We start from the raw sequence: 57,671 nt of genomic DNA, 5'->3' as shown, positions 1-57,671 counted from the left end.
ACCGGCGACGCGTACCGGTCAGCATCGTTTCCGGCGCCCCGAACCGGATGATGCGCCGCCTCGTGGGCCTGATGCCCACTGGATTGCGACTCCGGCTCGCTACCTCGACCGGGACCTGATGCCGTTCTGGCCCGGATAGAGGTGGGACTTGAGGAGGGCGGCCCCACACCGGCGACCTACACCTATACCTACGACGCCCGGAGGCTACCGGTTCACCGCCGGCTGACAGTCGGCACCGTTGGGGTAGCATTCAGCTCACCTACGGCCGAAACGATGCCCAGAGACTGCCCGTCATCGAGCGGCTGAAGGCCTCGCCGTATCACTGTAGGAGGATGTGCAATTGATGTGGCCCTTGGCATCGCGGCAGACGTCCTCACAGACAATAGTGAAGCGGAGGAAGAAGTGAGGCTTCTCAGAAAGATTGCTATCGCGTTTGTTTGCTCTGTCGTAGCCACGGTTCTGATCTGGCTTATTGTTCCTGAAGGCTCACGCTTGGTCGGCATCCCTGGCACCCTATTGATCATCTATGGCGTCAGATCCGTCTATCGGCGAAACCACAAGGGAAAAGGCCAGTAGGCCCAGTGCCCCACGAGCCGAAGACGGCTGGCAATGCGTTTTTGATTTAACAGTCAGCATCAAGGAGGTTGCCACATCAATTGGAAACGATTTTGGCTCATTATGGCCATATCTGTGGCGTTCCTGGTAGTCGGTTTCTCTTTCGCTTTGGGTGAAGGAGGGGTGAACGACCCCGAATTCATGTGCCAGATAGGGATGGGCCGCAACTCTTGGGTGTGCGACTCTCCCTGACCCTGGAAACGCCCCGGCCACGTCGTGCCAGGTCCTGGGACGCCAACAGGCCGGCACCCGAGGGTACCGGCCTGTTGCCATCCAGTGTGGACCGTGCGTGGTCCGGGTAGGCGCTTAGCGCACCTCCGCCAGCGCGGACACGCCCGCGGCCGCGGCCGCCGGTTCCCCGCTGCGGCCGAGCCGGGTGAGATATCCGGCGAACTCGTGCAGCTCCTCGACCGTCCAGGAGCCCAGCACCCGGGGGTCCAGCATGATCCCGGTCCGGACGGCAGTGACCCGTTCCTTCGCAGCCGGCGTCAGCACCAGCAGCCGGGCACGTCCGTCCTGGGGGTCCGGCTGCACCTCGATCAGACCCAGCTCCTCGAGCTGACGGGACTGACGGCTGATGACACTCTTATCCACCATCAGCATCTCGGCAGCCGCTCCCGGGTGCAGCGGACCCACGCCCTTGAGCAGCTGCAGCATCTTCAGTCCGAACAGGGAGAGGCACGGATCTACATCCTTTGCCGCCGCGCGCATCCGCGCCCGCACCAGCTCGGTGAGCCGCCGCAGACTGTCCTCGACCTCCTGCAGCGCCTGCTCCCGGGTCAGCTCGAGCTGACTCACTTTGCTCCCGGCTCCCCATGCGCCGGATTCACCGGCGAGTTCGGGTCCACCATGGCCACGGAACCCGTGGCAGCGGCACTCAGCGCAAACCCTTCCGGCAGCGCCTCTTCCGTCTCCGAATGCCCGTCCTGGGACGGTGCCGGAGATTCAGCGGCAGCAGCACCGGCGCCCGCCGCAGCCGGAGCCGCGGCAGCAGCGTTCTTCAGCTGCACGGCGTTCTGCCGGCCAAGCTGGGCGTTCGGCAGGAAGATGACGCCGATCAGAGTGACGATGGCCAGCGGCACACTGTACAGGAACACCGAGCCGACACCCACGCCATAGGCGCTTTCCACCAGGGCCGCGATGGCTCCCGGCAGTTCGGAGACCTTGGGGATCGTTCCGCTGCCCAGGGCCGCGGCTGCGGCTGCCTGATCGGCGGGAGACAGGCCGCCGATGCCGTCCTTGATCTGGGAGGACACGATGGTGCCGAGGACCGAACCGAGGACCGAGACACCCACGGTGCCGCCAAGGCTGCGGAAGAACGTCACGGAGCTGGTAGCCACGCCGAGGTTTTTGACCTCGATCGAGTTCTGGACCACCAGCACCAGGTTCTGCATCAGCATGCCCAGGCCGGCCCCCAGGACGGCCATGTAGATGCCCACCAGCACCAGGTTGGTCTGGTAATCCAGGGTACTCAGCAGTGCGGTTCCGACCACCGTCAGGACGGCGCCGGAGACCATGATGGCCTTCCACTTGCCGGTGCGGCTGATGACCGTACCAAACAGTGTTGAAGCGATCAGCAGACCGGCCATCATCGGAATGGTCAGCAGGCCGGACTGGGTCGGGGTGGCGCCACGGGCAAGCTGCATGTACTGGGCCAGGAACACTGACGTGCCGAACATGGAGACACCAACGGAGATGCTGGCCACGACGGCGAGCGTGAAGGTGCGGTTCTTGAACATGGACAGCGGGATGATCGGTTCCGGGGACTTGAATTCCACCAGCACGGCGGCAATAAGCAGCACTGCGGAAGCGGCGACCATCAGGAACGAGGCCAGGGAGGCCCAGCCGAACTGGTTTCCTGCCAGCGTCACCCAGATCATCAGCAGCGATACGCCGCCGGCGATCAGGACAGCACCCAGGTAGTCGATGTGGACCTTGCGCTTGGGGTGTTTGGGCAGGTGAAGCGTCAGCTGCAGCAGGGTGATCGCCGCGATGGCGACCGGCAGGGCGATAAAGAAGTTCCAGCGCCAGCCAATGGCATCAGTGACGACGCCGCCAAGGAGCGGTCCGCCGACGGTTCCGACGGCCATCACCGCACCAAACAGGCCGGCATACTTACCGCGGTCACGCGGGCTGATGATGTCCGCCATGATGATCTGGCTCAGTGCTGCCATACCGCCGGCGCCGAGGCCCTGAAGCACGCGGAACACAATCAGCGTGCCGGTGTCCTGGGAGAACCCGGCCAGGGCGGAGCCGAGCACAAAAACCCCGAGCGCAAGCTGGATCAGCAGCTTGCGGTTAAAGAGGTCGGCGAACTTGCCCCACAGCGGCGTGGACACGGTGGTCGCGAGCAGTGTGCTCGTTACCACCCAGGTGTAGGCGGCCTGGTCGCCATTGAGGTCCGAGATGATCAGCGGAAGCGACGTGGAAACCACGGTTCCGGCGAGAATCGAAACGAACATGCCCATCAGCAGCCCCGAGAGGGCTTCCAGCACCTGACGTTTCGTCATGGTGCCGTCGGGCGAGACGGTGCGCTTGGGCGCTTTTGCTGGGGAGTTCTTTTTCGGCGTTTTCGCCGGGGTGGGTTCTGCGGGCGGCATCTGGCTCCTGCTTGGTAGTTGATTTAGGTCAACTATATAAACTAGTTGCTTCAGACAACTAATTAAGTAAGGAAGCGCACACGCGGCAGTGCGAAGCCCCCTGTCGGACCCAGGGGCTATGATTCTGCTGTGCAGAACATGCGGATCGTCAAGAAGCCCGGCTACGCCGTCGACTCCGTGGACAGGGCGCTGCAGCTGATCCTCCTTCTGCAGGAAACCGAGTGGCTGCGCATCGGGCAGGCAGCAAAGGCCCTCGGCGTCGCACCTTCCACCGCACACCGGTTGATGTCCACGCTCGTCTACCGGGGATTCGCGCTGCAGGACGATCAGCACCGGTACTGCGCCGGACCGGCCCTTCACCCCGAACCTGCCGTCGGAGCGGAGCGGGCCCTGGTCGCTGCGGCCCGGCCGCATCTGGAGGCACTGGCCGCCAGGGTCCAGGAAACCGTGAACCTGGTGGAACGGGTCGGTGCCACGGCACGTTACCTGGCGACTGTCGAAGGTCCGCAGCTGCTGCGGGTCGGCAACCGCGCAGGAACTATCCTCCCGGCCCATGTCTCCGCCGCCGGGAAAGCCATCCTTTCCACGCTTCCGGATGAGATGGTCTCCGCGGTGTGCGCCCGCCAGCCCCCGCATGGCGGCTCCGCCCTCACGGCAGCCGAAATGCAGGAGCTGCAGGCAGAACTCAGGGACGTCCGCAGCCGCGGCTTCGCCGTCAACCTCGGCCGGACCGAACCGGACCTCGCGGCGGTCGGCGCCCCGCTGGCGTCCGGAAACCGGCCGGCGGCCCTGGCACTGTCCATCAGCGCACCCCTGTCCCGGGCCCGGCAGATCCAGGACCCGGCCGCTGTGGAGGCGCTCCTGACCTGCTGCGCTGCCCTGCGCCTGGAGCTGGAAACGCAGGGACGCCTGTAGCTGCATTCTGCTCTGCGGAATCTTCTGCCGGAAATGTCGGCTGGATCACTAGGGTTGTTGGAGCGCCTGCGCGGCGCTTCCAAGACCCGGGTCCAAGGACGGACCCGCCGACCAGCAGGAGCAACAGTGCAGTTCTATTCCGACGGCTACCGCCCCGGCGATCCCGACATCCGACCGGCAGCACCCGGCCGTGAGCATGCCGCCGAGTTGCCCGCCGAAGTTGATGTCCTGATCGTAGGCACCGGCCCGGCCGGCCTGGTCCTTGCTGCCCAGCTGGCCGAGTTCCCCGGCATCACCACCCGCATCGTGGAACGCCGCAGCGGGGCGCTGGAGAAGGGCCAGGCGGACGGCGTCGCCTGCCGCACGGTGGAAATGTTCAACGCGTTCGGCCTCGCCGAGCGGCTGCTCCGGGAAGCCTACTGGGTCAATGAGACCTCCTTCTGGCGGCCCGGTGCCACTGACCGCAGCAGTATTGTCCGCAGCGGCCGGGTGCAGGACGTGGCCGACGGCTTGTCCGAGTATCCGCACGTCATCGTGAACCAGGCCCGGATGCAGGACTTCCTGCTGGAACGGATGCGTAACTCCCCCAGCCGGCTGGTTCCGGACTACGGGCTGGAAGCCGTCAGCGTTGCGATGGCGGACAGCGGCGAGTACCCGGTCACGGCTACCCTGCAGCGGACCACTGAAAACGGGGACGACGGCGGAGCTCCCCTCATGGTAAAGGCCAAGTACGTGGTGGGCTGCGACGGCGCCCGCAGCGCCGTCCGGAAGTCGATCGGCGTCGAGCTCTCCGGTGATGCCCGCAACCACGCCTGGGGCGTTATGGACGTCCTGGCGGTCACCGACTTCCCCGATATTCGGCTAAAGGCCGCGATCCAGTCCGCCGGCGGCGGCAATATCCTGCTGATCCCACGGGAGGGCGGCTACCTGACCCGCTTCTACGTGGACCTGGGCGACCTGGACCCGGCGGACCGCCAGGCCCGCAGCCGGTTCACCGTGGACCACATCATCCAGACCGCGCAGAACGTGCTGCACCCCTACACCCTGGATGTTAAGGACGTCGCCTGGTGGTCGGTGTATGAGGTTGGCCAGCGGGTCGCGGACCGGTTCGACGACGTTCCCGCCGCTGAGCGCGGCAGCCGCAGTCCGCGGGTCTTTATTGCCGGGGATGCCTGCCACACGCACAGCGCGAAAGCCGGCCAGGGCATGAACGTGTCCATGCAGGACGGCTTCAACCTCGGCTGGAAACTCGCTGCCGTCCTGGAAGGCCGCAGCCCGGCCAGCCTGCTGGACACCTACACCGGTGAACGCCAGGCCATCGCCCAGGAACTCATCGACTTCGACACCCGCTGGTCCAAGACCATGAGCTCGAAGCCCAAGGATCCGGACGCGCCCGACCAGGACGGTGTGGACCCGGCGGAAGTGGAACGGCAGTTTGTGGAAGCAGGACGGTTCACGGCGGGATTCGCCACCGACTATCCACCGAACCTGATCACCGGGATCGACACCCACGAGCACCTGGCCAAGGGCTTCCCGGTTGGCGAGCGGTTCTACTCGGCACCGGTGCTCCGGCTGGCCGATGCCAAACCGCTCGGCCTCGGGCACACGGCGGAGGCCGACGGACGCTGGCGGCTGTATGCCTTTGCCGACGCCGCGGCCCCCACGGAATCCGGTTCCCGGCTCGCAGCACTTTGCCGGCACTTGGAATCAGCGGACTCTCCCATCCGCCGGTTTACGCCGCAAGCCGCCGACCCGGACGCCGTGTTTGATGTCCGGGCCGTGTTCCAGCAGCACCACCGGGACCTGATGCTGAACGAGATGCCTGCCTCCCTGCTGCCGCGGAAGGGCCCGTTCGGGCTTGTCGACTACGAGAAGATGTTCACTCCGGATCCGAAGTCGGAGGACATCTTCGACGCCCGTGGCATCGACCGCGCGCAGGGAGCACTCGTCCTGGTGCGCCCGGACCAGTACGTCGCCCACGTGCTGCCGCTGGATGCCTACACGGAATTGGATGAATTCCTGTCCGGCATCTTCCTGCCCGCCTAAGCAGAAAGCGGCGTTTCAGGGTGGGACTGGTGGGAATCGGCCAATAGGCCCGGCCAGGGTTGACTCCCCTCCCCGCGGGAGGTGACTGTGTGCCTATGACGCAGAGCGGTACAGCACCCGCGGACAACGACGCCGACCCGCCGGTTTCGGCCACCGTCCTGGATTGGGCGTTCTTTGTTTTCGGCGGAATCGCGGCCGTCTGGTTCGCCTTCCAGCTCCTAGATGAGAGCCTGAGCTGGCAGCGCATCTGGTTCCTGATTGTTTTCTGGGCCGCCCTCGCCTATTTGGTGCTGCCCCGCCTGCACCGGATCCTGACCCGGATCTATGTTCCCAACTACTTCATGGGCCGTACCCGGACCAGTGACGGCCTCTTCGGCGACCCGGTAAATCTGGCGTTCCTGGGCGAAACCGACCAGCTGCGTGATGCCATGGTCCGGGCCGGGTGGACCGAGGCAGATCCGGTTAACCTGGCCAGCAGCTGGCGCATCATCACCTCCACTGTGCTTCGCCGAAGCTACGACGCCGCGCCCGTCAGTCCCCTGCTGCTGTTCGACCGGCAGGAGGACTTCGCCTACCAGCAGGAAGTGGACGGCACCCCCGGCCGGCGGCACCACATCCGCTTCTGGAAGTGCCCGCAGGGATGGATGCTGCCCGGCGGCATCGCCGTGGACTGGCTCGCTGCCGCCTCCTATGACCGCGCCGTCGGACTTTCCTACTTCACGCTTCAGGTCACCCACCGGATCAGTCCCAATGTGGACCAGGAACGGGACCACGTCCTCGATACCGTGACCCGGACGTCACCGGCAGCGTCCGTGCATGTGATCAAGGACTACTCCACCGGTTATCACTCCCGCAACGGCGGCGGAGACACAATTCAGACCGACGGCGATCTCCCGATCGTGGACCTGCGCGCCCTGCCCAGGCCGGCTGAACCCGTGACGGCCCCGGCGGACAGCCGCGACCGGCTGCCCGCGCCCACAATTGTGGGATCCGCCCTGGTGCTGCTCCGGATGATCGCAGCACTCGCAGTCTCCGGTCTGCTGCTGAGCGGCTCGGCTGAGGGCACCTGGATAGGCGACCTAATGGGGCAGGACCAGCAGGTATTGGATGCCACCGAAGCCTACGTTCCCATCGGCACGGCTTTGGTGCTCTTTGCCTGCATTGAAGCAGCCCTGGCCGTGCTGATCCTCCGCGGAAGCAACTGGGCCAGGTTGACAGCCATGGCCTTCAGCACGGTCTCCATCCTGCTGCAGGGCATCTCCTTCGTCAGCGGCGGTCCCGGCACCCTGCAGGGTGAGCGCCCAGCGTACGCCCTCGACGTCCTGATCCTCCTGGCCCTGTCCAGCGACCGGGCCAGGATTTATGCCCACCGCAGGCGGGCCCGGAAAGGTGCCCGCCGGCAGGTCAGGTAGGGCCGGCCGCACCTCAAGCTGCGGTTAAACCCCGGCACAGCCTGAGCACAGCATGGTTTGCAACGATGGCATCTCCCCCACCTTGAACTTTTCGGAGAACACCGCATGACTATTGTGACCATGGCGGCGGCAGATCTTGCCGCCATTTTCCTGCTGACGTTCGGCCTGTACCTGCGCCGGCACCGCCGGAGAGACCTGGCCGTCTCCTATCTGGGCATCAACGTTGGTGTGTTCGCCGTGGCCTCCGTGCTCAGCGGTTCTGCCGCTACGGCTGGCCTGGGCCTGGGCCTGTTTGGTGTGCTTTCCATCATCCGGCTCCGCTCCACGGAGCTGGAACAGCACGAAGTGGCCTACTACTTTTCCGCACTTGCGGTCGGGCTGATCTCCGGAATTGGCAGCACCCCGGCATGGCTCGCTCCGGCTCTCATCTGCCTGATTCTGGCAGTGATGTTTGTGGGTGACCATCCACGGGTGCTTCCCGCCTACCGTCACCAAAAGGTTGTCCTGGACCAGGCTGTCAGCCGCGAAGATGAGCTCCACCGCAGGCTCCAGGAGGTACTGGGCGGCGAGGTGCATTCCGCCACAGTCCTGGAGCTGGATCTGGTCAACGACAAGACGATCGTCAACGTCCGCTACTCCACCCATCCGGGATCCGGCCTGCCCGGCCGGGGCGTCCTCTCCGGCCGGAGCGGTATGCCCGCCGAAACCGAAACGGCCATGCACCCGGTCCAGGATCCGGCGTTTCCTCCCCGCACGGTATGAGCGCCGGAACCTTCCACCGGCCAGGTGAAACGCTGACCTTCGCGGACCTGCTGCCGGGGATCAGCCTCGAGGAACTGAATGCCTCCGCAGCCCTGCAGACACGGGTGGACCGCAAATATCTGGTGGACTCCGTAACGGCGGAGAGAATCCTGTCCTCACTGCCGGCCCGGGCACTGGTCCTGGAGATGGCCGGCCTGCGTTCCTTCACCTATGACTCGGTCTACTTCGACACCCCTGCTCGGGAGAGCTACCTGCTGGCCGCTCATGGACGGCGCCGGCGTTACAAGATCCGCACCCGCACCTACCTGGAAAGCGCACTGAGCTTCCTGGAGGTAAAGACCGAAGGCGCCAGGTCAGCAACCGTCAAGGACCGGATCCCCTACTGCCCTGCGGACCGGGACCGGCTCACAGCTGAAGGTCTGGAATATATTTCGGAAACCTTGGGTGCGTTCGGCACTCTGCCCGATCTCACACTGCTGGGCCCGGTGCTCGAAACCGGCTATGCCCGGACCACCCTTTACCTGCCCGGCTCCGCCAGCCGCGCCACCATCGATACGGACGTCACCTGGCGCCTCCCCGGGACCCGCGGCTGGACCCTCGACCGCAAAGTCATAGTGGAGACAAAATCCGGCTCAACAGCCGGGGCGCTCGACCGCCACCTCTGGGCACACGGGGTACGCCCGTGCCGGATCTCCAAGTTCGCGACCGGGCTTGCGGCACTGCATCCCGGCCTCCCCTCCAACCGCTGGCACCGCACGCTGACGAGCGGTTTCACGCTGCGTCCAGAGGACCACGCCTGACGGCTCCGCAAGCGTGCCGGCCTGCCACCATCTTCCCAAAAGGAGAACTGATCCCTTGAATCAACCGAACAACCCTGGAAATAGACCAGTGCGGGCCCTCCGCCGGCCGCATGCTTCACTGACCGCACTGATCCTGAGCGCAGCACTTGCCTTGGCCGGATGCGGGAATCTCACCGACACCGGGACTACTACTGCAGAAGACACGGCTATTGCGTTCTTCGATGATTCCCTGGTGCACAACATCAGCGTGGAATTCAGCGATCAGGACTACCAGGGCATGCTTGCCGCCTACAGTGATTCAGGTGACAAGGAGTGGATTTCCGCCACAGTTACGATCGACGGCACCGTTTTGAATAATGTTGGGCTGCGGCTCAAGGGCAACTCCAGCCTGAAGGGGCTCGGCGGCCGGGACGGGGCACAAGACTCCGCACCGGACGGCAAAACCGCGGGACAGCAGACGGGCGGCGACGGCAACGGCACCACTGAGTCACCGGAAACTCTGCCCTGGCTTATCCGCACCGATAAGTTTGTGGACGGCCAGGAGTATCAGGGCCGCACGGATCTGGTGGTCCGCGGAAACAACTCGGAAACTTCCCTGAACGAGGCGCTGGCCGTGGAGCTCGTCGGTGCAGCCGGCCTTGCCACCTTGGAAGCCTCCGCAACCAGGTTCAGCGTCAATGGAAGCGCCGAGCAGCTGCGGCTGGTCCTCGAATCCCCGGACGATGAGCTCTGGAACGAGGAGACGTTCGGCGACAGCGGCAGCATCTTCAAGGCTGAGAGCACCGGTGATTACAGCTATCGCGGAACGGACCCCGAAGCCTATGCAGATGCCTTCGAGCAGAAGGCCGGCGGTGACGAGGATCTGGAACCGCTGATCACGTTCCTGGACTTCGTCAACAATTCCTCCGATGAGGACTTCAGTGCCCACCTGGGCGAGTATCTGGATGTTGATGCCTTTGCCCGCTACCTGGCGGCCCAGGAACTCATGGGCAACATGGACGACATCGATGGTCCGGGCAACAACTCCTACCTGCGCTACGATTCCGAAACCGGACTGATGACTGTGGTCACGTGGGACCTGAATCTCGCCTTTGGAACCATGGGCGGCGGGGGCGCAGAGATGCCCGGCGACCCCGACGGCATGGAAATCCCGGAAGGAATGGAACCGCCCGAAGGGATGGAGCCGCCGGAAGGCATGGAGATTCCCGAGGGAATGGAACCGCCGAAGGGCATGGAACGGCCCCAGGGAGGCGACGCCGGCGGCGGCCCGGCCGGAGGCCCGGGCATTCCAGGCTCGTCGGACAATCCGCTGACCACCCGGTTCCACGCCGACGCCGGTTTTGAGGCACGCTACCAGGAAGCGCTGATGACCCTTCGAAGCGAGCTGTACAGCTCAGGCCAGGCCCAGGAAATCCTCGACCGATGGGCTTCGCTTCTGACCGAACAGGCCTCGGACCTTGTCCCGGCGGAGACAATCAAGCAGGAAGCCGAGGGCATCGCGGCGTACTTCACCGAGGGGCCGGATAACGGTGCAGGCACCGCAGCTTCCAGCTGAGCCCTTCCTGAATACGACGACGGCGCCGCCCGGACCTTGCGGGTCCGGGCGGGGGGGGGGGGGGCGCCGTCTGCCGTTAGGGAAACTCTAGCTGAGCTTGGAAGCGACCAGGCTGGTCAGATCCACCAGGCGGTTGGAGTAGCCCCACTCGTTGTCGTACCAGCCCACGATCTTGACCTCGTTGCCCATAACCTTCGTCAGGCCGGAGTCCAGGATGCAGGAAGCCGGATCGCCCACGATGTCGGAGGAGACGATCGGATCCTCGGTGTAGGTCAGGATGCCGGACCACTCGTCGGTGGCGGCAGCGGCGCGGAACGCGGCGTTGACTTCCTCGACGGTGGTTTCCTTGCTCACGGTCACGGTCAGGTCAGTGGCGGAACCGGTGGGTACCGGAACACGCATGGCGTAACCGTCCAGCTTGCCCTTCAGCTCCGGCAGGACCAGGCCGATGGCCTTGGCGGCACCGGTGGAGGTCGGCACCATGTTCAGTGCGGCGGCGCGGGCACGGCGCAGATCCTTGTGCGGGCCGTCCTGCAGGTTCTGGTCTGCAGTGTAGGCGTGGATCGTGGTCATCAGGCCCTTTTCGATGCCGAATGCCTTGTTCAGGACATCGGCCATCGGCGCCAGGCAGTTGGTGGTGCAGGAGGCGTTGGAGATGATGTTGTGCTGCTCGGCGTCGTAATCGCCGTCATTGACACCCATCACCACGGTGAAGTCCTCACCCTTGGCAGGTGCGGAGATCAGCACCTTCCGGGCACCGGCTGCGATGTGCTTCTTGGCGTCGTCGGCGTTGGTGAAGAAGCCGGTGGACTCAATCACAATGTCAACACCCAGCTCGCCCCAGGGCAGGTTGGAGGGATCACGCTCGGCGAGGACCTTGATGGTCTTCGCCCCCACCACCAGGTTGCCGTCGTCGACGGAGACGGACTCGGACAGGCGTCCGGCAACAGAATCGTACTTCAGCAGGTGGGCCAGCTGCTTCGGGTCGCCCAGATCATTCACGGCCACGACCTCGAAGCCGCTTCCGTTCTGCAGGGCGGCGCGGAGGAAATTGCGGCCAATACGGCCAAAACCATTGATGCCGACACGAATCGTCACTTGGGCCTCCTCAGGCACTCGACTAAGTTTCATCAATACATCCAGTGATTTATTTAGGCACTAAATATATGAACTAGTACAATTATGCTGTTAGAACCGCCACACGTCAAAAGGGCACCCTCAATGGACTCCTCCGCCAGCACACCCCAGCTGCTGCGCCGCACCAACCTGCGCACCGTCCTTGATGTGCTGCGTTCGGTTCCGTCCGTGACCGGATCCGATCTGATCGAGGCCACCGGCCTCACCCGCGCCACGGTGATCGCCGTCTGCGATGACCTGATCCGCCGCGGCTGGGCCCGCGAGCAGGAGTCTCCCCGGACTGCCGGACAGAAGGGCCGCCCGGCCAGACGGTTCGAGTTCAATGCCAGGGCAGGCTATGTCCTGGGGCTCGACGTCGGCCTGGCCACCGTCCGCGTGCTGGCCGCCGACCTCGCCGGTACCGTGGTGGGACAGACAGAAGTACGGTTCCCCCGGCACGGCGGCACCCCGGAGCAGCGGCGGGCCGCCGTTCTGGCAGCCGCGTCGGAGGCGATGACGGATGCCGGGATCACGCCGTCGTCCGTGCTGTGTGCGGCCATGGGCATTGCCGCTCAGGTCACCGGTCAGGGAACGATCGCTCCCGGCGAGGAGCTTGCCCCGATGTTCGACCTTGGACTGGCGAAGGGCTTCGGCGATGCTGGCTGGCCGGTTCTCGTGGAAAACGATGCGAAGCTGGCCGCACTGGCCGAACGGTGGCGCGGTGCGGGCACCAATGAATCCGACCTCGCCGTGATCCTGGCGGGCGAACGCCTGGGCACCGGTGTGATCGAATCGGGCCGTCTGCTGCACGGCGCCCGGGGCCGAGCCGGTGCGATGGGCGGGCTGGAACTGGTGGACGGCGTCGGAAACCAGGACGGCATTGCCAAGCTGGCTCGTCTGTGGGGCAGCGCAGCCCTGGAGGCCGGACACAACGGCCTGATCCGGGAACTCGTGGGGCCCGGAACCGACCGCGCCTCAGCCCGTTACGTCTTCGAAGCCGCAGCCGCCGGTGACGCTGTGGCCGCCGGGATCCTGGACCGGATTGCCCGGCGCATGGCCCGCGTTCTGGCCCTGGTCTCCACCTTCTTTGACCCGCGGCTGATCGTGCTGGGTGGTGCCGTTGCCGCCTCAGCCACCGCTTTGCTGCCGGTGATCACCGAAGAACTTGGCCGGTACGTGCCGGACCCGCCGCGCATCGCCGTCTCCGGGCTGGGCGAAATGCTGGTCCCCACCGGCGCCGTGCGGCTCGCCTTGGACCATGTGGAGGCCCACATGCTTGAACTCACGCCGCGGCCGCCTGCCTAATGCCCGGTGCGCTCCGGCTGTCCTAGACTTTGGCTGCTGCGGAACATCCTGTTCCCGGCAGGCGGGAGTCTGACGGTATGCCGGAAAAGAACAGCATGGGACGCACCGAGCTGTTGAAACGGCGGTTGAGAAGCCATGGCCTAACCACCTCGGTGACGATTGCCGGCGGCGCCCCGGGGGCAGTGGACCGGCTTTTTGCCCTGCAGGGGCAGGACCTGCCGGGAGCGTTATGGTCCCTCGGGCTGCGTTCCGGGAGCACTCTCGCCGAAGTGACCGCAGCGTTCGACGCCGGCACGCTGGTGCGGAGCTGGCCTTTCCGCGGGACGCTGCATGTACTGCGCGGCGAGGATGTGCACTGGACCCTCGCGCTGACGTCCGAGCGGGTCCTGCGCTCGGCTGCCCGGCGCCGGGAGGAACTCGAACTCGATGAACAGACTCTCGAAAAGGCCCGGTCAGTGGCCGAGGATGCCCTCTCCGGCGGCAGGCAGCTGGGCCGCAGCGAACTACTGACGCGTTTCGAAGCCTCCGGTATCCGAACCGACGGACAGCGCGGCTATCACCTGCTGTGGCATCTGTCCGTAAGCGGTACCACCGTTCTGGGACCGATGCGGGGGTCGGAACAGCTGTTTGTGCTGCTGGACGAGTGGGTTCCGCAGCCACGGCGGCTGGACCGGATGGCATCCCTGGCGGAACTTGTACGCCGTTATCTTGCCGGCCGCGCCCCGGCCACAGTCCAGGACATCGCCTGGTGGTCCAAACTGCCACTGGCCGATGTCCGTGCCGGTCTGGCCGAGGCGGCAGCTGAGCTGGAGGAAGTGGACTATAGCGGCGTCCAGCACTGGAGGGTGTGGGACGGTGGTGCTGGTGGAGCGGGTGGTGCGGGCGGAGCGGCCAGCGCGGCGGCAGCGGCAGGCGGTGCGGGCGGTGCGGCAGCGGCGGCGGGCGGTGCGGGTGGTGCGGCCAGCGCGGCGGGCGGAACCGAGGGCACCGCGGCGCGGAACGCCGGTCCTGCTGCCAGGACCAGGTCCGTGGCGCTGCTGCCGGGATTCGACGAGTACCTTCTCGGCTACACGGACCGCAGCGCGGCCCTGGCCGCCGAACATGCGCAGCTGACCGTCCCGGGCGGCAACGGCATCTTCAAACCCACCCTGGTGCTCGACGGCCGCATCGCCGGCCTGTGGTCCCGAAAGTCGTCAGCGAAGAGTACGGTCCTCACTGTCCGTCCCTTTGCTCCGCTCCCTGAACGTGCCCTGCCTGGCATCCGGAGAGCAGGCAAGGAGTACGGCCGGTTCCTCGGGGTTCCGGTGGAGGTTAGCTTTTCGTAGGGGCTGGTGTGACCTCATTGGCCACAGGAGTAGCCATACAGTGGGAAGCCGTGTTGCCGCCGCCTGCAGCTGGGCTGGATTGCCCGTCGTCCTCGCCGGGCGCCGGTCGTCGTTCGGGTACGGCCCAGGGCCAAGGCTGGGCACGCGGTCAGCAGAGCGAGCTGTGCATGCGGCACAGCTCGCCGATCAGGAAGTCTCCAGGGCATCGAGCACCTGCAGCTGCCCTTTGACCAGCTTGGTGCGGGCCGCGCCCACACTGAACCAGCCGGCGTCGTCAATCTCCGGAACTTCCTGAAACCGGCCCGAATGCGGAGGCCATTCCAGGGAAAAGGTGTTGCTCACGATCTGTTCCGGCAGGAAGTCCGACTCGGCGCAGAAGACAGTGATGGTTTTTCGGGAGGATTGCCGGAACTCGCCCAGCAGTCTGTAATCAGCTGGCGGGGCCGGACTTCCCATTTCTTCCTCGAACTCCCGCAGGGCAGCAATGTACGGGTCCTCGTCCGGGCCGTATTCGCCCTTGGGAATGGACCACGCGTGCTCGTCTTTTCCGGCCCAGAACGGCCCGCCCATGTGTGCGATCCACACCTCGCGCTCCCCGCTCCGGGCCAACCGGTAGAGCAGGATTCCAGCACTGGTGATCATTTTTCCTTCTCTCCCGGGCGGGCAGGTCCGTTGGATCAGGATAGGTGACACGGGTCCCGGGAGTGTCTTTGCCGCCAGACCGGATCAAATACCGGCCCGGCCCGTGTGGAAACCCGGCTGATTCCCTACCGTGTAGGGGTGCCCATACCCAAAGTGACACCCTCCTCCGCTTCCTCCCCCAGCCGGCGGACTGCCCTGGCGGCACTCGGTGCCGCTGCGGTGCTGGGCGCGGCGGCGTGTGCACGCGGCGCCGCAGAACCCGCCCACACCTCACCGCCGGTCTCAAGGTCACCACTGCCTTCCAATTCGCCGTCCGCTTCCAAGCCACCGCAGGCTCAGGCGACCGGGGCGCCGTCGGCGTCGGCTCCTGAGCCGTCCCCCTCGCCGCCTGCGCGGCCCGTTTTTGTACCGGATTATGTGCTCCCGCCGGTCACCAATGGTTTGGCGCCGGTCATCACCCGGATTCCCACCAGTCACCCGGTGGTTTTCCTAACCATTGACGACGGCGCCCACCGGACCCCGGAGATGGTGGCCTTGATGGCCGAGTACGGTTACCTGGCCTCCATTTTCCTGTCACAGACATTCGTGCAGGCGGACCCGGCCTATTTTGACCAGTTCCTTGCCCAGGGCAGCCTGATCGAGAACCATACTCTCAGCCACAACATCAACATGGTGCGGCAACTTGGCTACTCCCAGCAGCTGGCAGAAATCTCCGGGATGCAGGATTTCGCCCAGCAGCACTACGGACGGCTGCCCACCCTGTTCCGCCCGCCGGGAGGTGCCTACTCTCCTGCGATGCAGCAGGCCGTGGCGGCGGCAGGCCTGCGGGCGATCGTTACGTGGGAGGCCAAGGCCAATGCCGGAGGAATGGACTATCAGGTGGGCAGCGCGCTTCGGCCCGGCGACATCGTGCTGATGCATTTCCGGCCCGAGTTCGCCGCCGACCTGAACGCCTTCCGCCAGGCGCACCTTGCCGCCGGACTCGAGGTGGTTCTGCTGGAGGATTTCCTGGCTGTTTAAGCGCAGGCGTACTACGGCACCAGGTTAGTTCCGCATGAACAGGGTGATGGCCTCGGAGGTTTGGTGGTGATCCCGCACCGTTACGAGCCCATGAGGTCTTTTCGCCGGTCTGTACTGCCCGGTCAGGCCCCGGTCGCTAACATGGTTCGCGTTGTGGGCCGGCTGATTCGTCGGTCAGTGGTGGGCGGCGGTGGGTGTGGGCGGTGGAAACAGTGCGGCGGCAGGCGGCGGCGCGGCGGCAGGCAGCGGCGCGGCGGCAAGCAGCGCGGGAACGGCAGGCAGCGGCGCGGCGGCGGAAACGGCGCGGCGGCAAGCAGCGCGGGCGTCGGTGACGGAGTCGGAACGGCGGAGCCGGCGAGGCGGCACGACGCTGGAGCGGCGGAGCCAGCGCCGCGGCACGACGCTGGAGCGGCGGAGCCGGTACGGCGGCTAACGGGATCGATCGGACGTCACTGCACCGGGCGGGATGGCATGGCATTGCGGAGGGAAGGCGGCCAAGGAAACTGGCATCTATTGGCCGGGCCAAAAGCTCTGCAGGCAGCGGCGGCAACGGGCCGAGCAGCCGGCGCTGCAGCAGGCGGAGCGATCGGGCGGAAACACAGCGAGCTGCGGAGCCTAGCCGAAGGCGAACTGACCCTGCGTGCGTCGGGTTGCAGCGTAACTATTTCTGCTGCCCTCTCCCCTCATCTCCTGCACAGCTGCGGCTTTCCACCGGAGACAGCGAGGTTTGTCCACATTTCTGCCCATCTCTGGCCTAGGCTTGCGGGGCGGATTTTAGTCTGTGTCCATGTTGGAAATGGAAGCGGATCTACGCCGCAGCGCTCGCAGGGGCACGGCTGCAGACGAGGTCACAGCCAAGCCCAGGAACGCCTCGAGGCATCCGGGCAGCCGGACCCCTTCCGGCCAACTGAGCGTTGTACAAACGACATCAGCTGATCCGCGGGCAGAATCGCACAACCGTCCCAGCAAACCGTCCCTTCCGCCTGCAAACCCTGCAGGTCTCGTGGTTCAGGCACTGGTTTCCGACGTCGGCCAGTGGATCACCCGATTGCAGGAGCACGGTACTGATGGGGAGCGCCCGGATACCGACGTGACCGGCGGCAACCTGATCAACGGTGATCTAGCCAACCGTAACTTGGCCGACCGTAACCTGACTGACCACCGCAGCCTGGCCGACCGCGTCCTGGTTGACCTGATCCGGGTTCTAGAGGAGCTGAAAGCCGCGGCCGCTGCAGCGCAGGCCCGGGCAGCGGCAGCATTTGATGCCTCCCAACGCCAGGCCCAGACCCAGGCCGGGCTACCCGCCGCCCAACTCGGCCGTGGAGTAGGAGCCCAGATCGCACTGGCCCGCCGGGACTCACCCCACCGCGGAAGGAGGCACCTCGGACTCGGCAAAGCCCTGGTCCACGAAATGCCCCACACCCTCCATACCCTATCCACCGGAGTACTCAGCGAATGGCGAGCCACCCTCCTGGTCCGGGAAACCGCCTGCCTCGACGTGGAAGACCGACGCCGGGTCGACGCCCTGGTCTGCGGCAACCCCGCCGCACTGGAAGGAATCGGGGACCGCAAACTCATCGCCAGGATCCGAACCCACACCCAAGCCATTGATCCAGCCTCTCAGGTCCGCCGGCATGCCAAAGCCGTCGCCGACAGATACGTTTCCTGCCGTCCAGCCCCGGACACCATGTCCTACCTCACCGGGCTGCTGCCCGTCGCCCAGGGCGTAGCAGTATTCACCGCCTTATCCCGGGCCGCTGACTCCCTGCGTTCCTCAGGAGACGAACGCGGCCGGGGACAGATCATGGCCGACACCCTGGTCGAACGGATCACCGGGCAAGCAACCGCATCCCAGGTACCGGTCGAGGTCCAGCTCGTGATCACCGACCGGACCCTCTTCACCAGAGCCTCCCATGACGTCAGCAGTGCTTTCGAGGGCGGTGCCTTCGAGGACAATGCCTGTGAGGGTGATGTCTGCGATGGTGATACCTGTGTGCCGGAGGCCGAGGGTCCCAAAGCCAATGTGCCCGGCACCGCCGGCACCGCCAGCAGCCTTCCCGGGACGGCAGCGACGACACTACTGCAGGACGAGCCGGCCTATTTCCCCGGGTACGGCGTCGTTCCCGGAGGTTGGGCCAGAGATCTCATCACCAATGCTCTTGACGGGCACGGTCAGGACCCTCCGACTGACGAGCTCCCACCCCGTCCCCACCCAGACGTCAGCACGCACCCCGCGCATGATCAAGCCCCTCTAACTCTGCGCCGGCTGTACCTTGCCCCTGCGACGGGAGAGCTTGTCGCCATGGATTCCAGAGCCCGCTGTTTCCCGCCCGGACTGGCCCGGCTGATCCGCACCCGAGATCAGACCTGCCGGACACCGTGGTGTGACGCACCGATCCGGCATGTCGACCACATCCGTCCACACGCTGAAGCGGGACCAACGAGCTACGCAAACGGGCAGGGCCTCTGCGAAGCGTGCAACCAGGCCAAGGAAGCACCGGGCTGGAAGGCCCGCACCGTCAACACGCCCGGCCAACGCCACACCGTCCGCACGACCACCCCGACAGGCCACACCTACCGTTCCACGGCACCCCCACTGCCGGGAGCCGTCTCCCGGTGAAGGCTTCAACCGCACCGCGCAGGAGCGCCGGGCATCTCACCGGACCGCCGCCTTTCGCCAGCCCCGGACACGGGCCCGGCGACAAGCGGTTAGTCTCAGAGCGGATCCAACTAGACGCGCGCGGCCACGGCCAGCGCAGTGTCTTCCATAATCAGATCCCCGTTGATCGCGGCACCCGCCATCAGGCCGGCAGCTGCTGCTCCGATGACCTGGGCCATCGGCGCCGCCAGGTTACCGGCGGCATAAATCCCGGGGACGTCAGTGGCGCCCATCGGGTTTACGGTCAGCGCAGTGCCGATGGACGTTTCGCCCGCGAACTGCTCGGTGGGAACAACTCCCAGGCCGGCCAGGTAGTCGGCCCGGGCGCTCAGCCGGGTGAAGACGACGACGGCGTCCCGGGCTTCGACACTTCCGTCCACCAGCCGCACACCGGTGAGCCGGTCGGTCCCTTCAATGCCGGCAACCTCGCCGGGCACCACGCGGATGCCCCGGGCAGCCAGCTGCTCCGCCTGGCCAGCATCGGGTTCGCCGGTCCCGTTCAGGAACAGAACGACGTCGGCGCTCCACTGCCGCCACATCAGCGCCTGGTGGACGGCGGTTGGCAGCTCAGTGGACAGAACGCCGATTGCCTGGTCCCGGACTTCCCATCCGTGGCAGTACGGGCAGTGCAGCACACCGGTCCCCCAGTACTCGCGGAGACCCGGGACCTCCGGAAGCACGTCCGTAACACCGGTGGCGGCCAGGATCCGCCGCGCCCGGACCAGTCTTCCGCCGGTCAGCTCAACGGCAAACAGGCCACCGTCTTCGCGCGCGATGCCGGCAACGAATCCCTCGGCAACGGCTGCACCGTAGCTTTCGATTTCGCTCCGGCCGATGGCGTACAGCTCGGCCGGAGGTGTTCCTTCGCGTCCGAGATAGTTGTGGACATGACCCGCGGGGGCATTGCGGGGATCGCCGCCGTCGACCACCAGGACCGAACGGCGCGCGCGGGAGAGTGCCAGGGCGCCGCTCAGCCCGGCAGCTCCGCCTCCGACCACAACGACGTCATAGGTCTCCCCGGCCAGCGCCGGCTTTGCCTGCGCTTCCTGATCCTGCCCAGCCAGTGCTTGGGTGCGTGGTGTTTCGCTCATGATGCTTTGTTCTCCTGCCCGAGCGGCCCGTCGCCGCTTCCCTGGTTCCAGTCTTGATTCCCACCGCCGGAAGGAGCAATCTTTTTTGCCGGTATGGCAAGATGCACGATATGGCCGAAACCTCCCAGGACACTCTCAGCGGCGTCGGACCACGGCTCCGCTCACTGCGCACCGACCGCCAGTTCACGCTGGCAGAGGTATCCGAGCAGACCGGAATCTCGGTGAGCACCCTTTCGCGGCTTGAATCGGGCGGCCGCCGTCCCACCCTGGAACTGCTGATGCCGCTGGCCAGGACGTACCGGGTGAGCATCGATGAACTGGTTGGCGCGCCACCCACCGGAGACCCGCGGGTTCACATGCGGCCGATTAGGCGTCATGGTGCCACGATCATCCCGCTCACAGAGAAGGCCGGCGGCATCCGTGCGTACAAGTACATCCTGCCGGCCAGGAAACACGGAGAGAATCCGGAGCCGCGGACCCATGAGGGCTACGAATGGCTGTACGTACTCAGCGGATCGCTGCGGCTGCTGCTCGGCACCCAGGAACTCATCCTCCAGCCCGGCGAGGCAGCGGAGTTCGACACTACCCTGCCGCACTGGATGGGAGCTGCGACAGACGGCGGAACCGAGTTCCTGGCACTTTTCGGCCCGCAGGGTGAAAAGGCCCATCTGCGGGCCCGGCCGGTGGCGAAGCTGCCCGGATAACCATCCTGCAGCGCCGCAACCGAAGGATTCCGCCGGACTACTGGGTGGGTGTCTGAGTGGAAGGATCCAGCCCTTCGGCGGTTCCTGCCTCACCGCCGAGCATGTTGCTGTTCGCCGGAAACCGGACGCCCGTGATCCGGATCCATGCCGGCGGCGAGAACTCCATCAGAACTTTCCAGTTTCCGGTGCCCGGATCAGTACGAAGGATCCTCGCTGTTCCTCCCTCGGTGGTGTTGTACGCGTATTCATTCTGGGCACTGTTGGTGAACTGAATGAAAGCGGCTTCACCCAGTTCACCGGCTGCGGCCTCAGTCAATCTGATGGAAACGCTCATGGCAGCCTCTCTGCCTCGGCGGAGTGCCAAAGGCAGCTATACGGTACCGGGTTCATCCCACCGTTAGAACCCGGTCCCGGCGACATCATCGCCGGAACCCCAAAGTCCTTTGACGGCCGTCCCTCAGGCGGTGGGGCGGCGCCGCCAGAAGGCGGCCATCAGGGCACCCGAAACGTTGTGCCAGACCGAAAAGACAGCCGCCGGAAGGGCAGCTTCCGGCGTGAAGTAGTCCCTGGCCAGGCCGGCAGCCAGCCCGGAGTTCTGCATCCCCACCTCGATGGCCATGGTGCGCCGGGCGGCAACGGGTTGGCGGAAGAGTTTCGCGGCACCGTACCCCAGCGCCAGGCCCAGACCGTTATGCAGGATGACTGCGAGCAGAATCAGCCAGCCGGCAGTGAGGATTGCGGCAGAACTGCCCGAAACGACAGCTACGACGACGAAGGTGATGGCGATGACGGACACCCACGGCAGGACCGGAAGGACCCGGTCCACCAGCCGGGGTGCAAGGTACCGGATCACCAGGCCCAGCAGCACCGGAATCAGCACGATCTGAACAATTGAAAGGGCCATTGCCCCGGCGTCGACAGCCATGTACCGGCCGGCCAGCCACAGGGCCAGCAGCGGTGTGAAGATCGGTGCCAGCAGAGTCGAAACCGAGGTCATGGCCACGGACAGTGCAACGTTGCCCCGAGCCAGATAGGTCACCACGTTGGAGGCAGTGCCACCGGGTGCGCACCCCACGAGGATGACGCCGGCTGCCAGCTCGGGAGGCAGCGCCAGCGCCCATGCAATGCCCAGTCCCAGCAGGGGCATGATCACGAACTGCGCCACAACACCCAGGAGAACGGGCAGCGGCTGCCGGATCACCAGGGCGAAGTCCGGCAGCGTGAGCGTCAGCCCCATACCAAACATGATCAGCATCAGACCTGGATTAACCAGGGGCGACAACCCCGTAAACGGTGCGGGGAAGAGCAGCGCCACCGCTCCCCCTGCCAAAATCAGCAGGGGAAAGACGGTGACGGCAATCCGCGCACTGCGCTCTTCGGCGGACTGGGCACGCGGCGGGGCTGAACGAACAGTGTTGGGAGACATCCCCACATGCTGGCACGGCGGCTGCGCGGCCGCTAACTGTGACGCGCCAGCGGCGCTGCCTCCACCGCCGGAGCTGCCTCCACCGCCGGAACCGCCTCAACCGCCTCAACCGCCTCAACCGCCTCAACCGGCCATGCTTCAGTCCGCGGCGGCCTCATCCGGTCAATGACGGCCACCAGCACCAGGGACACGGCTCCCCAGATACCGAGCGTGAGCAGATGGGAGCCCACCGTGTCGCCGCCGAAGTACAGAATGGACCGGATGGACTCCACTGCCGCGGGCATGGGCAGCACTTCGTGCAGGATGCGGAAGACGTCCGGCTCCATGTAGATCGACATGGCGGCGCCGGATGCCGGAATCCCGAGGAACATCAGGATGGCGATAACGGGAAGGATGGCGAGCATGCCCATAAACCGGTCGAAGACGGCGGTGAACATCGCCATGCAGAAGATCGCCACGGCGCCTACGGCCCACAGCTCCCAGAAATGGCCGTCGATGGCACCGACAAAAACGTCAACGATCACCCAGAGGAAGGCAGAGAAGCCAACTGCCCAGCCGGCTACAACCGGCAGCAGCTTACGCAGCGGACGGCTTGCCGGGGCGGCCGTCGCACCCACAACAATGATCATGAACCCTGCCATCATCCAGCCCATGGCCAGGTACATGGTGGCCATTCCCATAGAGTCTTCGGTGGCCAGCGGAGCAACGTCCTCCGTAGCCAGGTCCATCTGCTGACCGGACGCCACCTGGGCGAATACCCGGTCTATGACCTGCTGTGCACTCACTCCGGCGGCCTGGTTGGTGATCAGCGCCGCGGTGGGATTCTCCGCCGTCGGCAGCACAAAGGCAGCGGCCACGCTGCGGTCCCTCACCTGTTCGCGGGCTTGCTCGGCGGAATCCAGGGCACGCAGTTCAAACAATCCGGAGAGGTTCTCCTCCAGTCCGGCAGCGGCATCTTCGGCCTGTTCAACCGTGGTGCCGACGACGGCGACAGGCATGTCCCGCGGAGTGGGCTGGTACATGGCACCCAGCATCATCGAGAGCATCATCGCGACCATGGCCAGCGGGAAGAAGCCCAGGGTCAGGTAGCGCCACCTGCGGCTCTTCGGGCGGGGTCCGCCGTGCAGCGAGGCCACCTGGACCACCGGAGGAGCAGCGTCCGGCGTGCGGCGCCGCCTCAGGGCGTCCAGCCCCAGCGTCAGCAGCAGGGCAGCGGCTGCACCAATAACCAGGACCAGAAGGTGGGAGCCCGCACCGTTCCCGCCAAAGTAGAGCACCGAGCGCAGCGATTCACCGGTGGCGGCAGCGGGCAGGAAGCTGTGCAGCAGCGGATAAAGCCCGGGCATCGTGTGCACCGACATGCTCATGTTGGACGCGGGTACGCCGAGCACCATCAGGAAGAGCATGCCGGCGAGCACGGCCATCGGGCCGAGGATACGGGTGAGGAACAGCTGGACGCTTCCCACGGCAAAAACGGCAAGCCAGCAGATACCCAGAACCGCTGCGGTGTGCCCCTGGATCACTCCCATCACCGGCCCGACGACGGTCCACACCAGTGCGGAAATCAGGGCGGCCCAGCCGGCGAGCACCGGCACGAAGCGACGGAACCTGAGCAGCTCCGGCGAGTTGGAGAGGATCAGGCTCAACGGCATGTAGCCCGCGAGCATAAGTGCGGTGGTCATGAACATGGCGCCCAGGCCTGCCATGTCGCTGGCAGGCAGCGGCGCCAGGTCCTCGGTTTGGAGAGCCAGGCCCTCGGCCAGCACCTGCGGAGCCAGCAGCGCCGTGACCGTGCCCGCCTGCGAAGCGCCGGCCGCACCAGCCGTATAGACGGTTGCACCGCCGTCGGCCAGTGACACGGCGCCGGTTACTTCCCGGTCCAGCACCAGCTGGCGGGCAGTCTCGGCGGAGTCCACCACCCGGATATCAACGGCGTCGGCGTTGCCTGCCTCAAGTGCAGCAGCGAACTGGGCGGCCTGCTGAGCCGGACCGGTGACGGCTACCGGCATGTTGTGGGGCTCGGGGGCGTGCATGGCCGCGAGGTAACCCCAAACCAGCATGGAGACCATCAGCAGGGGCATGAGGAACATAGCCACATAGCGCCCGATTTTCTCCGCCTTGGCACGTTTGAGCGCCGCAGCATCGGAGGGCTGGCTGCCCGGGTCCGGAGCCTCGCTCGCCGCCGTGTCCACCGTGTCCGGCGGGAAGGGCGTGGGGGAAGTGTGGGTCAAGGCCGTGCTCCTGTGCTGTGGTTCGATGGATGGTGCGAGAGGCGTGGACCAGACGGTCACAACGCGGTCGGTGAAACCAACTCGTCAAAATTACGCCACGTGGCGTAAATTTGGTAATCGACTCCGGCAATCTCAGGAATGCCTCTGTCGGAACAGCAGGAGAAAAGGGCACACCACATGGGACAACACGGCGACAAAGCACGCGAAGCTCTTCTGGACGCGGCCGAGGAGCTTTTTGCCCGCCACGGTATCGACGCGGTGTCCAACCGCAGGATCGCCGAACACGCCGGAACGGCCAATCACTCCGCCGTCGCCTATCACTTCGGCGGCCGGGATGAGCTCGTCCGCACCCTCATCACCCGGCATGCGGAGGACACCAACCGGCGCCGCGCGGCACTCGCGGCGGGCCTCGACGACGACGCCGCGCTGCCGGACGTGCTGGCCTGCCTGATCCTTCCCTGGGTGGAGCATCTGGGGTCGCTGCCGGTGCCAAGCTGGCGGGCACGCTTTGTGCACCAGATCCGGACCACCCCGTCCATGCAGGAGGTGCTGGCCAACGCCTCCGTGCCCAATGCGCTGACGGAGGAGCTGAACCGGCGGGTGCAGGCCGCCGGCGGAAGCATGGATCCGTCAACCCAGTACGGCCGGTCCTGGATTCTCGGCAACATGGTGCTCAGCGTGTGCTCGGAATACGAAGCCCGGGTCCAGGACGGGGTGGAATCCACCAACTGGACCGGGGTCGGCTACTTCCTCATCGACGCCTGCGCCGGCATGCTGGCCGCGCCGGCGACCCACCCGGGGAACTTCATCCGGTCCCCCTCCCCCGTTAGCCTGCTCTGACGCAGGGCACAGCCTTCTCCCGCCCAGCCTCTGATCCATGCAAGGATCAGGCGTATGGCTGACCGTTTGATGCTCCTGGACACCGCATCCCTGTACTTCCGTGCCTTCTACGGACTGCCGGATTCGCTTCGCCGCGCAGACGGCACACCGGTCAACGCCGTGCGCGGCCTGCTGGACATGATTGCCCGGCTGACCACCGAGTTTGCGCCCACACACCTCGTTGCCTGCTGGGATGATGACTGGCGGCCGCAGTGGCGGGTGGATCTCATTCCCTCCTACAAGGAGCACCGGGTCGCGGAGACTGTGCCCGGCGGGTCGGATGTGGAAGTGGTGCCGGATGCCCTGGAAGCCCAGATTCCGATGATCCGGGAGGCACTCGCGCTGGCGGGCATCGCCGTCGTCGGTGTCCCCGGCTACGAGGCGGACGACGTCATCGGCAGCTACGCAGCACAGGCGGCCGGCCCGGTGGACGTAGTGACAGGAGACCGTGACCTGTTCCAGCTGATTGATGACAGCCGCGGGATCAGGGTCCTTTACACCGCTGGAGGGATGAAGAACCTGAAAGTGATGGACGACGCCGCGATGGTCGCCAAATACCGGGTCCTGCCGGAACAGTATGCCGACTATGCAACGCTCCGCGGCGACAGTTCGGACGGCCTTCCCGGGGTGGCCGGCATCGGGGAGAAAACGGCGGCATCGCTGCTCGCCGAGTTTGGTTCACTGGAGTCGCTGCTCGCCGCCGTCGAAGACCGGGGCAGCGGACTGTCCTCGGCTGTGCGCGCCAAACTGACTGCTGCGGCCGGCTACCTCGAGGCCGCGCCGTCCGTGGTGCGGATCGTGCGCGGCCTCGAGCTACCGTCACTGGACGAGGCCGGGGCCCGGCTCCACCCGGTTGAGGGTGAAAACCGGGCCCGCCTGGAGCAACTCGCCGATGAGTGGAACCTCGGCGGTTCCGTTGGCCGGCTGCTCAAAGCCCTGGATTCGACGGCCCAGAGCCGGTCCTAGTACTTCGCGATGAACCGCCCGATCACGCCGCCGGCCCGGAGCTTCTCAATTGCCTCGGGGATTTCGGCCTGGGTGATGATGTTCATCGGCGGGTTCAGCTGGCCGGACTTCATCAGCTCATACAGTGCTTCGAGGTCCTCCTTGGTTCCGGACTTGGAACCCTTGATGCTGAGCTGGTTGATGATCAGCGGGTAGGTGTTGATGGTGGACTCCAACCGGCCCATGCCCACCTGGACCAGGGTTCCGTGCTCGGCCAGGGTTTCCAGGGCTGCCGACGTAGTGGTGCCGAATCCGGCGTAGTCCACGATCAGGTCCAGTCCCTTGTCCTTGAACTCGTCGATCGAGGAAGCCACACCGGCCAGGCCAATCTCATCTGCCAGCTTCTGCGTCTCCGGGTTAATCTCTGCACCGTAGACTTCCGCACCGGACAGTACGGCCACCCGGGCACCGATGTACCCGAGTCCGCCGAGGCCGATGACACCGACCTTCATGCCGGCCTTCGCTCCGCCGACCGCCATAATGGCGTGGTAGGCGGTCAGACCGGCGTCGGTGGCCATGGCGGCGAGCTCGAAAGACACCTCGTCGGGAAGTTTGACGAGATTGTCATCGGTGGCGAGGAGCTTCGGCCCGAAGCCGCCGTCCCACTGGCCGTAACCAAGCGCGTCGCCGTCGCTCATCACCGGAGCCAGACCAACTCGGTCACCAACCTTCCAGTGATCCATGCCTTCGCCGACCTCAACGACCACGCCGGCGTTCTCGTGGCCCATGGTCCGCGGCAGGACCGGGAAGAGCGGCATCCACCCCGGATCATCCAGTGCGGTCACATCGGAGTGGCAGACTCCTGCGGCTTTCACTTGGACGACAACCTGGCCCGGGCCCGCCTTCGGCTCGGGGACTTCGTTGAGTTCCAGGGGATTGTTGGTACCGGTAAACTGCCATGCCTTCATGGGGCATCTCCTTCTCTATTTCCCGATATATGCCGCATATCCGTTCATGCGATCACATATATTTCGAGCCTACTCCCGAACTTTCTCCTCCGGGTCCGCGGGAGACGGCCGACACCAGGCCCTGTGATGCGGGCCTCCAGGAGAGCTCGGGACGGACGGGATATCCTGCCCAGGACAGCGGCGTGTGTGATGGGGGCAGCAGTGAAAACACCAGGGAAGGCCGGACGCTCCGGCGGGAGACTGCACGCCGGCCAACCCACTCAGCGCCGGGTACTGTCCGTTCTCGTGGCGGGTCAGATCCTGGGTGGCATTGGTATGGGAGCCACCCTTTCCCTGGGGGCGCTGCTGGCCGCGGAGCTTTCCGGGTCCGCTGCCTGGTCCGGCATGGCCGCGACGATGAGCACCCTCGGAGCTGCCGCTGCCGCCGTGCCGCTTGCCCGGCTCGCTGAGGCATCCGGCCGGAGGGTGTCCCTCTCCACCGGAGCGTTGATTGCCAGTCTGGGCGCCGCCACCGCCGTTGGTTCCGCAGTTGCCGGCCTCTTCCCCCTGCTCCTGGCCGGGCTGGTGCTGCTCGGGTCAGGGAGCGCAGTCAGCCTGCAGGCGCGGTTCGCGGCGGCAGATCTGGCGGAGCCGCAGACCCGGGGCCGGGACCTGTCCGTGGTGTTGTGGTCCACCACCATCGGTGCGGTCCTTGGGCCCAATCTGTTCGGTCCCGGTGAAGCCGTCGGGGCCGCGCTGGGCCTGCCGCCGCTCACTGGCGCTTTTGTCTTCTCTTTGACCGCCCAGCTGGCCGCTGCGGCCGTCTACCTCACGGGACTGCGGCCCGACCCGCTGCTTGCCGCCCGGCGGATGCAGGGTTCAGGGAACGACGGCGCGGCGCCGCTTCCACGGAAGTCCGGGCTTGTCATCCTGCGGACCAACCCTGCCGCGCGCTACGCCGTCGCCGTGATTGCACTCAGCCATGCGGTGATGGTGGCCCTGATGTCGATGACCCCGGTCCATCTGAGCAGCCATGGGGCGAGTATCAGCATTGTGGGGTTCACCATCAGCCTGCACATCGCCGGCATGTATGCCCTCTCACCGGTGTTCGGCTGGCTGTCGGACCGGATCGGGCGCAAGTCCGTGGTGCTGCTGGGCCAGGGGCTCCTGTTGGCCGCGCTGATCGTCGCCGGGCTGGCGGCACAGTCCACGCTTGCCGTGACGGTGAGTTTGGTGCTGCTGGGCCTGGGCTGGTCCGCCTCGGTGGTGTCGGCGTCGGCACTGGTTTCGGAGGCGGTCGCCATTCCCGAGCGGCCGGCCATCCAGGGCATTTCCGATCTGGGCATGAATGCGGCCGGGGCCCTCGGCGGTGCCTCGGCGGGGCTGATACTTGCTGCGGTTGGCTACTCCGGCCTGGGCTACTCCGCCGTTTTGCTGGTGGCGGTGGTTATCGCCTGGACAGTCCTGCAGGGACTTCGGCCCACGGCAAAAGAAAACACCCGGGTCTGAAGACCGGGGTGCAGGGGGTGCCTATGCCAAAGTGCCCGAAGTGGGACTCGAACCCACACACCTTTCGATACTGCATTTTGAGTGCAGCGCGTCTACCGATTCCGCCATTCGGGCAGGCCCTGTGACGTTGATCAACCGGATTGATCCCTCGTGTTGGGCGCGAAACTACTCTACATGCAGATAGGCTGTTTCCGTGAACTACCGGTCACCACCGGTGGTGCTGTCGTCTTTTGAGGAGCATCTGTGTCTGAGTCAACCGAGCCCGTACCGTCCAACACTCCCGCGCGGCGCGTCCTCGTTGCCGAGGATGAGACGCTGATCCGTCTGGACATCGTGGAAATCCTCACCGGCGAAGGCTACGACGTCGTCGGTGAAGCCGACAACGGGGAAAAAGCCGTGGAGATGGCAACCGAACTGAAGCCTGATCTGGTGCTGATGGACGTGAAGATGCCGGTTATGGACGGCATCAGTGCAGCCGAAGCCATCGTGAAGGCCCGCATCGCTCCCGTGGTGCTGCTGACTGCATTCAGCCAGAAGGAACTCGTCGAGCGGGCCCGTGAAGCCGGTGCGATGGCCTACGTGGTGAAGCCGTTCACCCCTGCGGATCTGATCCCGGCCATCGAGATCGCCCTGTCACGGCATGAGGAAATCAAGGCGCTGGAGAATGAGGTTTCCGACCTGAAGGAACAGTTCGCCACCCGCAAGCTCGTGGAGCGCGCCAAGAGCCTGCTCACCACCAAGATGGGTCTGACCGAGCCGGAGGCCTTCCGCTGGATCCAGAAGACCTCCATGGACCGCCGCCTGAGCATGCGCGAGGTCGCGGAAACCATCATCAACCAGGTCAACTAACCGGACCTGGCTGCACGGCCGCTGCGGCTCCCCCTTGGAGGGGGCTGCAGCGGCCGTTCTGCGTTCCAGGAAGAAGGGGCATCCCCGTGCCCGAAAAACCCTCCGAGGTTCCGCTCCCTGGCCATCGGGTCCACAATTGAGACCACCCAGGGCCCCCTATGGAGCCACACATTGCCTGGATCAGGACCGGATCAGGAGCTGAACATGGAACTTGGCCCCGTGGAAGTGGTGATCTTCACCTTCCCCCAACCGGACATCGACGCCGGCGTCATCACCACGCTGGGTGAGACTGTCCGCAGCGGTGCGGTGAACCTTATTGACCTGGTCCTGGTAACCCGGGATGGGGACGGAAGGGTGCACATCCGCGACCTTGAAGACGATCTGCCCGAAGCCTGGGCCGATGTGCTCGTGGATTCCCGGCCGCTGACGCTGCTCAGCGATGCGGACCTGGAAGTCGCTGCCGAATCGGTTGGCAACAACGAAGCGGCGGTGGTTGCGGCCTTCGAACACAAATGGGCTCAGCCCCTCTCTGCGGAGGTCCGGCGGGCAGGCGGAACAACCGCCCTGCATGTGCGGATCCCCCGCGACACAGTGAACGCTGCGCTGGACGCCAGTGCCGCCGCAAAGTGAGCCGACACGGAGGAGAACCATGCCACTAAACAGAGGCGGCCGGCCAGGCCTCCTGGGAACCATAGCCCGCACCGCCGTTATTTCGGGAACAGCCCAGGCGACGTCCAACGCCGTCAACCGCCGGGCACGCGCCCGCAGCGAACGTGAATACGCAGCCGCGAACGTGCCGGAACAGATGCCGCCGCCCCCGCCCCCGGCTCCCCCGCAGCCAGCTGCGGGAGCACCCGCCGGAGGGGCGACGCTCGCCGACCAAATTGGCCGGCTGGCGGACCTGCACGCCTCAGGTGTGCTCACTGACGAGGAGTTTGCAGCCGCCAAATCGCGGTTACTGACCTAACGCAGAACTGCCCGGCCGGATAACCCGGCCGGGCAGTTCGGTAAGGCTCAAGCGCCCTGCCGGATTAGATCGGCTTGGCCTTGCCCTTATTGGCTTCCTTGACCGGCCACGGGCCGACCTTTTCCTTCTCCAGCGGACGTCCGTTCCCTTCGCCGCCGGCATCCGCGGCGTCGCCGACGCGGTGGACCTTGATCAGGTTGGTCGATCCGGCCTGTCCGGGAGGCGACCCGGCCGCGATGACGACCATGGCACCTTCCTCGACAATCCCGCGTTCGAGCAGAACCCGGTCCACCTGGGCAGTCATCTTGTCGGTGTGCTCCGCGAACTCCACCAGCATCGGCTGGATGCCCCAGAACAGGGACATGTAGTTCAGCGTCGATTCCACCGGCGTAAACGCGAAGACAGCCTTCTTGGGCCGCAGGCGGGAGAGGCGGCGGGCCGAGTCACCGGACTGGGTGAACGTACAGATGCAGGCTGTATCCAGCTGATCTGCGATTTCGACGGCGGCACGGGTGATCGCTCCGCCGCGGGTCCGGGGCTTGCTGCCCAGCGGAGGAACGCGGTTCAGGCCGTGTTCCTCGGTGGACTCGATGATCCGGGCCATGGTCTTGACCGTGTCGATGGGGTATTTGCCCACCGAGGTTTCGCCGGAGAGCATCACGGCATCCGCGCCGTCGAGCACCGCGTTGGCGCAGTCCGATGCCTCGGCGCGGGTGGGGCGCGGGCTTTCGATCATGGATTCCAGGACCTGGGTGGCTACGATGACCGGCTTGGCCCAGCGGCGTGCCAGCTCAATCGCGTTCTTCTGAACCAGCGGCACATCTTCGAGCGGCAGCTCCACGCCGAGGTCGCCGCGGGCAACCATGATGGCGTCGAAAGCGTCGATGATCTCTTCGATCGCTGCCACGGCCTGCGGCTTCTCGATTTTGGCGATCACCGGAACGCGGCGGCCTTCCTCATCCATGATTTCGTGGACACGGCTGACGTCTTCGGCATTACGCACGAAGGACAGGGCAACCATGTCCACGCCGCGGCGGATGGCCCAGCGGAGGTCTTCCTCGTCCTTTTCGCTCATGGCAGGCACATTGACTGCCACGCCGGGCAGGTTAATGCCCTTGTTGTTGGAGACGGGCCCGGGGACGGTGACCTCGGTGACTACCTTGGTGTCGTCCACGGCGGTGGCCCGGAGAGCGACCTTCCCGTCGTCGATCAGCAGCGAATCACCCACGTTGACGTCACCCGGAAGGCCCTTGTACGTCGTGGAGCAGATTTCGGCGGTACCGGGAATGTCTTCAATCGTGATGGTGAAAGTGTCGCCGCGGTTCAGGAAATGCGGTCCGTCAGTGAACCGTCCCAGACGGATCTTGGGGCCCTGGAGGTCGGCGAAAATACCAACGGGCTTCCCCAGCTCGGCCGAGGCCCGGCGCACGTTCTCATACGTGTTGTTGTGAACTGAGTGGTCGCCGTGGCTCATGTTCATGCGTGCAACGTCAACGCCGGCACGCAGCACGGCTACGGTGTTCTCGTAACTGGCTATGGCAGGGCCAAAAGTGGCAACAATCTTTGCGCGTCTCATAATCTCTACCCTAGTCTCCTGTCGCTCCTGCGCCTAAGCCCGGAGGCACATCCTCCTGGCCGCGAACCTCAAACGCGGCAGGGACACCGGCACCGGTCCGGCGCCCCTGCCGTGGAAAACCTTCCCGCTGCTACAGCGGTGCTATTGCCCGGTCGCTGGGAGCCACGGGCGCCGGCAGGCGGGTGGAGCCTTCCAGCCACTTATCAACCGCGGCGGCGCAGGCGCGTCCCTCGGCAATCGCCCAGACGATCAGGGACTGTCCGCGGCCGGCATCACCGGCGGCGAAGACGCCCGGAGTGTTCGTCATGTAGTAGCCGTCGCGCCGGACGTTGGTCCGCTCATCGAATTCGGTATGGACCTGCTCTGCCAGGCCTGCCGGTTCCGGACCGGTGAAACCGAGTGAGAGGAAGACCAGGTCTGCCGGGATGATCCGTTCGGTGCCGGCCTTGGGCAGGCGCCTGCCGTCCACGTATTCGGTTTCGGCGACCTTAACGCCCGTCAGCTTCCCGTTCTCCCCCACGAACTCGACGGTGGAGGCCAGGTAGGTGCGCTCTCCGCCTTCTTCGTGGGCGCTGGCTACCTCGAACAGCGTCGGGTACATGGGCCAGGGCTGATGGGCTGCACGCTCTGTGGGAGGCTGCTTCCCGATGGCCAGGGTGGTCACCGAGGCCGCCTGGTGCCGGTGCGCGGTGCCGATGCAGTCCGCGCCGGTGTCCCCGCCGCCCAGGATGACCACGTGTTTGCCCTCGGCGTGGATCTGGTTTTTGACCTTCTCCCCTGCCACGGCACGGTTGGACTGCACCAGGTAATCCATGGCGAAGTGCACGCCGGCCAGTTCCCGGCCCGGAATGGGCAGGTCCCGCGGCACGGTGGCACCGGTGGCGATCACGACGGCGTCGTACCGGCGGCGCAGCTGCTCCCAGGAAATGTCCTTTCCGACTTCGACGCCGGTGCGGAAGCGGGTGCCTTCCGCCCGCATCTGCTCCAGCCGGCGGTCCACCTGGACTTTTTCCATCTTGAAGTCCGGAATGCCGTAGCGCAGCAGGCCGCCGATCTTGTCATCCCGTTCGTAGACGGCCACGGTGTGGCCGGCACGGGTGAGCTGCTGGGCCACCGCCAGTCCGGCCGGTCCGGAACCGACGACGGCGATGGTCTTGTCCGTGAGCCGCTCGGGGGCGTGCGGGTGGACCCAGTTCTCATCGAAGGCCTGGTCGATGATGGAGACCTCAACCTGCTTGATGGTCACGGCGGGCTGGTTGATGCCCAGCACGCAGGACGCTTCGCAGGGCGCCGGGCAGAGCCGGCCGGTGAACTCGGGGAAGTTATTCGTGGCGTGTAGCCGTTCGATCGCTTCCTGGCCCTTGTCCCGCCAGGTCAGGTCATTCCATTCCGGGATGAGGTTGCCCAGCGGGCAGCCCTGGTGGCAGAACGGAATGCCGCAGTCCATGCAGCGTCCGGCCTGCTCCTGAAGCACACCTTTTTCCTGCCGTTCATAGACTTCCTTGAAGTCCATGATGCGGACGGGGACGGGCCGGCGGGGCTGGGTTTCGCGCTCCCGTACTTTTAGAAATCCGCGTGGGTCAGCCACCGGTTACCTCCAGAATTTTGGTCCAGGCTTCGGCGCCGTCGGGGTCCAGCCCCGCTTCGGCCGCGGAGGCGCGGGCGTCGAGTACGGCCGCGTAGTCCCGCGGCAGTACCTTGGTGATGCGGGAAACCGTTGCTTCGAAGTCGGCCAGCAGTTCTGCGGCCAGCACCGATTCTGTTTCCTCAGCGTGTTTGACCAGCAGGCCGCGGATAATGTCCGCGTCCTCTGCGTCTGGTTCCAGCAGCAGCAGTTCGCCCTTGTCCAGGGCGTCCTTGTTGACCCGAGCCCGGTTGAGGTCCACCACGAACGCGGTGCCGCCGGACATGCCGGCGCCGAAGTTCCGTCCGGTGGGACCGAGGATCAGGGTCTGGCCGCCGGTCATGTACTCGCAGCCGTGGTCGCCGATGCCTTCGACGACGGCGGTCGCGCCGGAGTTGCGGACCATAAAGCGTTCACCGACCAGACCACGCAGGAACATTTCGCCGCTGGTGGCGCCGTAGCCGATCACGTTGCCGGCAATGACGTTCCGCTCCGCGGGGAACACGTTGTTCCGGTCCGGGCGGACGATGATCCGGCCGCCGGACAGGCCCTTGCCGACGTAGTCGTTGGAATCGCCGAACAGCCGCAGGGTGATGCCGGCCGGCAGGAACGCGCCCAGGGACTGCCCGGCCTGTCCCGTGAGGGTCACATCGATGGTGTCCGTGGCCAGGACATCGGTGCTGAACGTTTTGGTGACCGTGTGTCCCAGCATGGTTCCGACCGAACGGTCGGTGTTGACCACGTCCAGCGTGATCCGCACCGGCTGCCGGTTCTGCAGCGCGTCGGCGCTCATCTCGATCAGTTTGTTGTCGAAATGCGCGTCCAGCTCGTGGTTCTGGCGGAACAGGTTGCGCAGCGGGGCGCCGGGTTCCATGTCGTGGCCGCGCAGGATCGGTTCCAGGTCCAGGCCGTCGGCTTTCCAATGGTCGACGGCGGCCCTGGTGTCCAGCATTTCGCTGTGCCCGATGGCCTCCTCCAGGCTGCGGAAGCCCAGTTCGGCAAGGATCTCGCGTACTTCCTCAGCCAGGAACTCGAAGAAGTTCACCACGAATTCCGGCTTGCCTGTGAAGCGGCTGCGCAGTTCGGGGTTCTGGGTGGCGACGCCCACGGGGCAGGTGTCCAGGTGGCAGACGCGCATCATGATGCAGCCGGAAACCACCAGCGGGGCGGTCGCGAAACCGAACTCCTCGCCGCCCAGCAGCGCGGCGATGACGACGTCGCGCCCGGTCTTGAGCTGCCCGTCCACCTGCACCACCACACGGTCGCGCAGGCCGTTGAGCATTAGGGTCTGCTGGGTCTCGGCCAGGCCGAGCTCCCAGGGCGCGCCGGCGTGCTTGAGCGAGTTCAGCGGAGAGGCGCCGGTGCCGCCGTCGTGCCCGGAGACGAGGACGACGTCGGCCTTGGCCTTGGTCACGCCGGCTGCCACGGTGCCGATCCCGGCTTCGGAGACCAGCTTCACATGTACCCGAGCGGACGGATTGGCCCGCTTGAGGTCATAGATCAGCTGGGCGAGGTCCTCGATCGAGTAGATGTCGTGGTGCGGAGGCGGGGAAATCAGGCCGACACCGGGTGTGGAGTGCCGGGTGCTGGCCACCCAGGGGTAGACCTTCTGGGCCATCAGCTGGCCGCCCTCGCCGGGCTTGGCGCCCTGGGCCATCTTGATCTGCAGATCATCGGCGTTGGTGAGGTACAGGCTGGTGACGCCGAACCGGCCGGAGGCAACCTGTTTGATCGCGGAGCGGCGCTCGGGGTCCAGCAGCCGGTCCACGTCCTCGCCGCCTTCACCGGTGTTGGACTTGGCGCCCAGCCGGTTCATGGCGATGGCCAGGGTTTCGTGGGCCTCCTGCGAAATGGAGCCGTAGCTCATCGCCCCGGTGGAGAAGCGCTTAACGATCGAGGCGACCGGTTCCACTTCCTCCAGCGGCACAGCCGGGCGTTCACCGCGGCGGAAGTCCAGCAGCCCGCGCAGGGTCATCAGATTTTTTGACTGGTCATCCACGCCGCGGGTGTAGGCCTTGAACACGTCATACCGGCGTTCCCGGGTGGCGTGCTGCAGCCGGAAAACCGTCTCCGGGTTGAACAGGTGCGGCGGGCCTTCGCGGCGCCACTGATATTCGCCGCCGTTTTCCAGGCGACGGTGCGGTTCCTCAATTTCGTCCGCCGGGTAGGCGCTGGTGTGCCGGGCCGCGGCTTCGGCTGCGATGACGTCCAGGCCGACGCCGCCGAGCTGGGTGCGGGTGCCGTGGAAGAATTCGTCCACGAGTTCCTGACCCAGACCGATCGCTTCGAAGGTCTGCGCCCCGCAGTAGGAGGCGACCGTGGAGATGCCCATCTTGGACATGATCTTCAGGACGCCCTTGCCCAGGCCCTTGATGAGGTTGGTGACGGCCTGTTCGCGGGTAACGCCGGTGATGTCGCCGTTCCGGACCAGTTCCTCACAGCTTTCCATCGCCAGGTACGGGTTCACTGCTGAGGCACCGTAGCCGATCAGGACGGCCACGTGGTGGACCTCGCGCACGTCGCCTGCCTCGACCAGCAGGGAGATCTTGGTGCGGTTGGCGCTCTTCAGCAGGTGATGATGCACGGCGGAAAGCAGCAGCAGTGACGGAATCGGCGCCCACTGGGCGTTCGAGTCGCGGTCCGAAAGGACCACGTACTGCACACCGCGGTTGACGGCGCCGGAGACCTTTTCGCAGATCTCGCTGATCCGTGCCCGCAGTTCCGATTCGCCGCCGTCGGGACGGTAGAGTCCGCGGACTTTCAGGGCGATTTTCTCGCCGTCGTCGTTGGTCAGGTTCGCGATTTTCGCGAGCTCATCATTGTTGATGACCGGGAATTTCAGGGCCACCTGGCTGGTCTTGACCTGGCCCAGGGCAAGGATGTTGCCGTTCGGGCCGATCGAGCTCTGCATGGAGGTGACCAGCTCTTCGCGGATGGCGTCCAGCGGCGGGTTGGTAACCTGCGCGAAGGACTGCACGAAGTAGTCAAAGAGCAGACGGGGACGCTGGGACAGCACGGCGATCGGCGTGTCCGATCCCATGGCACCCAGTGGCTCAGCTCCGGTACGGGCCATCGGGCCGAGCAGGATGCGCAGCTCCTCCTGTGTGTAGCCGAAGGTGCGCTGGCGGCGGTTGATGGAGGCCTTGGTGTGCAGCACGTGCTCACGCTCGGGCAGTTCCTCCAGCGAAACCTGGTTCTCGCGGACCCATTCGGCCCACGGGTTCGCGGCTGCGATCTCGTCCTTGATTTCCGAGTCCTCGATCAGCCGGCCCTCGGCGGTGTCCACCAGGAACATCTTGCCCGGGGATACCCGTCCCTTGCGGACAATTCTGGCGGGGTCCAGGTCCACCACGCCGACCTCGGAGGCCAGGACCACCAGGCCGTCTTCGGTGATCCAGTAGCGTGCCGGACGCAGACCGTTGCGGTCCAGGACTGCGCCCACCTGGTCGCCGTCGGTAAAGGACACGGCGGCGGGGCCGTCCCATGGCTCCATCAGCATGGAGTGGTACTGGTAGAAGGCGCGGCGGGCCGGATCCATGGTGGCGTGGTTTTCCCAGGCTTCCGGGATCATCATCATCACCGCATGGGTGATCGGCCGGCCGGAGAGCATCAGCAGCTCGGCCACCTCATCAAAGGACGCGGAGTCCGAGGCGCCGGGGGTGCAGATCGGGAAGAGTTCCTCCGGGGTCTCCCCCAGCAGCGGGCTCTTGAGCTGTGACTGCCTGGCTCGCATCCAGTTGCGGTTGCCTTTGACGGTATTGATCTCCCCGTTGTGCGCGATGGTGCGGAAGGGCTGCGCCAGCGGCCAGGACGGGAACGTGTTCGTGGAGAAGCGCGAGTGCACAATCCCGAGCTTGGTCTTGAACCGCGGGTCGGAGAGGTCCGGGAAGAACGGCTCCAGCTGGGCGGTGGTCACCATGCCCTTGTAAACCATCGTCTTGGAGGACAGGGAGGGGAAGTAGACGCCGAACTTGTTCTGCGTGCGCTTCCGCACCCGGAAGGCGCGGGCGTCCAGGTCTGTACAGCCCGGTTCGGCGGGGGCCAGGAAGACCTGGGCAAAGTGCGGCATGCAGGCCCGGGACATGGCCCCGACGATGTCAGCTGCAACCGGAACCTCACGCCAGCCCAGAACGGTCAGGCCCTCGGACTCGGCGATCGCTTCCACTCCGGCCTTCGCCGTCTCCTGCTCCCGTTCCTCGGTGGGCAGGAAAGCGGTGCCGACGGCGTAGCTGCCGGCTGCCGGAAGCGGGAAGCCTGCGACGGCCCGCAGGAATTCGTCGGGAACCTGGGTGAGGATACCGGCGCCGTCGCCGGTGCCTTCATCAGCGCCGACGGCGCCGCGGTGTTCGAGGTTACGCAGCGCGGTCAGCGCCGCGTCCACAATGTCATGGCCGGGAGTTCCCCGAAGGGTGGCAATAACGGCCAGCCCGCAGGCGTCCTTCTCGTCCTCGGCGTGGTACAGCCCTGAGTCTTCCGGGTAGGCGGCGAACCGTGTGAACGGCGAGATCACCTGTGCGGGCTGAGGGGACAATAAATCAGTCATAGGGTAAGTCCTTCCCCCTGTTGTGCGTGGGAGGGGACGACGTTGGCCCCACACCGGCGGCAGATACCTGCCGGTGGGTCAGAGAATGATTTTACGGTCGCGATTCCGTGAGGACCCTGCATGCGGGATGGGGGCTGGCTCTGGAAATCGAATCCGTACGGTTGCCTGCCGGGGTTGTCCCCGGGTGCGGTCACCGTTTGCCGCCACCTCGGTGTGGCCCTAAGACTGGTCCCGGGAGGTAACCCGGAAAGGTCCTAAGTGGCTGGGCCCGACTGATCGGGCCGATGAGGCTTGGACGCCTCATTTTTTGTCTCTGCGAGATTAGCACGCTGTTCATGGATTTGTGACGCAGATTTCACCTCGGCGGAATCTGTTTCGTTCTTGTTATCAACCGGTGAATTGTGACTGCGGTCAGGGGCTTCATTCTGGGGCTTGTTTCGTCCGTCCAGATAAAGCGAAGGATCCGGCGTGTTCCTGGCCCGCACGGAAAGGAAGATGAACATGCCGATGGAGACCAGCAGCATAAGCAGGCTGGTCCACACGTTCAGGCGCTGCGTGACACCGAAGAGCGTGATCATTTCGGCGTCATCGATCCGGAGCATTTCAATCCAGGTGCGTCCGAGCGTGTAGATGGCCGCGTACAGCCAGAAGAGCCGCCCTCCGCGCAGCCGGAAGCGCTTATCCAGTGCCAGCAGCACAGCCACGCCGGCCAGGTTCCAGAGGGACTCGTACAGGAACGTGGGATGGAACAGGGTTCCGGGCGCGGTCCCGTCGGGGAAGTTGTTGTTGTTGGGGTCGATTTCCAGGCCCCAGGGAAGGTCGGTGGGACCGCCGAAGAGTTCCTGGTTGAACCAGTTGCCCCAGCGTCCTACGGCCTGCGCCAGCAGTACCCCGGGGGCGGCGACGTCGGCGAAGGTGGAGAGTTTGATGTTCGCCCGGCGGCAGCCAATCCAGGCGCCGACCGCCCCCAGGGCGATCGCGCCCCAGATCCCCAGCCCGCCGCGCCAGATCTGCGGGATGAGCGCGAGGTCCCCGTCCGGCCCAAAGTATGCAGCCGGAGAGGACACGACGTGGTACAGGCGCCCGCCGATAATGCCGAACGGAATGGCCCAGATGGCGATGTCCCAGACGGCATCGGCCGGCAGCCCGCGGCGCTTCCAGCGCACCGACGTCATCCACAGGGCCAGGACAATCCCGGCCAGGATGCACAGAGCGTACGCGTGGATGGTCAGCGGCCCCAGCGAGAAGCTGCTGAACTCAGCGGAGGGGCTGGGGATTGCGGCCGGAACCGCCAGGGACATCGGCATGGTTAGCTCTTCCGCGTTCCGGTGCTCAGTTCACTGGTCAAAGTGCCGACGGCGGCGGGGCCGCCGTCCCGCAGGGCCGCCACCAGGGCAGTTCCCACGATCACGCCGTCTGCATAGGCGCCGATTTCACGCACGTGGTCCGCGGTGGAAACACCCAGTCCCACGCACACCCGCTCCGCCCCGGCCTGCCGCGCTGCGGTGACAACGCCCTCAGCGGCGTCGGACACCTGGTTCCGGGTGCCGGTGACACCCATGATGGACACGGCGTAGACGAAGCCGCGGCTCGCCTCGACGGTCGCTTTCATGCGCTCCGGAGTGGAGGACGGCGCAACCAGGAAAACCCGGTCCAGTCCGTACTTATCCGAGGCAGCCATCCATTCGGCAGCCTCGTCGGGGATGAGGTCCGGTGTGATCAGGCCGGCTCCCCCGGCTTCGGCCAGGCGGCGGGAAAATTCGTCCACGCCCATGCGCATCACGGGGTTCCAGTACGTCATCACCAGGACCGCGGCATCGGTGGCGGCGGTGATGCCGGCGACGACGTCGAAGACTTCGCGGACATGGAAACCGTTCTCCAGTGCCTGGCCGGTTGCAGCCTGTATCACCGAGCCGTCCATGACCGGATCAGAGTACGGAATGCCGATTTCGATCAGGTCTGCACCGTTCCGGGCCAGCGCGATGCCGGCGTCGATGGTTTCCTGGACGGAGGGGAAGCCGGCGGGCAGGTAGCCAATGAGTGCAGCGCGGCCGTCGGCCCGTGCCCGGTCGATCGCTGCGGCGGACTTGCTCAGGGTTGAGACGCTCACAGCTGTTCTCCTTCTTTGCCGATCTCGGCTTCAGCTGACTCTTCGTCCAGCAGGTTGAACCATTCGGCGGCCGTCGCCACGTCCTTGTCGCCTCGGCCGGAGAGGTTGACCAGGACAATCTTGTCCTGGACGTTGCCGTCGGAACCGGCCGCGAGGCGCTGGCCCACCTTGATGGCGCCGGCCAGTGCGTGGGCGGATTCAATCGCCGGGATGATGCCTTCGGTGCGGCAGAGCAGCTGGAAGGCGTCCATGGCTTCGGTGTCCGTGATGGGCTCGTAGGAGACCCGTCCGATGTCCGCCAGGTAGGCGTGCTCCGGACCGACCCCGGGGTAGTCCAGGCCGGCGGAAATGGAGTGCGACTCGATGGTCTGGCCGTCTTCGTCCTGCATCAGGTAGGACCGGGCGCCGTGCAGCACGCCGGGCCGGCCCAGGGTGATGGTGGCGGCGTGGCGGGGCGTGTCCACGCCGTCGCCGCCGGCCTCGAAACCGTAGATCTTCACCTCGGGGTCATCCAGGAAGCCGTGGAAGATGCCGATCGCGTTGGAGCCGCCGCCGATGCAGGCGCACACGGCGTCGGGGAGGCGGCCGGTCTGCTCCAGGATCTGTGCGCGGGCCTCCTCACCGATGACTTCGTGGAAGTAGCGGACCATCGCCGGGAAGGGATGTCCGCCGGCCGCGGTGCCCAGCAGGTAGTGGGTGTTGCCCACGTTGGCCACCCAGTCGCGCAGGGCCTCGTTGATGGCGTCCTTGAGCGTGGCTGAGCCGTGGCTGACCGGAATGACGGTGGCGCCGAGCAGTTCCATCCGGGCCACGTTCAGGGCCTGCCGGCGGCAGTCCTCGGCGCCCATGTAGACCACGCATTCCAGGCCCATCAGGGCAGCGGCGGTGGCGCTGGCCACGCCGTGCTGGCCGGCTCCGGTTTCCGCGATGATGCGGGTCTTGCCCATGCGCTTGGCCAGCAGCGCCTGGCCCAGCACGTTGTTGATTTTGTGCGAGCCGGTGTGGTTCAGGTCTTCACGCTTGAGGAAGATCCGCACTCCCCCGGCGTGCTCGGCGAAACGCTTGGCTTCGGTCAGCAGCGACGGGCGTCCGGAGTAGTTTTTGTTCAGGTCCGCAATCTGGGCCCGGAACTCCGGGTCGGCCTTGGCCTTCTCAAACGTGTCGCTCAGTTCATCCATGGCGGCAATCAGTGATTCGGGCATCCAGCGGCCGCCGTATTCACCAAAGTAGGGTCCTGGGGCGTGGCGCAGCGAGTCACCGCCGGCCAGGAAGGCATCAGTCACCTGCTCCGACACGCTGCTGTCCCCTGTGCTGGGCGTACTGGCGGGGGTGCTGTTTTCCGGGTTCCCGGTCATGGAGCCTGTCCTGTCCTGCTCTGGTCCGGATTCGCTGCGGCAAGTCCGGAAATAGGTATGTCGTTAGTTATCCCTGGCTGCTTGCCTGCAGCCGGGCAGCGATTGCGCCCGCCCCGGCCTGCATGAATTCGGTGATCGTGGCGGACGGGTCATTGTGCCTGACCAGTGCCTCACCAACCAGTACGGCGTTGGCGCCGTTCTCTGCGTAATGCGCGACGTCGGCGGGGTCCCGGACACCGGATTCGGCAACCACAACGGCTTCAGCCGGAATCGAGGCCGAAAGGGCGGCGAAGACTGAACGGTCGACGTCGAGGGTCTTCAGGTTGCGGACGTTGACGCCGATGATCCGTGCGCCGACAGCCACTGCGCGCTGAATTTCTTCTGCCGTGTGTGCCTCGACCAGGGCGTTCATGCCCAGCTCGTGTGTGAGGTCCAGGAAGGACCGCAGCTGCTCATCGTCAAGGGCGGCGACGATCAGCAGCACCAGGTCCGCGCCGTGGGCACGGGCTTCCCAGATCTGGTACGGGTCGACGGTGAAGTCCTTGCGCAGCAGCGGGATCCGCACTGCGGCCCGGACGGCGTCGAAATCTGCCAGTGATCCGTTGAACCGCCGCTGTTCGGTGAGGACGCTGATGACGGCCGCGCCGCCCTCCTCGTAGCGCACTGCAAGAGCCGCCGGGTCGGTGATATCCGCCAGCTCACCCTTGGAGGGACTGCTCCGCTTGACCTCGGAGATCACCCGCAGGCTGGCGCGGGGAGCATCGTTGCCGCCCAAGGCGGCGAAGGCATCAAGGGCAGGAGCGGCCGCTGCGGCGCGCTCCTGCACCTTTTCCAGCGGCGTGTCCTGCTGCCGCTGGGCCAGGTCCTCACGGACGCCGGCAATGATGTCGTCGAGAACGCTCATTTAGTGCCCGTTGCCTGAGAGCTTGGAACCGCCAACGCCGTAGCCGGCCTTGCGCATGACCCAGCCGACGATCAGGCCAACAGCCATCAGGCCCAGTCCGCCGCCGAATACCACCCAGCTGGCAAGGACGAAGCCGATGCTGGAAACCAGGGCGCCAACGATCATGATCAGGACGCAGGTCCAGGCGGCAGGGGTGTTGCCGTGGCCAATCGTCTCGTCGTGGATGCTGGCGTGTGCCTCAGCCTCGTTTTCCGGCTTGGTTTCGTGCTGGTCGATGGCGTTTGTGCTCATGGTGAATCTCCTCGTGAACGAATCTGGTCTCCATTCTGCCATTAGCAGGCGGAAACTCTCTTACATGTTGCGCGGCACGTTGCCGGGCCGTTGCGCCGGTCAGCGGTAGTTGGTGGGGTCTTCGCCCTTGGTCAGCCGGTCCCAGCTGTCAATTTCGTCGATCGGCGGCTCGGTGGATTCACCCTTAACGGCGGCGCCGGTGGCGGGCTGGGCAGCGTAGCGGCGGGACACCGGCCAGCTGCGCGAGGCTGCGGCCAGCCACACGCCTGCCAGGACAATCAGCACGCCGGCGGCAGCGGCGAGGTACGGCATGGCCGTTACGGTGACCTCGGCTCCGGCACTGCCGCCCACACCGATGGCCTTGCCCACGGCGCCGGCGGCACCCTGCGCCGGGTCCTGGATGACGGCCCAGCTCGCGTAGGCCACACCGATTCCGGCAACCAGCAGAACCGCAGCGATGATCCAGCGAGCCACCTTTCCGGCAATCGAGGCAGCCAGGGCTGCCGCCACGGCGACGACGGCGAAAGCGGTCACCGCGGTCGCGGCTTCGCTTCCGGCAACAGCAATGTCGGGTGTGTTGACGGCTGCCTGCGGAAGGACGACGTCGAGCCAGGTCCGGGTAGTGGTGCCGAACGCCGCGGCGCCCAGCAGCACGGTGCCGAAAACGACCGTCGACTTGCGCCGCCAGCGCGGCGCAGCCTGAACGGGTTTTGTGCTCACTTCGAGGTTTCCTGCCTGTTGAAGATGTGTGCGCTCACGGTGGGAGTGACCGGTTCCAAGCCGCCGGCAATCAGCGCCGCGCGCAGGGGTGCTGCCGCCTTGTTCACGGTCTCCTGGGCTTCGGCTTCCAAATCCGAATCGGCCACAATGCCCCCGCCGGCCTGCACGTAGGCTTTGCCGTCGCGGAGCAGGGCGGAGCGGATGGCGATCGCCATGTCCATGTCCCCGGCGAAGTCGAGGTACCCGACCACGCCGCCGTAGATGCCGCGGCGGTGCGGTTCCAGTTCGTCCAGCAGGCTCAGTGCCCGGGGCTTGGGCGCTCCGGAGAGCGTGCCGGCCGGGAAGGTGGCGGACAGAACGTCATAGGCCGAGCGGTCCGGAGCCAGCTCACCCACCACGGTGGAGACCAGGTGCATGATGTGGCTGAAGCGCTCCACTTCCATGAACTGGGTGACGTCCACGCTGCCGGGCCGGCAGACTTTGGAGAGGTCGTTGCGGGCCAGGTCCACCAGCATCAGGTGCTCGGCGCGTTCCTTCTCATCCACCAGGAGTTCCTCGGCCAGGGTCCGGTCGAGTTCCTGGGTTCTGCCGCGCGGGCGGGAGCCGGCGATCGGGTGGGTGATCACTTCGGTGCCGGTCACCTTGACGAGCGCTTCCGGCGAGGACCCGACGACGGCGAAGGGGTTGCCGCGGGCGTCCTCGAAGTTAAAGAGGTACATGTAGGGGCTGGGGTTGGTGTTACGCAGCACCCGGTACACGTCCAGGGCGTCCGCCCGGCACTCCATCTCGAAGCGGCGGGAGATCACTACCTGGAAGACCTCACCGTCAACGATGGCTTCCTTGCCGCGCTCCACCGCACGCAGGTAGTCGGGTTTCGGCCAGCTTTCCTTGACCCCTGCGGTGAGGGCGGCAACATCCACCGTGCCGCCGTCGAGCACCGTGACGGCCTGCTGCGGCGTATGCGCGGCCAGCCGGTCCAGCATGCTGTGCAGGCGGGCGACAGCGTCAGCCCAGGCGTCGTCCACCCGGTCATCGGAGCCGTCGAAGTTGATGGCGTTGGCGACCAGCAGCACGGTGCCGTCGGAGTTGTCATGGATGGCCATGTCAGAGACCAGGTTCATGGCGATTTCGGGCAGATCCAGGTCATCGACCGGCGGGGACGGCAGTTTCTCCCAGTGCCGCACCGATTCCCAGCCCACGAATCCGACCAGGCCGGAGGTGAAGGGCGGCAGCCCGTCGAACCGGTCGGTGGACAGCAGCTGCAGGGTGGCAGCCATGGCCTCGACCGGGTTCCCGTCCAGGGGAACCCCCTTGGGCGGCTCGCCCAGCCAGCAGGCCTGTCCGTCCCGGGTGGTCAGCGTGGCGCGGGAGCGGGCCCCAATAAAGGAGTAGCGGGACCAGACACCGCCGGAGGCCGCCGACTCCATCAGGAACGTCCCGGGCTCACCTGCGGCGAGCTTGCGGTAGATGCCGATGGGGGTATGCGCGTCGGCCAGGACCTTCAGCCGGACGGGTACAACGCGGCGGTCCGCGGCCAGGGCCCGGAACTCCTCCAGGGTGGGACTGATAACGCCTAGATCCTGCATGGTGTTGGGGCTTTCGGGTTAGAAGGGGTCTGAGACTTAGGCGGACACGGCCAGGCTGCGGCCCTCGAAGCACGTCCGGGTGCCGGTGTGGCAGGCGGCTCCGACCTGGTCGACGCGGACCAGGAGGGCATCGCCGTCGCAGTCCAATGCCACTGACTTCACGTGCTGGACGTGGCCGGAGGTGTCGCCCTTGCGCCAGTATTCCTGCCGGGACCGTGACCAGAAGGTAACGCGCCCGGTGGTGAGGGTTCGGTGGAGGGCTTCGTCGTCCATCCAGCCGAGCATCAGTACCTCGCCCGTGTCGTACTGCTGGATGACCGCGGCCACCAGGCCGGCGTCGTCCCGCTTCAGGGTCGCTGCAATACCGGGGTCCAGTGCGGAGGCCGGGCGGGGTGTCTGGGGGGTGGTATCTGTTGCCATCACTCCCGATTCTAGTGGGTTTACCTCCGGCCGGGCCGAATGGCCGCGTCCCACGGGCAAAGCCGGGGGTTCCGTGCTAGTTTCAGCAGTGATGCAATTCGTTGAACCTTCCCGTGAAGTCCTGGCCGAAACACTGCTTGCGGCCGGTCCCCACGCGCCTACGCTCTGCGAAGGGTGGGATACCCGGCACCTGGCAGCGCACCTCTACCTGCGCGAGCACCGGCCGGCCGCCGCGCTGGGTTTTTTCATGAAGCCGTTCGCCGGTAAAACTGCCAAGGCCATGGATGCCATGGTGGAAAAGGCATCCACCACCGAGGGGTACGCCCGGCTCGTGAAAGCCTTCCAGGCGGGCCCTCCGCTGCTCTCCCCCATGCACCTGAAATCCGTGGATAACAGCGCGAACCTTACCGAATATTTCGTCCATACCGAGGACATCCGCCGCGCGGGTGACCGGTGGGCGCCGCGGGCCCTGGATTCCGAGTACTCCGACGCCCTCTGGTCCGACCTGCTCAAGCGTGCAGCCATCCTGTACCGCGGCGTCGACGTCGGCATCATCCTGGTCCGTCCGGACGGTCCCCGGCACGTCGCCAAGCGGGCTGCAGTCTCCGTGGCGATTGTGGGCGAACCCTGCGAACTGCTTCTGCATGCCCACGGCCGCACGCAGCAGGCGCTGGTGATGTTCGAAGGCCAGCCCGACGCCGTCGCCCTGTTGGAGAGCGCCGACATCGGGCTGTAGGGCCTGACGTGAGGTTCGGCGGTTAGATAGTCGCCGTGTCGATCACGAACCGGTAGCGCACATCGGACTTCAGCACACGCTCGTAGGCGGTGTTGATTTCGCTGGCGTCGATCAGTTCGATTTCGGGGGCAATGCCGTGCTCGGCGCAGAAGTCCAGCATTTCCTGGGTCTCGCCAATGCTGCCGATGCCCGACGCCGCGAACGAACGGCGGTTGCGCATCAGACCGAAGACCGAAACCGGCAGTGCCTCGGGCGGTGCGCCCACGTTGACCATCGTGCCGTCGAGGCGGAGCAGGTCCAGGTAGGACTGCAGATCCACCGGAGCACTGACGGTGTTGATGATCAGGTCGAAGCTGTTGGCCAGCTTCTCGAAGGTCCCGGCGTCGCTGGTGGCGTAGTAGTGCTTGGCACCGAAGCGCAGGCCGTCCTCCTGCTTGTTCAGCGTCTGGGACAGGACGGTCACTTCAGCGCCCATGGCGGCGGCGATCTTGACGGCCATGTGGCCGAGCCCGCCCATTCCGACGACGGCGACCTTCTTGCCCGGTCCCGCGTTCCAGTGGGCCAGGGGCGAGTAGGTGGTGATGCCGGCGCAGAGCAGCGGAGCTGCGGCTTCGTAGGGGATGCTCTCCGGAACCCGGAGGACGAAGTCCTGGTTGACTACCACTGACGTGGAGTAGCCACCCTGAGTGATCGTGCCGTCAACGTCCTTGCTGGCATACGTGCCGGTGTTGCCCTTGAGGCAGTAGTTCTCCATGCCGGCCAGGCAGTTCTCACACTCGCGGCAGGAGTTCACCATGCAGCCAACGCCCACCCGGTCTCCAACCTTATGGGAGGTGACCTCAGCGCCAACCTCGGCCACGGTGCCCACGATTTCGTGGCCAACCACCTGGGGGTAGGCGATGGGGCCCCATTCGCCGCGGACTGTGTGGATATCGGAGTGGCAGACCCCGGCGTAGGCGATGTCGATCAGTACGTCGTGTGGGCCGACGTCGCGGCGTTCAATCGTGGTGGGGACCAGCGGGTCCGTGGCGGAGGTGGCAGCGTAGGCGCGTGCGGTCGTCATAAAATCTCCGAAACTGTGGGGTCTGTGTAGCAACTTCCGTAGTCAACGCTACTGGGGCCGGTCCCCTTCACGGAGACAATGTCAGTGATCCCGGGAGTGCCGCTTGATGGGGTCATTAGCAATGACCCCATTGGTGGCGCGTACAGTCGAGGGCATGAACAACAGAACCGAGATGCGCGAGTTCCTTGCGTCCCGCCGGGCGAAAATCCGGCCGGAGGATGTCGGTCTGCCGGCTGGCACCAACCGCCGCGTTCCCGGGCTGCGCCGGGAGGAACTTGCTGCCCTGGCCGGCGTCAGCGTGAGTTGGTACATCCGCCTCGAACGCGGAGACGCCGTCGGCGCCTCTGACGCAGTCCTTAACGCGATCGCCCGCACCCTCAAGCTCGACGACGTCGAACGCCGGCATCTTTACGACCTGAGCCGCGGTTCAAACGGCGCACCCAAGCCAGCGCGGCGGCGCCCGTCCTCCCCCGCAGTCCGAAGGACCCTCCAGCTGGTCCTGGACCAGATGACCTCGCTGCCGGCCGTCATCCAGAATGACCGAACCGATATCCTGGCGCTCAACGCACCCGCCCGGGCACTGTACTCCGGACTCATCAGCAGCGCCGATGGGCCCTGGAACCATGCCCGCTACATCCATCTGGATCCGGGCTCCCAGCAGTTCTACCGCGAGTGGAATGAGATCGCCGATTACAGTGCGGCCATGCTGCACGTCTCGGCCGGGCGCAATCCGTATGACCGGGACCTGTCCAACCTGATCGGCGAGCTCGCCACCCAGTCCGAGGATTTCCGCGTGCGGTGGGCCAAGCACAACCTGCACGAGCATCAGTCCGGGGTAAAGAAGGTTCACCATCACGACGTCGGGGACATGGACCTGATCTACGAGACCCTGTCCCTGCCCGGAGACCCAGCGCTGGCCATGTTCATTTACACCGCCGAGCCCGGCAGCCCTTCGGCCGAGGCACTGCAGCGGCTCTCTGCGTCCGTGCCTATGGCCGCATTCCAGGGCTGATGAGGCAACACGTCAGTTTGCGTCACGCTGGTCTTTCTTGGGGAGCGTCTCCCGGACAAGCTGGTAGGAGCCTTCCACCAGATCCTCGATCAGGTCCGCGGTAATCCCCTCACTTTGCTGCCGACCTTGTACACGTCCAGGTTCTTCGTGAAGGGGCGCCCGTTCGTCACCAGGGGCAGAGCGTCTGCAGTTCTCCGGGCGGTCTCCTGGAGTTGCCCGCCGTCCAGCATCACGTTGTCTCCGTCCGTCATTTTCCGAAGCTGTTCGGGTCAACGGGCCGCTCCGCGCGCGGCAGGCCCGCCGCAACCAGCCGGTAGGACTCCATGACCAGCTCCCGGACCATGCTCTTATCCAGGGTTTCACCGCTGCCCTTGTCCTGGGCCACCACGGGTTTGAGCGTGATCCAGTGCTTTTTGTTCATGTGATAGCCGGGCGTGATGTCGCGGTGCAGCTGGCGCAGCGCCTGGGATTCCTCCGGATCGGACTTGAGCACCACCACGGGTTCGCCCGGAACGTCGGTCAGCAGCATAAAGACCTTGCCCCGGACCTTGAACACCTCATATTCGGGGCCGAAGGGATGGCCCATCACCGACCCCGGCAATTCCTCCGCCGCCTCACGCGCAGCGTCCTGCAGCTCCGGTCCCTCCACGGTGTCCCCCTTAGCGGACGGGGTAACCTGCGTCCGCGATCGCCTTCTTGACGTCTGCGATGGCGTTGTCCGGTCCGAAGTGGAAGATCGAAGCGGCCAGTACGGCATCCGCACCGGCGGCGATGGCCGGCGGGAAGTGCTCCGGCACGCCGGCTCCCCCGGAAGCAATCAGCGGTACGTGCACTGCGGCGCGGACGGCGCGGATCATTTCCAGATCGAAGCCGTCACGGGTGCCGTCAGCGTCAATCGAGTTCAGCAGGATCTCCCCCACTCCCCGATCGGCTGCCTCCTTGGCCCAGGCAACGGCGTCGATCCCGGTGCCCCTGCGGCCGCCGTGGGTGGTGATTTCGAAGCCCGACGGCGTTGACCCGTCGTGAATACGGCGGGCGTCCACGGAGAGCACCAGCACCTGGGATCCGAAATGCCGGGTGATTTCGTCGATGATGTCCGGGCGCGCGACGGCGGCTGAGTTGATCGAGGCCTTGTCCGCGCCGGAGCGCAGCAGCCGGTCGACGTCGTCAATGGTGCGGACACCGCCGCCGACGGTCAGCGGAATAAAGACTTCCTCGGCGGTGCGGGAGACGACGTCGAACACGGTTTCGCGGGCACCGGAAGACGCGGTGACGTCCAGGAACGTGAGTTCATCGGCGCCGGCCTTGTCGTAGCGGTGCGCCAGCTCGACGGGATCACCGGCGTCGCGCAGGCCTTCGAAGTTGATGCCCTTGACCACGCGGCCGGCGTCGACGTCCAGGCAAGGGATGACGCGGATAGCAACACTCATGGCGGCGTCCCCTCTAGATCCGGCAGGCGTGGATGGTGCTGACCAGGATGGCGCGGGCGCCCAGGTCGTACAGTTCATCCATGATGCGGTTGGTGTCGGACTTTTTGATCATGGAGCGTACAGCCACCCAGTCGGAGTCCCGCAGCGGGGAGACGGTCGGGGATTCCAGGCCGGGAGTCAGCGCGGCGGCGGCTTCGACGAGTTCCTTGCGGACGTCGTAGTCCATCATCACGTACTGGCGGGCCACCAGGACGCCCTTGAGCCGTCGCTTCAGCACCTCCAGGCCGGCCGGATTGGCACCCTTGCGGCCGATCATCACGGCCTCGGACTTCAGGATCGGCTCCCCGAAGATCTCCATTCCGGCGGCACGCAGGGTGGTTCCGGTTTCCACGACGTCGGCGATCGCGTCGGCGACGCCGAGACGGACGGAGGATTCGACGGCGCCGTCGAGGCGGACCACGGAAGCGTCCACGCCGTGCTCGGCGAGGTAGGCACGCAGCAGTCCGTCGTAGCTGGTGGCGACCCGCTTGCCGTTCAGCTCAGCCAGGGAGGAGAACTCCCCTACCGGTCCGGCGAAGCGGAAGGTGGAGGCGCCGAACCCCAGGCTCATCAACTCTTCGGCCTCCACCTGGGCGTCCAGGAAGAGGTCGCGGCCGGTGAGGCCGACGTCGAGCGTTCCGGAGCCGACATAAACCGCAATGTCGCGCGGGCGGAGGAAGAAGAATTCAATGTCATTGTCGGGATCGACCATCACCAGTTCGCGGCTGTCGCGGCGCTGGCGGTATCCGGCTTCGGCGAGCATGGCGGAAGCGGATTCGGACAGGGCACCCTTGTTGGGTACGGCTACACGGAGCATTTACTTGTTTCTTTCGCTGGAAGTCAGATGGGAGCTGGGCCTGCCGGCGGGCCACACGCTGCCTGAGCGGAACTCAGGGCAGCACGTGGCTAGAGATGCTTGTAAATGTCCTGCAGGGTGAGGCCTTTGGCCAGCATGAGCACCTGCAGGTGGTAGAGCAGCTGGGAGATTTCCTCTGCTGCGGCTTCGTCCGACTCGTACTCGGCGGCCATCCAGACTTCTGCGGCCTCTTCGACAACCTTCTTGCCGATGCCGTGCACGCCGGACTCCAGTTCGGCGACGGTGCGTGACCCGGCAGGCCGGGTCGCCGCCTTCTCACTGAGTTCGGCAAATAGCTCTTCGAAGGTTTTCACAGATCAAGGGTACGCCGTGGGTCACAGTCTGCCCCATTCCGGTCCGTGTGTGTGACGAAGGACGCGTCGTCAGGCGGTGTGGAGGACCGGCGCCCGGGCCTGTGCCGGTCTGGGTCCGGGGTGCAATCGGGGGCGGCCCATAACGGTGTAGCGGTTGGCGTACCCTCAGCGGGCATTTTCTCGGGCGGGGTATATGCGAATTCCCTATGGGGCAGCATAGGAGATTTCTTGTGTCAGTTTCCGAAGTCGGCTGCACGGAATGTCCAAAGTCGTCTGCACAGCCCGCCCGGTGGGGATGCTTGCATGGGACGGCCAACTCGCTTCCGGTTTCCTTGAGTCAGTCGAGACCCAAGAAATACTCAGATCAGGGTCAGGCTGCAGGCAGCGGGAAAAGGGGTGGTTCAAACACGCAGCAAGGGGCGATGGCGTTCAGCAGGGGATGTTCTTCGCTGACCTTGCTTAGAGGCTCGCATCCGATCAGTGCTCTCTCCGCCCCTCCCCGCCTGTTCTCATCAAAGCTTTCTCCGCGAGAACAAAAGAGATTGCCGTCGTGACAAGGCCTGCCACCCCACCAACCCAGGAACCAAAAATCACGAGCAACCCTCGAAGATCCAATCCCCGTCCCTCCGAGAGTCCAGACACGTAAGGAGGAGGAGGAAAGACCTTCATCATTACAGGACCGCCGAAAAACATAAGCGCCGCAGAGCAAAGGAGCCCGAACGGTAAGTACCAATTGAGCCAGACACGGGACTGCTTCAAGCGAACGAACCTCCCGGTCAGAGCCAGGACCACGATCGGGGCCAAAGAAAGCACGAAAAAGGCTGTGAGCTCAAAAGTGTTCCAGTCCATGTGCGCCGCCGATGTTAGCTGTTCAGACTTCCTATCTGAGCGCCAGAGTACCGGCAACCACGCTGAGGAAGCGGACCCGCGCGCTCCGGCCAGTGACCGACGGCTCCTTCGTCGCACCCGGGATCCTTTAACGCGACATCTTCGATTCGCTTCCACCCCCTCTTATGCCTGGAATGTCAGTCGGGACTAGTGGTCCTCAGTTGCCATGACACGGGTCCAGATCTCCGACAGCGGGGTCAGCGGCTCGCCGCCCGGTTCCCGAAAAGCCTGCAACATGTATTCGCCGAAACGCCTCCATGCCAGCGGCGCCTCAGGCTGGGCATCGCTCACGAGCCCCCCCGTTGGCAAAGAGCGGCATGTGCAGGTCGGTGTGGTCGAAGTCGGGCGACTCTCTCCCGCTCGGCAGGGAAAATGTCCGATGCCCCGTGTGGCGAAAGGATTACCTCACTGAAGGCCAAATCGGAGGACTGTTGCTCCAGGATGAACATCACGTAGTCCCGGAATGCCTCCCACGGTTCGGAGCGGGCCTGCTCGGCGGCCCGCTCCGTACCGTCCGCTACCAAGCCCTAACACCCGAACAGGAGCACGACCGGCTGATGCTTTCGGCATGGATGAGGGCACCGCAGCATTCATAGGCATACTCAACGGCAATATGCGCGACGGCGCCATGGAACCCACGCCAGATGACCTGTCGAAGCTAATCGGCCGGCCGGCCGAAACCGCTCATCGAGACCACGCGTTCCTGGGTCTGATGACATCGCAGTGGCCCCGGTGTGACGGTTTGAAGTGGCCCCACCCCAGTGTTGGAATCATCTGTTTGTTTCCAATGGTGGAGGGCATGGATGAAGGCACGCGTGGAGGTTTTCGCAGGGACGCCAGGGTGAGGGACATCCCCTAGGCTGGAATTTGAACATGACGCGCCTTGTTGAGGACCTTGAACGACACCAAATTCCTCTCTATCTCCTGGCCATCGTCACCGGTGGCCTCTTCGGTTGGTTGATTCCAGCAGCCGCTGAACCACTGGAAATATCGATCAACCCAGTACTGGGCCTACTGCTGTTCGCCACGTTCCTCGGGATACCATTCGCGAAAATCGGTCAGGCCCTCCGCGACGTCCGGTTCATGGCCACCGTCATGATCCTGAACTTCCTCATCGTCCCCGTCGTCGTCTTCGGTCTCTCACGCTTCGTCGCCCACGACCAGGCCCTGCTCATCGGCGTGATGATGGTCCTGCTCACCCCATGCATCGACTACGTCATCGTGTTCTCCGGCTTGGCCGGCGGATCCAGTGACTGGCTTCTGGCGGCCGCACCATTGCTGATGCTTACCCAAATGCTGTTACTGCCGCTTTACCTGCTGCTCTTCATCGGCCCAGAGCTTGTCTCAGCCATCGAGCCAGGACCCTTCATCGAAGCCCTCGTGGTGCTGATCATCATTCCCCTCATGGCAGCTGCTCTGACCCAGTGGTGGGCACGCCGAGCACTGGCAGCTCGTCACCTGATGGACCTCATGCAGAACCTCATGGTTCCCCTCATGATGCTCACCCTCGCGGTCGTGATCGGGTCCCAGATCGTCGGCGTCGGGCAGGAACTACGTTCACTGCTCGCGGTCGTACCGATCTACGTCGCGTTCTTGATCATCATGGTTCCCGTAGGAATGATCGCTGCACACGTCGCTCGTCTGGATGTGGGCAGCACGACAGCTGTGGTGTTCAGCGGTGCGACCAGGAACTCCCTCGTCGTTCTCCCACTAGCACTGGCGCTACCCGAACCCCTGGCCCTGGTTGCCCTGGTCGTCGTCACGCAAACGCTCGTAGAGCTCATCGGGATGGTCACCTACGTCAAAGCCCTACCCCGACTGATTCCACGCCACATTACCAGCCACGCATAGCTACAACACCAGCGAAGCCCTCTCGGCCAGCTCAGCTGCGTGGGGCCATTCACGGCCGTCACACCGCTTATTCTCCTTTTCTAGCTCCTTGAATTGATCCAGGAGCTCGTCTCGGTTGCCGGCCTTTACGAGCTCGGTTACGGAGGCGATCTGGGAGTCCAGAGGTTTACGGGCTTGGGCGGTACTCATGCGCGCTCAGAGACCGCGGGTAAGTTCGCTTTGGACATCCCATGAAGAAATCTCAGAGGGAGCGTGCGCTGCCCTCTCAGCAGCAGCGGCTACGGTGTCCCGGGCCGTGGCTCCGACACCAATGAGGGTGGCCGATGCCGGCCCGCACCAGTCTCCGTAGCCCAGAAAGAACAGCCCCGTGTTATCCACCGACCGGGTCACCAAATGCGCGTCCGTTGCTGGAACTCCGTTCCGGGCGGTCAGGCCCAACGGCTGCAAGTGCTGCAGCGCTGGACGGAACCCGGTGCACCAAAGAACGACATCGGCTTCTTGCTGCTCGCCGTTCTCCCACTGCACGCCGCTGGAAATGAACCTGGAGAACATGGGACGTGCTTGCAGCAAACCCGCATCCCGTGCTGCCCGGACGGCCGGCACAGCCACAATATCGCCCAACGAGCCAACATCACCGGCGCTGGGTTCCCCCGCTGCCAATGCCCGGGTGTGACGGGTCGCGATTTGAAAAAGTGCCCGTCCGTCGACATCATCGGGCAGGTAGCGCGGCGGTTTCCGCGTCACCCAGGTGACTGTGGCAACCGGTGCCAGGTCTGCCGCGATCTGCGCTCCAGAGTTGCCGCCGCCAACGACGATGACCTTCTGCCCTGCGTGGGCTTCGGGACCACGGTAACCGGCGGTGTGCAACTGCTGACCGGCGAACAAGTCGCCGCCGGGCAGCTGAGGAATAACCGGATTTCCCCAGTTCCCGGTGGCGTTGATGACGGCCCGGCTGGTCCACTGCCCCTGGTTGGTGTCGGTGATGTAGCCGTCGGCAGATACCCGCACGGACCCGACAGTCACGGCCCGGTGCACGGGGAGGTCATAACGCGCCTCATAGGTGCGCAGATATTCAGTGACGTGCTCTGCCGACGGATTGCCGTCGCCGTCCCGGGCAGGCATCTGATAGCCGGGCAGGGAACTGTAGGCGGCCGGGGAGAACAGTTCCAGACTGGGCCAGTAGTGCTGCCAGGCGCCGCCGGGATCCTTGCTGGCATCCAAAATGGTGAAGGTCGGGGCCCGACCGGACCTGCCGGAGGCCTCGTCCCGCCGCAGACGGTTTAAATAGAACCCCGCGGCGAGACCTGCCTGGCCGCCGCCGATCACCAGAACATCGACATCCCGGGGAACGTTCCTAGATAGTGTTCTCTGCACTGCTCTCGTTTCCTTGCCTCGGGCAGCCGGTGATGGAGATCCGGTTTAGGCGCCGTCGTGGCCGGTCAGTTCGGCGTGGAGCCTGCGGACCCGCTGGTTAATGTCATCACGGACCAGACGCATTCTTTCCATGCCGTCGATCCCGCGTTCGGAGGGTTCGTCAGTGTCCCAGATTTCGTGACGGATGCCTGCTGGCACCGTGACCTTCGCTGCGCGGCCCAAGGTCACCACCACATCGGCTGCTTCCAGCATGTGCTCGGTGACGGGCTTGGGCTCTTCCGAGCTGATATCGATGCCTAATTCGGCCAGGGACCGGGCGGAGAGCTCGTTAAGGGCGCCTCCGGGTTTGGTTCCGGCGGAGTGCACGTCAACGGCGCCGCGGGCGACATCCTTCATGAGGGCTGCGGCCATCTGTGATTTGCCGCCGTTCTTCACGCAGATGAACAGCACGTTCGGTGTGGCTGCCATTAGTTCCCCTTTTCTGCGGAGCGTCCGTGTTCCAGACCGGTGGGAATGCCAAGGAAGGCCGGTTCCGGCGTCCCGCAGCAGGAGGATCCGCTTTCCTGCGCAGCCGGAGCGGCTGCCGCCGGTTCCGATGCTCCACAGCAGCCGGCTTCGCTTTCCTGCGCAGCCGGAGCGGTTGCTGCCGGTTCCGGTGCCGCGCAGCAGGAGGAGGCACCCTGATCTGTCGCCGCGTCTGGGGTATCGCAGCTGCCGCCGAGGTCGGTGGAGCAGACACCGGTTTCGGGCAGGACCAGCTGAACATCGTCGGCCGCTTCCTGGTCTCCGGCCAGGGCCGCGGCGATGGAGCGGACCTGTTCGTAGCCGGTGGCCATCAGGAACGTGGGGGCCCGCCCGTAGGACTTCATGCCGGTGATGTAGAAGTCCTCCTCGGGGTGGGACAGCATCCGGGCGCCGTGCGGTGTCACCGTGCCGCAGCTGTGGAACTCGGGATCAATGAGCGGGCCCAGTGCGCGCGGCGCCTCCACTGCCGGGTCGAGGTCAAGGCGGATTTCGCGCAGCATGTCCAGATTCGGGCGGAAGCCGGTTGCCGGCACCAGCAGGTCCACGTCCAGCTGGGTTTCCCCTTCCGGGGTGGTCCCGAGGACGGCCAGTGTATCGGCGCTCTTGAAACCGGTGATGGTAAAGGAGGTGTGCAGTTCGATCCGGCCTTCCTCGACCAGGGCGCGCAGCCGGCTCCCCAAGGCTCCACGGGCGGGCAGACCGTCGAGATCGCCTCCGCCGTACACGCTTGCCGCGGAGGTGCGGCGGATGGCCCAGCTGATCCGGGTGCCCGGTTCCTGCGTGGCGAGCTCTCCCAGAGCAAGCAGGGTGTTCGCTGCCGAGTGCCCGGCACCGACGACCAGCACATGCTTGCCTGCGAAACGGGCACGGTCCCGGCCGGTGACGTCGGGCAGCGGCGCGGTGATGAAGCCGGCGGTGTAGGCCTCCGGTTCTCCTACGGCAGGCAGTCCGGCCTGGCCGAGCGGGTTCGGGGTGTTCCAGGTGCCGGAGGCATCAATGACGGCGCGGACGCGGTGATCGGTGATTGTGCCGGTGCCGTCTTTGACGCGAATGAGGAAGGGGGTGGTTTTCCGGCCGCCGGTGTGGGTCTTGTCCAGGCCTTCCCGGCTCACGGCAAGTACTTCGGTGTTGGTGTGCAGGGCGCTGCTGATGGCAGGCACGGCGGCCAGCGGACGGAGGTACTGCTGAAGGAGTTCGGCACCGGTGGGCAGTGTTTCGGCGTCCGGTTCCTGCCAGCCGGTATCGGCGAGCAGGCGGCGGGCGGCGGCGTCAATGTCGTACTGCCACGGCGAAAACAGGCGGATATGTCCCCAGGCTTCGACGGCGGCGGCCGGGGCGTTTCCGGCCTCGAAGATGACGGGCGTTAGTCCGCGCTCGATCAGGTGAGCGGCAGCGGCCAGGCCGACGGGGCCTGAGCCGATGACGGCGACGGGAAGCTGGGACAGTTCGGTTTCTGTGTTCTCAGGCATGAGTGGTTTTCTCTATGAGTGCGGTGGCGATGCTGTCGGTGTCTTCCAAGGCGGCCAGATAGCGTTCGGCGTCCAGTGCTGCGGAGCAGCCGGTGCCGGCAGCGGTGATGGCCTGCCGGTAGCGATGGTCCACGGCGTCGCCGCAGGCGAAGACGCCGGACAGGTTGGTGCAGGTGGTGGGGGCGTCGACCTTGATGTAGCCCTCAGAGTCGAGGTCGATCTGGTTTTGCACGAGTTCAGTGCGGGGTCTGTGGCCGATGGCCACAAAAATCCCCGTAGCGGCCAGTTCGCGGGTCTCACCATTTACGGTGTCTTTCAGGGTCACTCCCGTGACCTTGTCCTCGCTGTGGATGGCAGCGATTGCGCTGTTGAACTCGAAGCGGATTTTTTCGTTGTCCCGGGCACGCTGCGCCATGATTTTCGAGGCACGGAGGGAGTCACGGCGGACGATGACCGTGACGGAATTGGCGAAGCGGGTCAGGAAGAGGGCCTCTTCCATAGCGGAGTCCCCTCCGCCGACCACGATGATGTCCTGACCCCGGAAGAAGAACCCATCACAGGTGGCACACCAGGACACCCCATGCCCGGACAGTGATTTCTCCTCGGGCAGACCCAATTCCTTGTACGCGGAGCCGGTGGCCAGGATCACTGCCGGAGCCTGATAG

Annotated in this window: 51 protein-coding genes and 1 tRNA gene (1 of these 52 running past the window's edge); 20 read left to right on the top strand and 32 right to left on the bottom strand. The window is 65.5% G+C overall.

The window, feature by feature from the left end:
• Positions 1 to 921: 921 nt before the first annotated feature.
• Together H9639_RS01525 and H9639_RS01520 are read right to left on the bottom strand one after the other, a co-directional pair.
• Positions 922 to 1,413 (bottom strand): MarR family winged helix-turn-helix transcriptional regulator, encoded by a 492-nt coding sequence (locus H9639_RS01525; RefSeq protein WP_191806376.1) that lies wholly within the window; start codon positions 1,411 to 1,413, stop codon positions 922 to 924.
• A complete protein-coding gene (locus H9639_RS01520) occupies positions 1,410 to 3,125 on the bottom strand; it encodes an MDR family MFS transporter (RefSeq protein ID WP_191806855.1) in 1,716 nt (571 codons plus the stop codon). Before H9639_RS01520 ends, H9639_RS01525 begins: the two co-directional genes overlap by 4 nt.
• A 228-nt stretch (positions 3,126 to 3,353) precedes the next feature.
• Here H9639_RS01520 and H9639_RS01515 point away from each other — a divergent pair, with 228 nt between their 5' ends.
• The 6 genes from H9639_RS01515 (at position 3,354) to H9639_RS01490 (ending at position 10,705) form a co-directional block, all read left to right on the top strand.
• Complete coding sequence (locus H9639_RS01515) at positions 3,354 to 4,130, top strand: IclR family transcriptional regulator (protein WP_225219146.1); 777 nt, start codon at positions 3,354 to 3,356, stop codon at positions 4,128 to 4,130.
• 126 nt (positions 4,131 to 4,256) lie between these two features.
• Entirely contained in the window at positions 4,257 to 6,176 is a 1,920-nt protein-coding gene (locus H9639_RS01510) for an FAD-binding monooxygenase (protein ID WP_191806374.1), read from the top strand.
• 95 nt (positions 6,177 to 6,271) lie between these two features.
• Positions 6,272 to 7,588, top strand: coding sequence for an LssY C-terminal domain-containing protein (locus tag H9639_RS01505; RefSeq protein WP_191806854.1), 1,317 nt, complete (start codon positions 6,272 to 6,274; stop codon positions 7,586 to 7,588).
• A 105-nt stretch (positions 7,589 to 7,693) separates the two neighbouring features.
• Positions 7,694 to 8,350 (top strand): DUF4956 domain-containing protein, encoded by a 657-nt coding sequence (locus tag H9639_RS01500; RefSeq protein ID WP_191806373.1) that lies wholly within the window; start codon positions 7,694 to 7,696, stop codon positions 8,348 to 8,350.
• The gene (locus H9639_RS01495) at positions 8,347 to 9,150 is read left to right on the top strand and encodes a polyphosphate polymerase domain-containing protein (protein ID WP_191806372.1); all 804 of its coding nucleotides are present in this window, start codon (positions 8,347 to 8,349) and stop codon (positions 9,148 to 9,150) included. Before H9639_RS01500 ends, H9639_RS01495 begins: the two co-directional genes overlap by 4 nt.
• A 55-nt stretch (positions 9,151 to 9,205) precedes the next feature.
• Positions 9,206 to 10,705 (top strand): CotH kinase family protein, encoded by a 1,500-nt coding sequence (locus H9639_RS01490; protein ID WP_191806371.1) that lies wholly within the window; start codon positions 9,206 to 9,208, stop codon positions 10,703 to 10,705.
• Between the two features lie 87 nt (positions 10,706 to 10,792).
• Here the strand turns inward: H9639_RS01490 and gap are convergent, their stop codons facing one another.
• A complete protein-coding gene (gene gap, locus H9639_RS01485; protein WP_191806370.1) occupies positions 10,793 to 11,803 on the bottom strand; it encodes a type I glyceraldehyde-3-phosphate dehydrogenase in 1,011 nt (336 codons plus the stop codon).
• A gap of 123 nt (positions 11,804 to 11,926) precedes the next feature.
• Here gap and H9639_RS01480 point away from each other — a divergent pair, with 123 nt between their 5' ends.
• Complete coding sequence (locus tag H9639_RS01480) at positions 11,927 to 13,126, top strand: ROK family transcriptional regulator (RefSeq protein WP_191806369.1); 1,200 nt, start codon at positions 11,927 to 11,929, stop codon at positions 13,124 to 13,126.
• A 77-nt stretch (positions 13,127 to 13,203) separates the two neighbouring features.
• Positions 13,204 to 14,451 carry a winged helix DNA-binding domain-containing protein gene (locus H9639_RS01475; RefSeq protein ID WP_191806368.1) on the top strand — a complete coding sequence of 416 codons (1,248 nt, stop codon included), beginning with the start codon at positions 13,204 to 13,206 and terminating at the stop codon, positions 14,449 to 14,451.
• A gap of 186 nt (positions 14,452 to 14,637) precedes the next feature.
• Here H9639_RS01475 and H9639_RS01470 read toward each other — a convergent pair whose 3' ends face one another.
• A complete protein-coding gene (locus tag H9639_RS01470) occupies positions 14,638 to 15,093 on the bottom strand; it encodes an NUDIX domain-containing protein (RefSeq protein ID WP_191806367.1) in 456 nt (151 codons plus the stop codon).
• A gap of 138 nt (positions 15,094 to 15,231) precedes the next feature.
• Between H9639_RS01470 and H9639_RS01465 the strand changes: the two genes are divergently transcribed.
• Together H9639_RS01465 and H9639_RS16740 are read left to right on the top strand one after the other, a co-directional pair.
• Positions 15,232 to 16,113 (top strand): polysaccharide deacetylase family protein, encoded by an 882-nt coding sequence (locus tag H9639_RS01465; RefSeq protein WP_318241942.1) that lies wholly within the window; start codon positions 15,232 to 15,234, stop codon positions 16,111 to 16,113.
• Between the two features lie 1,003 nt (positions 16,114 to 17,116).
• On the top strand, positions 17,117 to 18,733 hold the full coding sequence (locus H9639_RS16740; protein ID WP_318241941.1) for an HNH endonuclease: 1,617 nt from the start codon (positions 17,117 to 17,119) through the stop codon (positions 18,731 to 18,733).
• A 110-nt stretch (positions 18,734 to 18,843) separates the two neighbouring features.
• Here H9639_RS16740 and H9639_RS01455 read toward each other — a convergent pair whose 3' ends face one another.
• Complete coding sequence (locus H9639_RS01455; RefSeq protein ID WP_191806366.1) at positions 18,844 to 19,863, bottom strand: NAD(P)/FAD-dependent oxidoreductase; 1,020 nt, start codon at positions 19,861 to 19,863, stop codon at positions 18,844 to 18,846.
• 110 nt (positions 19,864 to 19,973) lie between these two features.
• Between H9639_RS01455 and H9639_RS01450 the strand changes: the two genes are divergently transcribed.
• Positions 19,974 to 20,567: a helix-turn-helix domain-containing protein gene (locus tag H9639_RS01450; RefSeq protein ID WP_191806365.1), complete on the top strand. Its 594-nt coding sequence runs from the start codon at positions 19,974 to 19,976 to the stop codon at positions 20,565 to 20,567.
• A gap of 37 nt (positions 20,568 to 20,604) precedes the next feature.
• Here H9639_RS01450 and H9639_RS01445 read toward each other — a convergent pair whose 3' ends face one another.
• The 3 genes from H9639_RS01445 to H9639_RS01435 form a co-directional block, all read right to left on the bottom strand.
• Entirely contained in the window at positions 20,605 to 20,901 is a 297-nt protein-coding gene (locus tag H9639_RS01445; RefSeq protein ID WP_191806364.1) for a hypothetical protein, read from the bottom strand.
• A 123-nt stretch (positions 20,902 to 21,024) separates the two neighbouring features.
• Positions 21,025 to 21,993, bottom strand: a complete 969-nt coding sequence (locus H9639_RS01440; protein ID WP_191806363.1) for a bile acid:sodium symporter family protein — start codon at positions 21,991 to 21,993, stop codon at positions 21,025 to 21,027.
• Positions 21,994 to 22,025: 32 nt separating this feature from the next.
• Positions 22,026 to 24,224, bottom strand: coding sequence for an ABC transporter permease (locus tag H9639_RS01435; protein ID WP_225219050.1), 2,199 nt, complete (start codon positions 24,222 to 24,224; stop codon positions 22,026 to 22,028).
• Positions 24,225 to 24,401: 177 nt separating this feature from the next.
• Here H9639_RS01435 and H9639_RS01430 point away from each other — a divergent pair, with 177 nt between their 5' ends.
• Entirely contained in the window at positions 24,402 to 25,064 is a 663-nt protein-coding gene (locus H9639_RS01430; protein ID WP_191806362.1) for a TetR/AcrR family transcriptional regulator, read from the top strand.
• Between the two features lie 54 nt (positions 25,065 to 25,118).
• Positions 25,119 to 26,069: a 5'-3' exonuclease gene (locus tag H9639_RS01425; protein ID WP_191806361.1), complete on the top strand. Its 951-nt coding sequence runs from the start codon at positions 25,119 to 25,121 to the stop codon at positions 26,067 to 26,069.
• Here H9639_RS01425 and H9639_RS01420 read toward each other — a convergent pair.
• Entirely contained in the window at positions 26,066 to 27,016 is a 951-nt protein-coding gene (locus H9639_RS01420; protein ID WP_191806360.1) for a zinc-binding dehydrogenase, read from the bottom strand. The two genes, H9639_RS01425 and H9639_RS01420, sit on opposite strands and share 4 nt — an antisense overlap.
• Before the next feature lie 201 nt (positions 27,017 to 27,217).
• Between H9639_RS01420 and H9639_RS01415 the strand changes: the two genes are divergently transcribed.
• Positions 27,218 to 28,504, top strand: coding sequence for an MFS transporter (locus H9639_RS01415; RefSeq protein WP_318241940.1), 1,287 nt, complete (start codon positions 27,218 to 27,220; stop codon positions 28,502 to 28,504).
• A gap of 32 nt (positions 28,505 to 28,536) precedes the next feature.
• On the opposite strand, the gene H9639_RS01410 is transcribed toward H9639_RS01415, so the two are convergent.
• A tRNA-Leu gene (locus H9639_RS01410) sits at positions 28,537 to 28,618 on the bottom strand.
• A gap of 129 nt (positions 28,619 to 28,747) precedes the next feature.
• Between H9639_RS01410 and H9639_RS01405 the strand changes: the two genes are divergently transcribed.
• The 3 genes from H9639_RS01405 (at position 28,748) to H9639_RS01395 (ending at position 30,320) form a co-directional block, all read left to right on the top strand.
• Entirely contained in the window at positions 28,748 to 29,353 is a 606-nt protein-coding gene (locus H9639_RS01405) for an ANTAR domain-containing response regulator (RefSeq protein ID WP_191806359.1), read from the top strand.
• 204 nt (positions 29,354 to 29,557) lie between these two features.
• Positions 29,558 to 29,983, top strand: a complete 426-nt coding sequence (locus tag H9639_RS01400) for a DUF6325 family protein (protein ID WP_191806358.1) — start codon at positions 29,558 to 29,560, stop codon at positions 29,981 to 29,983.
• A gap of 19 nt (positions 29,984 to 30,002) precedes the next feature.
• Positions 30,003 to 30,320: an SHOCT domain-containing protein gene (locus tag H9639_RS01395; RefSeq protein WP_191806357.1), complete on the top strand. Its 318-nt coding sequence runs from the start codon at positions 30,003 to 30,005 to the stop codon at positions 30,318 to 30,320.
• 64 nt (positions 30,321 to 30,384) lie between these two features.
• On the opposite strand, the gene pyk is transcribed toward H9639_RS01395, so the two are convergent.
• The 11 genes from pyk to hisI all read right to left on the bottom strand — a co-directional run bounded on the left by pyk (position 30,385) and on the right by hisI (position 45,449).
• Positions 30,385 to 31,896 (bottom strand): pyruvate kinase, encoded by a 1,512-nt coding sequence (gene pyk, locus H9639_RS01390; protein ID WP_191806356.1) that lies wholly within the window; start codon positions 31,894 to 31,896, stop codon positions 30,385 to 30,387.
• A 130-nt stretch (positions 31,897 to 32,026) separates the two neighbouring features.
• Entirely contained in the window at positions 32,027 to 33,484 is a 1,458-nt protein-coding gene (locus H9639_RS01385) for a glutamate synthase subunit beta (RefSeq protein WP_191806355.1), read from the bottom strand.
• Positions 33,477 to 38,063 carry a glutamate synthase large subunit gene (gene gltB / locus H9639_RS01380; RefSeq protein WP_191806354.1) on the bottom strand — a complete coding sequence of 1,529 codons (4,587 nt, stop codon included), beginning with the start codon at positions 38,061 to 38,063 and terminating at the stop codon, positions 33,477 to 33,479. Before gltB ends, H9639_RS01385 begins: the two co-directional genes overlap by 8 nt.
• Positions 38,064 to 38,317: 254 nt before the next feature.
• Positions 38,318 to 39,370, bottom strand: coding sequence for a prolipoprotein diacylglyceryl transferase (gene lgt / locus H9639_RS01375; protein WP_191806353.1), 1,053 nt, complete (start codon positions 39,368 to 39,370; stop codon positions 38,318 to 38,320).
• A 2-nt stretch (positions 39,371 to 39,372) separates the two neighbouring features.
• Entirely contained in the window at positions 39,373 to 40,173 is an 801-nt protein-coding gene (trpA, locus tag H9639_RS01370; RefSeq protein ID WP_191806352.1) for a tryptophan synthase subunit alpha, read from the bottom strand.
• Positions 40,170 to 41,528 (bottom strand): tryptophan synthase subunit beta, encoded by a 1,359-nt coding sequence (gene trpB / locus H9639_RS01365; RefSeq protein WP_225219049.1) that lies wholly within the window; start codon positions 41,526 to 41,528, stop codon positions 40,170 to 40,172. Before trpB ends, trpA begins: the two co-directional genes overlap by 4 nt.
• A gap of 67 nt (positions 41,529 to 41,595) precedes the next feature.
• The gene (gene trpC, locus H9639_RS01360; RefSeq protein WP_191806351.1) at positions 41,596 to 42,432 is read right to left on the bottom strand and encodes an indole-3-glycerol phosphate synthase TrpC; all 837 of its coding nucleotides are present in this window, start codon (positions 42,430 to 42,432) and stop codon (positions 41,596 to 41,598) included.
• Complete coding sequence (locus tag H9639_RS01355) at positions 42,433 to 42,723, bottom strand: HGxxPAAW family protein (protein ID WP_191806350.1); 291 nt, start codon at positions 42,721 to 42,723, stop codon at positions 42,433 to 42,435.
• A gap of 99 nt (positions 42,724 to 42,822) precedes the next feature.
• Positions 42,823 to 43,443, bottom strand: a complete 621-nt coding sequence (locus H9639_RS01350) for a Trp biosynthesis-associated membrane protein (RefSeq protein WP_191806349.1) — start codon at positions 43,441 to 43,443, stop codon at positions 42,823 to 42,825.
• Positions 43,440 to 45,029: an anthranilate synthase component I gene (locus tag H9639_RS01345; protein WP_191806348.1), complete on the bottom strand. Its 1,590-nt coding sequence runs from the start codon at positions 45,027 to 45,029 to the stop codon at positions 43,440 to 43,442. Before H9639_RS01345 ends, H9639_RS01350 begins: the two co-directional genes overlap by 4 nt.
• Before the next feature lie 36 nt (positions 45,030 to 45,065).
• On the bottom strand, positions 45,066 to 45,449 hold the full coding sequence (hisI, locus tag H9639_RS01340; protein ID WP_191806347.1) for a phosphoribosyl-AMP cyclohydrolase: 384 nt from the start codon (positions 45,447 to 45,449) through the stop codon (positions 45,066 to 45,068).
• A gap of 91 nt (positions 45,450 to 45,540) precedes the next feature.
• Between hisI and H9639_RS01335 the strand changes: the two genes are divergently transcribed.
• Positions 45,541 to 46,185 (top strand): TIGR03085 family metal-binding protein, encoded by a 645-nt coding sequence (locus tag H9639_RS01335; RefSeq protein WP_191806346.1) that lies wholly within the window; start codon positions 45,541 to 45,543, stop codon positions 46,183 to 46,185.
• Between the two features lie 22 nt (positions 46,186 to 46,207).
• Here H9639_RS01335 and H9639_RS01330 read toward each other — a convergent pair whose 3' ends face one another.
• Entirely contained in the window at positions 46,208 to 47,248 is a 1,041-nt protein-coding gene (locus tag H9639_RS01330) for an NAD(P)-dependent alcohol dehydrogenase (protein ID WP_191806345.1), read from the bottom strand.
• Between the two features lie 154 nt (positions 47,249 to 47,402).
• On the opposite strand from H9639_RS01330, the gene H9639_RS01325 reads away from it, so the two are divergent.
• Positions 47,403 to 48,260 carry a helix-turn-helix transcriptional regulator gene (locus H9639_RS01325; RefSeq protein WP_191806344.1) on the top strand — a complete coding sequence of 286 codons (858 nt, stop codon included), beginning with the start codon at positions 47,403 to 47,405 and terminating at the stop codon, positions 48,258 to 48,260.
• 89 nt (positions 48,261 to 48,349) lie between these two features.
• On the opposite strand, the gene H9639_RS01320 is transcribed toward H9639_RS01325, so the two are convergent.
• From H9639_RS01320 to H9639_RS01295, 6 genes are all read right to left on the bottom strand, one after another.
• The gene (locus H9639_RS01320) at positions 48,350 to 48,511 is read right to left on the bottom strand and encodes an MmcQ/YjbR family DNA-binding protein (RefSeq protein ID WP_225219048.1); all 162 of its coding nucleotides are present in this window, start codon (positions 48,509 to 48,511) and stop codon (positions 48,350 to 48,352) included.
• Positions 48,508 to 48,909 (bottom strand): MmcQ/YjbR family DNA-binding protein, encoded by a 402-nt coding sequence (locus tag H9639_RS01315; protein ID WP_318241939.1) that lies wholly within the window; start codon positions 48,907 to 48,909, stop codon positions 48,508 to 48,510. Before H9639_RS01315 ends, H9639_RS01320 begins: the two co-directional genes overlap by 4 nt.
• 10 nt (positions 48,910 to 48,919) lie before the next feature.
• The gene (gene hisF / locus H9639_RS01310) at positions 48,920 to 49,690 is read right to left on the bottom strand and encodes an imidazole glycerol phosphate synthase subunit HisF (protein WP_191806342.1); all 771 of its coding nucleotides are present in this window, start codon (positions 49,688 to 49,690) and stop codon (positions 48,920 to 48,922) included.
• A gap of 13 nt (positions 49,691 to 49,703) precedes the next feature.
• Complete coding sequence (hisG, locus tag H9639_RS01305) at positions 49,704 to 50,546, bottom strand: ATP phosphoribosyltransferase (protein ID WP_191806341.1); 843 nt, start codon at positions 50,544 to 50,546, stop codon at positions 49,704 to 49,706.
• A gap of 89 nt (positions 50,547 to 50,635) precedes the next feature.
• A complete protein-coding gene (locus tag H9639_RS01300) occupies positions 50,636 to 50,899 on the bottom strand; it encodes a phosphoribosyl-ATP diphosphatase (RefSeq protein ID WP_066298286.1) in 264 nt (87 codons plus the stop codon).
• Positions 50,900 to 51,934: 1,035 nt separating this feature from the next.
• The gene (locus H9639_RS01295; RefSeq protein ID WP_191806340.1) at positions 51,935 to 52,078 is read right to left on the bottom strand and encodes a hypothetical protein; all 144 of its coding nucleotides are present in this window, start codon (positions 52,076 to 52,078) and stop codon (positions 51,935 to 51,937) included.
• A 582-nt stretch (positions 52,079 to 52,660) separates the two neighbouring features.
• Between H9639_RS01295 and H9639_RS01290 the strand changes: the two genes are divergently transcribed.
• Positions 52,661 to 53,638, top strand: a complete 978-nt coding sequence (locus H9639_RS01290) for an arsenic resistance protein (protein ID WP_191806339.1) — start codon at positions 52,661 to 52,663, stop codon at positions 53,636 to 53,638.
• 195 nt (positions 53,639 to 53,833) lie between these two features.
• Here the strand turns inward: H9639_RS01290 and H9639_RS01285 are convergent, their stop codons facing one another.
• The 4 genes in view from H9639_RS01285 to trxB are tightly spaced (at most 45 nt apart) and all read right to left on the bottom strand, a layout consistent with a single transcriptional unit that may run on beyond the window.
• The gene (locus H9639_RS01285) at positions 53,834 to 55,012 is read right to left on the bottom strand and encodes an ArsO family NAD(P)H-dependent flavin-containing monooxygenase (protein ID WP_318241938.1); all 1,179 of its coding nucleotides are present in this window, start codon (positions 55,010 to 55,012) and stop codon (positions 53,834 to 53,836) included.
• Positions 55,013 to 55,057: 45 nt separating this feature from the next.
• Positions 55,058 to 55,480, bottom strand: a complete 423-nt coding sequence (locus H9639_RS01280) for an arsenate-mycothiol transferase ArsC (RefSeq protein WP_191806338.1) — start codon at positions 55,478 to 55,480, stop codon at positions 55,058 to 55,060.
• The gene (locus H9639_RS01275; protein WP_191806337.1) at positions 55,480 to 57,006 is read right to left on the bottom strand and encodes an FAD-dependent oxidoreductase; all 1,527 of its coding nucleotides are present in this window, start codon (positions 57,004 to 57,006) and stop codon (positions 55,480 to 55,482) included. The genes H9639_RS01280 and H9639_RS01275 overlap by 1 nt, the downstream gene beginning before the upstream one ends.
• A protein-coding gene (gene trxB / locus H9639_RS01270) for a thioredoxin-disulfide reductase (protein ID WP_191806336.1) crosses the window boundary here: on the bottom strand, positions 56,999 to 57,671 show its 3' portion. Its footprint extends 302 nt past the window's final position; only the last 673 of its 975 coding nucleotides appear in the window; its start codon lies beyond the right edge, outside the window; the stop codon is at positions 56,999 to 57,001. The genes H9639_RS01275 and trxB overlap by 8 nt, the downstream gene beginning before the upstream one ends.

Source organism: Arthrobacter gallicola (assembly GCF_014836775.1).
In the GTDB taxonomy this organism is placed as follows: domain Bacteria; phylum Actinomycetota; class Actinomycetes; order Actinomycetales; family Micrococcaceae; genus Arthrobacter_B; species Arthrobacter_B gallicola.
The sequence above is the reverse complement of the archived record's forward strand: the minus strand, read 5'-3'. Positions and strand labels throughout refer to the sequence as shown.

Coding starts and splice junctions, on each gene's coding strand:
- H9639_RS01520 (WP_191806855.1), bottom strand. CDS start 3,125: ATGACGAAACGTCAGGTGCTGGAAGCCCTCTCGGGGCTGCTGATGGGC.
- H9639_RS01515 (WP_225219146.1), top strand. CDS start 3,354: ATGCGGATCGTCAAGAAGCCCGGCTACGCCGTCGACTCCGTGGACAGG.
- H9639_RS01505 (WP_191806854.1), top strand. CDS start 6,272: ATGACGCAGAGCGGTACAGCACCCGCGGACAACGACGCCGACCCGCCG.
- H9639_RS01500 (WP_191806373.1), top strand. CDS start 7,694: ATGACTATTGTGACCATGGCGGCGGCAGATCTTGCCGCCATTTTCCTG.
- H9639_RS01495 (WP_191806372.1), top strand. CDS start 8,347: ATGAGCGCCGGAACCTTCCACCGGCCAGGTGAAACGCTGACCTTCGCG.
- H9639_RS01480 (WP_191806369.1), top strand. CDS start 11,927: ATGGACTCCTCCGCCAGCACACCCCAGCTGCTGCGCCGCACCAACCTG.
- H9639_RS01475 (WP_191806368.1), top strand. CDS start 13,204: ATGCCGGAAAAGAACAGCATGGGACGCACCGAGCTGTTGAAACGGCGG.
- H9639_RS01470 (WP_191806367.1), bottom strand. CDS start 15,093: ATGATCACCAGTGCTGGAATCCTGCTCTACCGGTTGGCCCGGAGCGGG.
- H9639_RS01455 (WP_191806366.1), bottom strand. CDS start 19,863: ATGAGCGAAACACCACGCACCCAAGCACTGGCTGGGCAGGATCAGGAA.
- H9639_RS01450 (WP_191806365.1), top strand. CDS start 19,974: ATGGCCGAAACCTCCCAGGACACTCTCAGCGGCGTCGGACCACGGCTC.
- H9639_RS01445 (WP_191806364.1), bottom strand. CDS start 20,901: ATGAGCGTTTCCATCAGATTGACTGAGGCCGCAGCCGGTGAACTGGGT.
- H9639_RS01440 (WP_191806363.1), bottom strand. CDS start 21,993: ATGTCTCCCAACACTGTTCGTTCAGCCCCGCCGCGTGCCCAGTCCGCC.
- H9639_RS01430 (WP_191806362.1), top strand. CDS start 24,402: ATGGGACAACACGGCGACAAAGCACGCGAAGCTCTTCTGGACGCGGCC.
- H9639_RS01425 (WP_191806361.1), top strand. CDS start 25,119: ATGGCTGACCGTTTGATGCTCCTGGACACCGCATCCCTGTACTTCCGT.
- H9639_RS01420 (WP_191806360.1), bottom strand. CDS start 27,016: ATGAAGGCATGGCAGTTTACCGGTACCAACAATCCCCTGGAACTCAAC.
- H9639_RS01400 (WP_191806358.1), top strand. CDS start 29,558: ATGGAACTTGGCCCCGTGGAAGTGGTGATCTTCACCTTCCCCCAACCG.
- H9639_RS01395 (WP_191806357.1), top strand. CDS start 30,003: ATGCCACTAAACAGAGGCGGCCGGCCAGGCCTCCTGGGAACCATAGCC.
- pyk (WP_191806356.1), bottom strand. CDS start 31,896: ATGAGACGCGCAAAGATTGTTGCCACTTTTGGCCCTGCCATAGCCAGT.
- gltB (WP_191806354.1), bottom strand. CDS start 38,063: ATGACTGATTTATTGTCCCCTCAGCCCGCACAGGTGATCTCGCCGTTC.
- lgt (WP_191806353.1), bottom strand. CDS start 39,370: ATGCCGATGTCCCTGGCGGTTCCGGCCGCAATCCCCAGCCCCTCCGCT.
- trpB (WP_225219049.1), bottom strand. CDS start 41,528: ATGACCGGGAACCCGGAAAACAGCACCCCCGCCAGTACGCCCAGCACA.
- trpC (WP_191806351.1), bottom strand. CDS start 42,432: ATGAGCGTTCTCGACGACATCATTGCCGGCGTCCGTGAGGACCTGGCC.
- H9639_RS01355 (WP_191806350.1), bottom strand. CDS start 42,723: ATGAGCACAAACGCCATCGACCAGCACGAAACCAAGCCGGAAAACGAG.
- H9639_RS01345 (WP_191806348.1), bottom strand. CDS start 45,029: ATGCAGGATCTAGGCGTTATCAGTCCCACCCTGGAGGAGTTCCGGGCC.
- hisI (WP_191806347.1), bottom strand. CDS start 45,449: ATGGCAACAGATACCACCCCCCAGACACCCCGCCCGGCCTCCGCACTG.
- H9639_RS01335 (WP_191806346.1), top strand. CDS start 45,541: ATGCAATTCGTTGAACCTTCCCGTGAAGTCCTGGCCGAAACACTGCTT.
- H9639_RS01330 (WP_191806345.1), bottom strand. CDS start 47,248: ATGACGACCGCACGCGCCTACGCTGCCACCTCCGCCACGGACCCGCTG.
- H9639_RS01325 (WP_191806344.1), top strand. CDS start 47,403: ATGAACAACAGAACCGAGATGCGCGAGTTCCTTGCGTCCCGCCGGGCG.
- H9639_RS01320 (WP_225219048.1), bottom strand. CDS start 48,511: ATGACGGACGGAGACAACGTGATGCTGGACGGCGGGCAACTCCAGGAG.
- hisF (WP_191806342.1), bottom strand. CDS start 49,690: ATGAGTGTTGCTATCCGCGTCATCCCTTGCCTGGACGTCGACGCCGGC.
- hisG (WP_191806341.1), bottom strand. CDS start 50,546: ATGCTCCGTGTAGCCGTACCCAACAAGGGTGCCCTGTCCGAATCCGCT.
- H9639_RS01290 (WP_191806339.1), top strand. CDS start 52,661: ATGACGCGCCTTGTTGAGGACCTTGAACGACACCAAATTCCTCTCTAT.
- H9639_RS01280 (WP_191806338.1), bottom strand. CDS start 55,480: ATGGCAGCCACACCGAACGTGCTGTTCATCTGCGTGAAGAACGGCGGC.
- H9639_RS01275 (WP_191806337.1), bottom strand. CDS start 57,006: ATGCCTGAGAACACAGAAACCGAACTGTCCCAGCTTCCCGTCGCCGTC.